This window comes from Bifidobacterium sp. B4111 (assembly GCF_026537235.1).
Lineage (GTDB): Bacteria > Actinomycetota > Actinomycetes > Actinomycetales > Bifidobacteriaceae > Bombiscardovia.
The window spans coordinates 57,672-110,495 of the sequence record NZ_JAFNMO010000006.1 but is presented as its reverse complement, the minus strand read 5'-3'; the positions used below and the strand labels follow the sequence as shown (position 1 = coordinate 110,495).

44 protein-coding genes (1 of these 44 cut by a window edge) are annotated in these 52,824 nt (G+C 54.4%); 16 read left to right on the top strand and 28 right to left on the bottom strand.

Features of this window, described 5'->3' with window-relative positions:
* Positions 1–275 precede the first annotated feature (275 nt).
* The gene (locus J3T93_RS09220; protein WP_267400809.1) at positions 276–1,613 is read right to left on the bottom strand and encodes an ABC transporter substrate-binding protein; all 1,338 of its coding nucleotides are present in this window, start codon (positions 1,611–1,613) and stop codon (positions 276–278) included.
* Between the two features lie 703 nt (positions 1,614–2,316).
* On the opposite strand from J3T93_RS09220, the gene J3T93_RS09215 reads away from it, so the two are divergent.
* From J3T93_RS09215 to J3T93_RS09195, 5 genes are all read left to right on the top strand, one after another.
* Positions 2,317–3,486, top strand: a complete 1,170-nt coding sequence (locus J3T93_RS09215) for an ImmA/IrrE family metallo-endopeptidase (protein ID WP_267431423.1) — start codon at positions 2,317–2,319, stop codon at positions 3,484–3,486.
* A complete protein-coding gene (locus J3T93_RS09210) occupies positions 3,483–4,016 on the top strand; it encodes a DUF4411 family protein (protein WP_220236504.1) in 534 nt (177 codons plus the stop codon). The genes J3T93_RS09215 and J3T93_RS09210 overlap by 4 nt, the downstream gene beginning before the upstream one ends.
* A gap of 118 nt (positions 4,017–4,134) precedes the next feature.
* Positions 4,135–4,530 (top strand): VOC family protein, encoded by a 396-nt coding sequence (locus J3T93_RS09205; protein WP_416378850.1) that lies wholly within the window; start codon positions 4,135–4,137, stop codon positions 4,528–4,530.
* Positions 4,531–4,740, top strand: a complete 210-nt coding sequence (locus J3T93_RS09200; protein WP_267431422.1) for a hypothetical protein — start codon at positions 4,531–4,533, stop codon at positions 4,738–4,740.
* 53 nt (positions 4,741–4,793) lie between these two features.
* Positions 4,794–5,735, top strand: a complete 942-nt coding sequence (locus J3T93_RS09195; protein ID WP_324123873.1) for a 3-hydroxyacyl-CoA dehydrogenase — start codon at positions 4,794–4,796, stop codon at positions 5,733–5,735.
* A gap of 267 nt (positions 5,736–6,002) precedes the next feature.
* Here J3T93_RS09195 and J3T93_RS09190 read toward each other — a convergent pair whose 3' ends face one another.
* From J3T93_RS09190 to J3T93_RS09170, 5 genes are all read right to left on the bottom strand, one after another.
* Positions 6,003–6,713 carry a hypothetical protein gene (locus J3T93_RS09190; RefSeq protein ID WP_220236507.1) on the bottom strand — a complete coding sequence of 237 codons (711 nt, stop codon included), beginning with the start codon at positions 6,711–6,713 and terminating at the stop codon, positions 6,003–6,005.
* Between the two features lie 9 nt (positions 6,714–6,722).
* Positions 6,723–7,868, bottom strand: a complete 1,146-nt coding sequence (locus J3T93_RS09185) for an SPFH domain-containing protein (protein WP_220236508.1) — start codon at positions 7,866–7,868, stop codon at positions 6,723–6,725.
* Between the two features lie 61 nt (positions 7,869–7,929).
* Positions 7,930–8,343: a hypothetical protein gene (locus tag J3T93_RS09180; protein WP_258561497.1), complete on the bottom strand. Its 414-nt coding sequence runs from the start codon at positions 8,341–8,343 to the stop codon at positions 7,930–7,932.
* Between the two features lie 44 nt (positions 8,344–8,387).
* Complete coding sequence (locus J3T93_RS09175; protein WP_267431420.1) at positions 8,388–8,969, bottom strand: zinc-ribbon domain-containing protein; 582 nt, start codon at positions 8,967–8,969, stop codon at positions 8,388–8,390.
* 6 nt (positions 8,970–8,975) lie between these two features.
* Positions 8,976–9,656: a hypothetical protein gene (locus J3T93_RS09170; protein WP_220236510.1), complete on the bottom strand. Its 681-nt coding sequence runs from the start codon at positions 9,654–9,656 to the stop codon at positions 8,976–8,978.
* A gap of 449 nt (positions 9,657–10,105) precedes the next feature.
* Here J3T93_RS09170 and J3T93_RS09165 point away from each other — a divergent pair, with 449 nt between their 5' ends.
* Positions 10,106–11,764, top strand: coding sequence for an MFS transporter (locus J3T93_RS09165; protein ID WP_267431419.1), 1,659 nt, complete (start codon positions 10,106–10,108; stop codon positions 11,762–11,764).
* A 229-nt stretch (positions 11,765–11,993) separates the two neighbouring features.
* Here J3T93_RS09165 and J3T93_RS09160 read toward each other — a convergent pair whose 3' ends face one another.
* From J3T93_RS09160 to J3T93_RS09145, 4 genes are read right to left on the bottom strand one after another with little or no spacing between them, the layout of a single operon-like run.
* Positions 11,994–14,141 (bottom strand): beta-mannosidase, encoded by a 2,148-nt coding sequence (locus J3T93_RS09160; protein WP_267431418.1) that lies wholly within the window; start codon positions 14,139–14,141, stop codon positions 11,994–11,996.
* A 29-nt stretch (positions 14,142–14,170) separates the two neighbouring features.
* Positions 14,171–15,010 (bottom strand): carbohydrate ABC transporter permease, encoded by an 840-nt coding sequence (locus J3T93_RS09155; protein ID WP_024627049.1) that lies wholly within the window; start codon positions 15,008–15,010, stop codon positions 14,171–14,173.
* Positions 15,007–15,960 (bottom strand): carbohydrate ABC transporter permease, encoded by a 954-nt coding sequence (locus J3T93_RS09150; RefSeq protein WP_267400815.1) that lies wholly within the window; start codon positions 15,958–15,960, stop codon positions 15,007–15,009. The genes J3T93_RS09155 and J3T93_RS09150 overlap by 4 nt, the downstream gene beginning before the upstream one ends.
* Before the next feature lie 8 nt (positions 15,961–15,968).
* A complete protein-coding gene (locus J3T93_RS09145) occupies positions 15,969–17,255 on the bottom strand; it encodes an ABC transporter substrate-binding protein (protein WP_267431417.1) in 1,287 nt (428 codons plus the stop codon).
* Positions 17,256–17,435: 180 nt separating this feature from the next.
* Between J3T93_RS09145 and J3T93_RS09140 the strand changes: the two genes are divergently transcribed.
* From J3T93_RS09140 to J3T93_RS09115, 6 genes are all read left to right on the top strand, one after another.
* Complete coding sequence (locus J3T93_RS09140) at positions 17,436–18,428, top strand: LacI family DNA-binding transcriptional regulator (protein WP_267431416.1); 993 nt, start codon at positions 17,436–17,438, stop codon at positions 18,426–18,428.
* Positions 18,429–18,573: 145 nt separating this feature from the next.
* Positions 18,574–19,668, top strand: a complete 1,095-nt coding sequence (locus tag J3T93_RS09135) for a LacI family DNA-binding transcriptional regulator (RefSeq protein WP_267400818.1) — start codon at positions 18,574–18,576, stop codon at positions 19,666–19,668.
* Positions 19,669–19,693: 25 nt separating this feature from the next.
* Positions 19,694–20,653, top strand: a complete 960-nt coding sequence (locus J3T93_RS09130; RefSeq protein ID WP_267431415.1) for an ABC transporter substrate-binding protein — start codon at positions 19,694–19,696, stop codon at positions 20,651–20,653.
* A 2-nt stretch (positions 20,654–20,655) separates the two neighbouring features.
* The gene (locus J3T93_RS09125) at positions 20,656–22,173 is read left to right on the top strand and encodes a sugar ABC transporter ATP-binding protein (RefSeq protein ID WP_267431429.1); all 1,518 of its coding nucleotides are present in this window, start codon (positions 20,656–20,658) and stop codon (positions 22,171–22,173) included.
* Between the two features lie 93 nt (positions 22,174–22,266).
* On the top strand, positions 22,267–23,256 hold the full coding sequence (locus tag J3T93_RS09120; protein WP_267400823.1) for an ABC transporter permease: 990 nt from the start codon (positions 22,267–22,269) through the stop codon (positions 23,254–23,256).
* A gap of 436 nt (positions 23,257–23,692) precedes the next feature.
* Complete coding sequence (locus J3T93_RS09115) at positions 23,693–24,691, top strand: hypothetical protein (RefSeq protein ID WP_267431414.1); 999 nt, start codon at positions 23,693–23,695, stop codon at positions 24,689–24,691.
* A gap of 17 nt (positions 24,692–24,708) precedes the next feature.
* Here J3T93_RS09115 and J3T93_RS09110 read toward each other — a convergent pair whose 3' ends face one another.
* On the bottom strand, positions 24,709–25,119 hold the full coding sequence (locus J3T93_RS09110) for a DUF4186 domain-containing protein (protein WP_267431413.1): 411 nt from the start codon (positions 25,117–25,119) through the stop codon (positions 24,709–24,711).
* Between the two features lie 191 nt (positions 25,120–25,310).
* Here J3T93_RS09110 and J3T93_RS09105 point away from each other — a divergent pair, with 191 nt between their 5' ends.
* Positions 25,311–26,600 (top strand): class I SAM-dependent methyltransferase, encoded by a 1,290-nt coding sequence (locus J3T93_RS09105; RefSeq protein ID WP_267431412.1) that lies wholly within the window; start codon positions 25,311–25,313, stop codon positions 26,598–26,600.
* Positions 26,601–26,673: 73 nt separating this feature from the next.
* On the opposite strand, the gene J3T93_RS09100 is transcribed toward J3T93_RS09105, so the two are convergent.
* The 14 genes from J3T93_RS09100 to J3T93_RS09035 form a co-directional block, all read right to left on the bottom strand.
* Complete coding sequence (locus J3T93_RS09100; RefSeq protein ID WP_267400832.1) at positions 26,674–27,225, bottom strand: FMN-binding protein; 552 nt, start codon at positions 27,223–27,225, stop codon at positions 26,674–26,676.
* Between the two features lies 1 nt (position 27,226).
* Entirely contained in the window at positions 27,227–28,054 is an 828-nt protein-coding gene (locus J3T93_RS09095; protein WP_267431428.1) for an ABC transporter ATP-binding protein, read from the bottom strand.
* A gap of 44 nt (positions 28,055–28,098) precedes the next feature.
* Complete coding sequence (locus tag J3T93_RS09090; RefSeq protein WP_267431427.1) at positions 28,099–29,265, bottom strand: ABC transporter permease; 1,167 nt, start codon at positions 29,263–29,265, stop codon at positions 28,099–28,101.
* Positions 29,266–29,281: 16 nt separating this feature from the next.
* The gene (locus J3T93_RS09085; RefSeq protein ID WP_267431411.1) at positions 29,282–30,568 is read right to left on the bottom strand and encodes an ABC transporter permease; all 1,287 of its coding nucleotides are present in this window, start codon (positions 30,566–30,568) and stop codon (positions 29,282–29,284) included.
* A 22-nt stretch (positions 30,569–30,590) separates the two neighbouring features.
* On the bottom strand, positions 30,591–31,865 hold the full coding sequence (locus J3T93_RS09080; RefSeq protein WP_267431410.1) for a DUF2318 domain-containing protein: 1,275 nt from the start codon (positions 31,863–31,865) through the stop codon (positions 30,591–30,593).
* Between the two features lie 13 nt (positions 31,866–31,878).
* The gene (locus J3T93_RS09075) at positions 31,879–32,502 is read right to left on the bottom strand and encodes an iron transporter (protein WP_045925021.1); all 624 of its coding nucleotides are present in this window, start codon (positions 32,500–32,502) and stop codon (positions 31,879–31,881) included.
* Positions 32,499–34,301, bottom strand: a complete 1,803-nt coding sequence (locus J3T93_RS09070) for an FTR1 family iron permease (RefSeq protein ID WP_416378851.1) — start codon at positions 34,299–34,301, stop codon at positions 32,499–32,501. The genes J3T93_RS09075 and J3T93_RS09070 overlap by 4 nt, the downstream gene beginning before the upstream one ends.
* 186 nt (positions 34,302–34,487) lie before the next feature.
* Positions 34,488–35,465, bottom strand: coding sequence for a LacI family DNA-binding transcriptional regulator (locus J3T93_RS09065; RefSeq protein ID WP_267431409.1), 978 nt, complete (start codon positions 35,463–35,465; stop codon positions 34,488–34,490).
* 100 nt (positions 35,466–35,565) lie between these two features.
* Positions 35,566–37,041 carry a glycoside hydrolase family 32 protein gene (locus J3T93_RS09060; RefSeq protein ID WP_267431408.1) on the bottom strand — a complete coding sequence of 492 codons (1,476 nt, stop codon included), beginning with the start codon at positions 37,039–37,041 and terminating at the stop codon, positions 35,566–35,568.
* A gap of 30 nt (positions 37,042–37,071) precedes the next feature.
* The gene (locus J3T93_RS09055; RefSeq protein WP_267431407.1) at positions 37,072–38,457 is read right to left on the bottom strand and encodes a glycoside hydrolase family 172 protein; all 1,386 of its coding nucleotides are present in this window, start codon (positions 38,455–38,457) and stop codon (positions 37,072–37,074) included.
* 16 nt (positions 38,458–38,473) lie between these two features.
* A complete protein-coding gene (locus tag J3T93_RS09050) occupies positions 38,474–39,304 on the bottom strand; it encodes a carbohydrate ABC transporter permease (protein WP_267431406.1) in 831 nt (276 codons plus the stop codon).
* Between the two features lie 2 nt (positions 39,305–39,306).
* Positions 39,307–40,026: a carbohydrate ABC transporter permease gene (locus tag J3T93_RS09045; RefSeq protein WP_267431405.1), complete on the bottom strand. Its 720-nt coding sequence runs from the start codon at positions 40,024–40,026 to the stop codon at positions 39,307–39,309.
* Between the two features lie 226 nt (positions 40,027–40,252).
* A complete protein-coding gene (locus J3T93_RS09040) occupies positions 40,253–41,593 on the bottom strand; it encodes an ABC transporter substrate-binding protein (protein WP_267431404.1) in 1,341 nt (446 codons plus the stop codon).
* A gap of 433 nt (positions 41,594–42,026) precedes the next feature.
* Positions 42,027–43,514: an amino acid permease gene (locus tag J3T93_RS09035; RefSeq protein ID WP_267431403.1), complete on the bottom strand. Its 1,488-nt coding sequence runs from the start codon at positions 43,512–43,514 to the stop codon at positions 42,027–42,029.
* Between the two features lie 302 nt (positions 43,515–43,816).
* Here J3T93_RS09035 and J3T93_RS09030 point away from each other — a divergent pair, with 302 nt between their 5' ends.
* On the top strand, positions 43,817–45,274 hold the full coding sequence (locus J3T93_RS09030) for an amino acid permease (RefSeq protein ID WP_267431402.1): 1,458 nt from the start codon (positions 43,817–43,819) through the stop codon (positions 45,272–45,274).
* Positions 45,275–45,356: 82 nt separating this feature from the next.
* On the opposite strand, the gene J3T93_RS09025 is transcribed toward J3T93_RS09030, so the two are convergent.
* Positions 45,357–46,367, bottom strand: coding sequence for a LacI family DNA-binding transcriptional regulator (locus J3T93_RS09025; RefSeq protein WP_267431401.1), 1,011 nt, complete (start codon positions 46,365–46,367; stop codon positions 45,357–45,359).
* 120 nt (positions 46,368–46,487) lie between these two features.
* Between J3T93_RS09025 and J3T93_RS09020 the strand changes: the two genes are divergently transcribed.
* Both J3T93_RS09020 and J3T93_RS09015 read left to right on the top strand, forming a co-directional pair.
* Positions 46,488–47,747, top strand: a complete 1,260-nt coding sequence (locus J3T93_RS09020) for an MFS transporter (protein WP_267431400.1) — start codon at positions 46,488–46,490, stop codon at positions 47,745–47,747.
* 43 nt (positions 47,748–47,790) lie between these two features.
* Positions 47,791–48,654 carry an alpha/beta fold hydrolase gene (locus tag J3T93_RS09015; RefSeq protein ID WP_267431399.1) on the top strand — a complete coding sequence of 288 codons (864 nt, stop codon included), beginning with the start codon at positions 47,791–47,793 and terminating at the stop codon, positions 48,652–48,654.
* Between the two features lie 69 nt (positions 48,655–48,723).
* Here the strand turns inward: J3T93_RS09015 and J3T93_RS09010 are convergent, their stop codons facing one another.
* On the bottom strand, positions 48,724–52,014 hold the full coding sequence (locus J3T93_RS09010) for an endo-alpha-N-acetylgalactosaminidase family protein (protein WP_267431398.1): 3,291 nt from the start codon (positions 52,012–52,014) through the stop codon (positions 48,724–48,726).
* 123 nt (positions 52,015–52,137) lie between these two features.
* A protein-coding gene (locus tag J3T93_RS09005) for a UDP-glucose--hexose-1-phosphate uridylyltransferase (RefSeq protein ID WP_267431397.1) crosses the window boundary here: on the bottom strand, positions 52,138–52,824 show its 3' portion. It continues 786 nt past the right edge of the window; the window shows 687 of its 1,473 coding nt (coding positions 787–1,473); the start codon falls outside the window, past its right edge; it ends in the stop codon at positions 52,138–52,140.

Here is a 52,824-nt window from a genome sequence, read left to right as displayed (position 1 = left end):
CACACCGCATACACCACCGGCACCACAAACACCACCACAAACACCACCGCAAACGGCCCCATAAACAACCAACCACGCCAACGAGCAGCCGTCCGCGGACGCTGTGGCACCGATGCCGTATGACCGCTTGCGCTTACAACTCCCGTACCCATATCTTGACCCTTTTCAACAAACTCAAAACACCAACGCGGTTGGCCGTCTCTCGACAGAAATGTTTACATACAGACAAGCATTTCTGTCGAGAACGGCAAAATATTGTGTACGTATGCTAATGGCTATTTAACTGTGAAGCCCTGCTGACTTGCATATTTTTTCAAGCTATTCTGCCAATCGGTAATTGCTTGCTTAAAGGTAGATTGTCCATAATAAGCCTTAGAAGCATAGTCGCCATAGATGCTGCTTGCATAAACATTAAACAGTATATTCTTGAAATTAGGATCGACATCTTTTGCTGCCTGCGACAATACTTCGTTGAACTTTTGCCCACCAAAGTACTCAACAGCCTTGCCGTCGCCTCCCTTGACGGATGTTGAATCCAAGAACTGCTTGTCCGCCAAAGTTTTGGTATCCGCAGGGAATGCCCCAGCTCCAACACGCAATTTAATAGCTTCACGGTCGTGAGAGGCATATTCTACGAATTTGTAGGCGGCATCAGCCTTGGAAGTCTTATCAATCACAGCCAGTACCGACCCACCATTTTCAGAATTATGCTTATCACCTTCATGCAGCACAGGCATGGGAGCAACTCTCCATTTACCAGCGGCCTGCGGCGCCGAGGAGAGCAAATTCGGCGGCATCCAAGCCCCGATCAAAAGCGCCGCAGTAGAGCCATCTCCTAAGCTTCTATTCCATTCATCCGACCATACGGACAGCTTTTTGTTGACCAGATTTTCATCAGACATACGCTGCCAAAACTCCAAAAACCGCTGAGTCCCTTTATCAGTGGACAAATTAATCGTTATATTTTGCCCATCTTTTGAATAATCATATGGATGACCACCAAAGGCCCATATCATGGATTTGAAGAATCCAGCATCGCCAGAATCAGCCTCAATGTATGATCCAGCAGCCTTTACTTTCTTGGCTGCCTCATAATACTCGTCCCAGGTCTTCGGTGGTTCGTTCACGCCGGCCCTGTCAAAAACTTCCTTGTTGTAAAACATAGCCATGGGGCCAGAGTCCATCGGCAGCCCGTAAATACCACCATTAATGGCCGATGAAGCCCATGTTCCTTTTGTATAGTCATTCTTGAAATTGCTGGGAACATACTTACTGATATCTTTGACGATATGCTTAATCTGGAACTCGGGAAGATCTTCATAGCTGAATTGGGCTACATCAGGCAAACCCGAGCCAGCCTCCGAGGCATTATTCAATGCCTTGTACTGATCATTGCCAACCCCAACATTGACTAATTTGACTTTAATATTGGGATACTTGGCCTCAAACGGCTTTATTACAGTTTGATATGTCTTTTCCCAAGCCCAAACGGTAATTTCCGTAGGCCCTTCGGCATTTGACTTTCCTCCGGATTGAGAGCCGCCGCACGCAGCCAAACCCAATACCGACAACACAACTGTTCCACTCGTCAGTATCTTTTTTACCGATATCATTGTTCCTCCCGCAATCCAGCGGCAATCACATGACGCTTATATGAACGACATCACTTTTGACTTCACGAGGTAACTTCAACATCAACGTTGATTTGACGTTAAACCACACTTTAGCACTTGCCTGCTAATACGCAACTACGTCATCCGATTGAAACCACACTAAACAGCACACCTCATTAATGAGAACAAAGCCGATACAAGACACTAGCTTTCTATACAGAACAAACAGAGAATAACTAACCAATACCGTATTCTTTTAGCGGCAATCCAACAAAGGTATGCGTTATTTAGGCTGTCAACCTCTGAAGCCAGTCGCTCCAAGAAAACTCCTTGTCCTTAATTACAACGTTTGACTAAGTTGACTAAAAAAGCAGACTTCCCGGCACACATAGGAATCTAGGGGGGGGGGGGGGGTAAACGACCTTGTGGACGTAGATAAGTCTGAAGACACTCAATATTTTCATATGGACCTGTGCCGGTATGATCTGATTGCGTTTTTCAACAAATCGGTCTTCTAAAAGTCTAAAAGACTGCGCTAAGCAAGATAGTGGCCAGCGCAAGGCTGATTCCCGTATCTTGCCCTTCGATCATCAGGCGTGAATAATAGATTGCAAAAGCTGCCGAGGAAATGCCATCGTACATACTCGTACGTAAGCGATAGCGCCTAGTGCCAGATAGGATTCGAGATATAGGAAGGGGAACGATGGCTCAAACAGTACGTGTCAATGTTCCTCGCACCATTCTCGATTGGGTCATGTCCATAGGCGCCGAAGACCAACTAAGCGAGGGCCAACGTCAGAATATTAATGCTTGGAGACAGGGCACCAAACGCCCTACTGTCTCACAGCTGCATACCGTCAGCAACCAGTTGCGCGTGCCATTTGGTTATTTCTTCATGGATGAGCCCATTGATGATACGCCGCCTGTCTATGCCAAACGCACTATTGGCAGTCAGCAGTCACAAGGACATCCTTCCCGAGATCTTGTGGACACCATTGGCCAGATGACTGCCATTCAGGACTGGGCGAGACAAGACCGTATCGATAATGAAGGAACCCAACTGAAACAGGTGGGTTCCCGGACCATCAACGATGACAGCAACCTTATCGCAGAGGATATTCGTCAAGCTCTGAAGATTGATGAGCATTGGTATCGCAAATCCGGCCTGCATGACTCGGCTAAGGCTTTCAAACTGCTGCGCGAACGCGCTGAGGGCACCGGGATTCTCATCATGCAGAACGGAGTAGTCGGCAACAATACCAGTAGACCACTCGACCCCAAAGAATTTCGTGCTTTTGCGCTCATCGACCCATACGCCCCATTGATATTCATCAACAGGACCGACGAACCCGAAACCGCTCGCCTCTTCTCCCTGGTGCATGAGCTGGCACATGTTTGGCTGGGAGCAGATGAGTTATACAATGACACCGCCCTACCCACCGGAGTCACCAGGCTTGAACAGGTCTGCAATGAGGTAGGGGCAGCCATATTGCTGCCAGACGAAGACTTCCTGGAAACGTGGCAGAGCATTCCGGACGACACCACATTGGACGAACGGATGAAAAAGCTGAAGGCATGCTTCCCTGTTTCCCACACCACTTTGGCCCTTCATGCCCTGAAGCATAAGCTGATCAGCCAGGAAACCTTCCAGAAATGCAACCAGGCCGCCCAAACCTGGTCAAAAGGAACTGAAAATCAGCAGCACTCCGGAGGAGACTATTATAAAAACAAACTAAGCAGATTCGATTCTCGCTTTCTGGAAAGGATGGCGAGCAGCGTAGCCGAGAACAGAACCACATATCTGGATGCTTATCGTCTCACTGGCACCAATGGTGATACTTTCTCCAAACTCATGAAGAGAGCCATCTCATGACGCAGCCACTCCTTATGAATCCGCTTTTTCTTATCGATGCAAACTGCCTGATTGAGCCCTACAACCGGTACTACAACCCTCAGTTCACTCTATCTGCACCGTTCTGGCAGCATCTACATAATTTGGTTAACTCGGGCCGAGTGGCAATCATCGACAAAGTTCGCGACGAGGTATACGGTCACAACTGCCCAGAAGTCGATACCTGGTTGGACGCCATAAACAGCTTACTGGTCATCTGCGAGGAAGAGGATGGCATTATACAAGCATATAGCGCAGTGCTCAATCAGGTCGCCAGACCTGAAAATGGATACAAATCCACAGCATTTCGTGAATGGGCTAACAAACAAATTGCCGACCCCTGGTTGATCGCTACGGCGAAATTTTACGGTGCCACTATCGTCACTTTCGAGCAAACCCAAGCTGAATCAGATCGCCCGTGGAAGCGTCCCAAGATTCCGACCGTCGCCTCCCAGCTTTCGATCAGCACCGAAAACCTATTCACCTTCATGCAGAACGATGGAGGCTTCTGAAGATTCAGACTGCAAAGCCTGTTTCATTTTCTCTCTCGCCTTCATCTCCAGACGCACCACCGCCTAGAGTAGATGTAAGGAAGCATCGCAGCATCAAGGTACCAAAGGAGCGGCCATCATGAGACCAATGTCGGACTACGTCAAGGATTTGCAGCACTCGGGCATGATCGCCCACGATCTGGACGAGACCATCGACTTCTACACCAACAAACTCGGGTTCGAGCTGGTCGGCATCTACCCCAACGGGGAGAACCGCTGCGCCTTCCTGCGCCTGGGCCACTTGACCATCGAGACCTGGGAGGGCGAACCTGCGCCCATGCGCACCGGAGCCATCAACCACTGGGCTCTGGACACGCCGGACATCGACGCCGCTTACGAGCACGCCCTGGAGATGGGGCTGAACATCAGGGAGGACTCCATCCAGTCCATCCCCACCTTCTGGCAGCGCGGAATCCGCTACTTCAACGTCATCGGCCCCAACCAGGAAACCATCGAGTTCTGCCAGATTCTCTGAATGCCCGCTGCAAGCGGGCGCAACCGCAGCCACGAAGGTCTGGGCCCTGCCCCGTACGAACAATCCCATGCCAGCAATGAGGCCCATTTGCTGATCTCCCTGCAACGGAGCCAGCTGCTCATGCCGACTATCGGGAAAGTCGCTGTAGCCGGCGGCCTGCGCACCGTTTATGGCATCTTCGAAGAAGAGGGAGGGTGCCTCAAGTCCTGATCGGCCTCTCGCCGCATCGGTGGACCTGGCTCCGTCCAAGACCTGGCTCTACTATGAAAGAGCGTATCCAACGATGGGTACCACAAATGAAAGGGGTTTCCATGACGAACATCAACATGGTCACAGTAGCCGGCGGTGGGGTGCTAGGCAGCCAGATCGCCTATCAATCGGCCTTCAAGGGCAAGAAGGTAACGGTCTACGACATCAACGACGAGGCTGTGGCGGCCGCCGAGGAGCGCGTCCGAAACCTCCGCGACCTCTATAAGAGGGACATCAATGCCACTGACGAGCAGTTCGATGCGGGTCTGAACAATCTGAGCTACAGCTCTGACCTGGCTGAAGCAGTCAAGGACGCCGACCTGGTCATCGAGGCCATCCCCGAGAAACCCTCCATCAAACATGATTTCTATCGGAGCCTGGCCAAGGCGGCCCCCGAGAAGACCATCTTCGCCAGCAACTCCTCCACCTACGTGCCCAGCACCTTCGCGGAGGACACCGGCCGATCAGACAAATTCCTGAACATGCACTTCGCCAACCAGATCTGGCGCATGAACACCGCTGAAATCATGGGCACCAAGCAGACCGACCCCAAGGTCTTCGACCTGATCGTGGACTACGCCAAGGAAATCGGCATGGTCCCCATCGTTCTGAAGAAAGAACAGCCCGGATACGTCCTGAACACCCTTCTCATCCCCTTGCTCAACGCCGCCGCATATCTCTGGGGCCACGACATCGCAGACCCGCAGACCGTGGACAAGACCTGGATGATCGGAACAGGCGCCCCCATGGGGCCCTTTGCCATCTTTGACGTCGTTGGGCTGCGGACCGCTCTCAATATCACCAAAGAGCAGCAGGGCGACAACCCCGATTACAAGCCCTTCATGGAGAAGATCCAGAAGATGATGGACGAGGGCAGGAACGGCAAGGATTCCGGGCAGGGCTTCTACACCTATCCTGATCCCGCCTTTGACAGGCCTGACTTCCTGAAGGCCTGACAGTAGGCTCTTTCTAAGGACAAAGGATCCGGCCGTCTTAGGGACCACGCCATAATCGACGGGTCTGCAGGATGGTCGGGTCCTCTTCGCTTTTAAGCCATGACGATGATTTCCGCTATGCACAATGCGTAATCTGGAGCTCCAATTCAGCCAACAGACCGTACCCGTCGACCTACTGCACGGTTCCACGACTAAAATGAGACTCTGTCAAAATGCATCTCGAGCCTCTCAAAAATTTCGTGGAACACTTCGTGAGATTCCAGTTAATCAGCGCACTCTGTTAAGAGTGTCCCGAATATGTTGAAGAGTGGGCAGATCTACACGGTCCTTGGCTGTAGCTTCTTGAATTTCATTAATGGCCTGGGAATAGAAGAGGCCAGTCGTAGCATCTGGCACCAGCGGCAGGGATTCGACCTTACGCTGGATTTGGTTGCTGATATCGCTCGCCTCCTTGTCATTCGGATCCAAACATGAATCGAGGAAGAGCACCTGAGATTTCAGTTGCGCCCGATTGGCGACCTTCTCTTCTCTGATGGCCTGCTGGCGAACCGTATGCACGTTGGCTGTAATGTTGCCGACCCATAGGGAGATGACCACTATGGTGAGCAAAACTTCGACCAGGAGGGGGATGAAAAAACCATTGGGCAATATGTGCCGCAAGGCAAGACTCCCAGACCACCAGGGGGCGTTCCAAGCTGAGAAGTAGAAAATTGCGATGATGCCTTGAATCAGATAACCGACAGCGGGAAACACCACATTCTCAGCTATCAGCCGGTAATAAAGGCTCTCGCTTCTCGAAGCGGCACCGTCATCGCTACGCGACTGAGCCACCCAGCACAGGATGGTGAACACCACCAAGAAGAACATCACAATCCACTGAGCGGGAGGTGCAAAGCCATAGGTGCCAATTTCGGCCATGAAAGCCGCACAACCTATGAGCGTCAGGACCGTTGTAAAAATCGAAACCAGATACTTCATTCAAGCCACCTACATTTCCTTGAGTATGTCGGCTTTTTTAGCCTCATACTCCTCTTGGGAAATAAGCTCCTTCGACAGCATTTCTTTCAGTCTGCTCAACCGCTCTACAGGGTCGACGGCAACCGGTTGAGGAGCTGCTTGCGCCTGTCCCATCGTCTGATTGACCATTTTGGGAATGACCTGGCCCATGCCGGCACCCATGGTCAATCCCATACCCGCCCCTAGAAGGGCTCCACCGTCAGAGCCAGGATTGGAAGCGGCACCATTCATGGCATTCAAAACCTGAGCCTGCTGATAGTTGGTACCATAAGTCTCATAAGCAGACTGCTGGCCCTGCGCATATGCCGCTTCGCCTTGCCCCTGGGCCATACGCCCATAGAACTGCTCGCGGTTCTTGGATACCAGATCCTGTGCTTCCTGTCTGGCTTCATTGTCGATGATATCAATTGCGGAAATGCTGAAGTTCAGTACTTTCATGCCATATTCAGCAGCAATGGGCGCGATTTCATTCTCGATGGTCTTGGCATAGGTTACAGCATTGGCAGGCACTGAGATAAGAGGCCCCGCCCACTTGGTCAGCTCAGTGGTCAAGATGGAAATGATGTGGCCAAGGAACTGATTGCGGAAGTAGTCGGTAATCGACTCCTGATTGCTCAGATCATAGTTGTTGCCAATCAATTGAGTGAGGAAGATGCCGCAATCGTCCACTTTGATGCGATACGCGCCTCTTGCCCTCACCTCGGTTTCGACGCCAATCCCCTGGAATTGGTCAGAGAGCGCCTTGTCGTAGACCTTGATAGGCGTCTGTGTGCCCCACTTGATTTCCCTGCTAGTCGCCGTACGAACGAAATAGACCAGCGAATGGAACGAAGAGACTCCACCGGAGAGGCTGTTCCGCAGGCGGGATATAAAGGGATAATTGGCACTGTTCAGGGTATAACTACCCGGATCGAAAATCTGCTCGATCGTACCCTGATAGACAAAGATGGCTTTTTCTCCGGGACCTACCACCAAGGTGGTTCCGTTGTTGAAGTCTTCCTCGGGGTTTTTGAATATGAGTGTGTCATTATCTGAACGGTTCTTGATGACATCGACAAAGTGCTTCTCACCATCCGCAAAAGCGGCTTCATTGGAGTTGCGCTTGAATACAGCCATCTGTACACCCCTCTTTCCTATGCACTGTTCAATCCGTATCCATTACCTGGTCAAGCAACAATCAGTCGTCATATTCATCCCACAGACTCACAAGACCATGGGCAGAATTCAGGAAGGACTCTGAGCCTTCATAAGTGTTGGACTTCAGTTCCAACTTTTTCCCTGTCCTCATACTGATGACGCAACCAAAGTCATCCACTCGAATATCGACTATGTTCTTGAACCGATACACATCAAAGAAGGTGCGGCCTGGAGGTGTCGCGTCCCCAGCCTCGTCGGGCTGGAGTTCAAACATGGCGGAGTATATTTTTTTATTCCCAAACATCCAGACGGTGATCATCATATGACCGTTCATTTGCTGGATGTAGGAAACCGGTTCCACCCTGCTCACTTCGTCCTCGTCGAAAATGCCGCAGATCTCCATAGCCGTGGCCTTACGCCTATCTATGGCAACGCTGTAATCTTCGAAACTCACTCCTATTCCCACCTTTCCCGAATCACAAACTTCAGCATCGATCTTCACTTCATCAACAATTCGTTCATCTCTTGGCTGTCAGAATCGGTCAGTCCTCCTTGCTTGGCTGCTTCCATTACCTTCTTGGATGATTGCGAATACCTGATGTAGCGCTGCTCAAAAAGTCGTTTGATCAATAATGATTTCGCACACAGATACTGGGGATGTGGATTCATCTCAATCGCAGAATCCAGAGTCGCCATTATTGACTCCGCCTCTTTGAGCTTTATCTTGAACGGTTTTTGAGACTTGAACCTGCTTAATGCAATATGAAAAAGAACATCGGAATCGTTAGAACCATTTTCCACAGCCTTTTCCAAGTTCTTAGCGGCTTCTTGGTATTGGCCCCTGTCAAAAAGGACATACCCCAATGAAGCCAGCACTTTCGGATCATTGGGCGAATCCTTCAGCACCTCCTGGTACTTATCAAGGAATCGTGCCGAGTCCTCATAAGTGGCTCGACGAACCTGTTTAAAGTTCAACGAAGTTACAACAACAGGTCTTCCACAATAAGGACATTGCTTGCTCGAAGCCGAAAGTGGTGCCCCGCAGCCGGGGCACACGATATCCGAATCAACCGAAGGCATGATGCATCAACGGCGCCGCATCGATCTGTTTATGTCGGCCATGCCCTTCTGAATAGCCTGCGTCTGCTCGGCCTGTGCGGCCAAAGCACGCCTAGATTGTTCAGCCTGAGCTTCCATGTTCTTCTGCATCTGTCGCTGCTGCTGCTCAAAGCCACGGGCATTGTCATCAAGACTCTTTAGGAACAGATCATCAATCTTCTTGAAAAGACCCGTAGCAGGCGAGTGCAGTGTCTCAGCATGTCCAATAGAGTCGACGAAGCCATCGAAGAATCCATTCCATTCAGCGAGTAGATTGGCAGACTTGTTTGCATCAATCTTCTTGAAAACGAAGTGGCAAATTATGCCGGCGATGACCATTATGAATCCAAGAACGCGAAGTTTCTCATTAACAACGCACAGGAGCCCTAGTATAATCAACGCAATTTTGACGAGTAGGAAGATAATATGTTGAGTTTTCAGTTTCTTCTCTTCTGCTTCAATTGCAGAACGCTTATCGGGAAGTTGCTGGTTGAAAGAGGTATTCAGATTAGTCAGCTGCTGCGAAAAGTCATCAGGTAAAATCCTGTCCGGCCCTTCCAAATTAGCCGTACGGATCATGCTCAACTGATTTTTGGCATTGCCATAAGCAACATTGACATCGTCGCTGTGATCAAAACCAAGAGCAACAATATTTTCTTTGTATCCCATTCTTCAGTCTCCTTGATTTGGATAAACATCAGGGAGGAGAATGCATGAATTATGGCTTAGCTTATGGCCTACCCCCCCCCCCGCAATACGGGCAGGGCATTAAACAAACCTATAGCGAAAGCAGACATCATTACCTCTTTCGTTCCCCTGCGATGTTCTTGACAAGCTGACTATACCACTACATATACGACAGCAGTCAAGAAGTCCTGAAATGCGACCTCTTGAAACACCATATACAGGCCTCTTCTTTGTATCTGTCTGTCTTTAATTGATCGGGAATGCAAAACCACTGGATTCGAGGGCGCATCTACATTCTTCCGCACTGAAGAAAGCTGCGTGGTAAGCTGTATACTTATGACATTTTTGTGAAAACCGCTAAAGGAAGAGGCAGACAGGGAAATCACAAGGCGGAAAAGACGAACAACGGCCTGGTGGCCGGAGAAGGAATAATGGCAGAGGACGATATAATTTCGGCCGCGGACAGCGGTCAGCACGAGCAGAAACGGCGCGATAAGCACACAGCCAAGAAGATCAAGAAACAGCAGGCCGCAGCAAAACGCAAGGCCCGCAAACAGAACCCCCGGCAGCATCGGGGCTGGAGCGAGCGCCTGCACCTGACCGACATCAACGTGGTGGACAGATCCACCCTCAAGCGGGCCATCGCCGGCACCGTAGTCGGTAACTTTATGGAATGGTACGACGTGGGGGTCTACGGCTACCTGGCAGTCACCATCGGCCGCGTCTTCCTATCCAACGCATCTGATGCCGTGCAACGGCTCTTCTCTTTGGGCGTCTTCGCTGTCACCTTCATCGCCCGTCCGCTGGGTGGCGTGGTCCTGGGCCAGCTGGGCGACAAGGTCGGCCGCCAGCGCATCCTGGCCTTCACCCTGCTGAGCATGTCAGCAGCCACCCTGCTGATCGGCCTCCTGCCCAGCTATGCGGCCGTCGGTCCCCTGGCACCCATCCTGCTCATCCTGCTCAAACTGATCCAAGGGTTCTCTACAGGCGGCGAGTACGCGGGCGCCTCGACCATGGTCACCGAATACTCACCTGACCGGCATCGCGGCTTTTTCGCTTCCCTGCTGGATGTAGGATCCTACTTGGGCTACGCTTTCGGGGCTGCTTTGGTCTCTCTGCTGGAATTCTCCATTTCCCCTCAGGCCATGCTGGCCTGGGGCTGGCGCATCCCCTTCATCATCGCTCTCCCACTGGCCGCCATCGCGGTCTACTTCCGGGCCAAGGTCCAGGACACGCCCGCCTTCCGCCAAGCTCAGGATGCCAGCGACGAGAAGACCAAGAGCCAGCACAAGGGCCTGTTGGATCTGATCCGGGGCTATTGGCGGGAGCTGCTCATGGCCTTCATCCTGGTGGCAGCGGCCAACACCCTGAGCTACACGCTGACCGCCTACATGCCCACCTACCTGTCGGGCACCCTGCACTACAACACGGCCCAGGCCAACCTGCTCTCCCTGCCGGTCCTGCTTATGGTGGCCTGCTGCATCCCCATTACCGGAGCCCTTTCCGATCGCTTTGGCCGCAAGAAGGTGCTGTTCATGGGGGCGATCACCGGACTCTGTCTGTCCCTGCCGGCCTTCCGACTGCTGGAGCATGAGACCACAGGTGCCGTCTTCGGCGGACTGGTCCTGCTGGCCATCCCGGTCATCTTCTTCGTGGCCAATCTGGCCTCCACCCTGCCGGCACTCTTCCCCACTGCTTCCCGTTACGGCGGCATGGGACTGTCCTACAACCTGGCCGTAGCCGTCTTCGGCGGCACCGCGCCTGTCATCATGGAAGGGCTGGTGACCGCGACTGGCAAGTCCCTGGCACCTGCCTACTGGATCATGTTCACCTCGACCTGCGGTCTTATTACCGTGCTCTTCCTGGCGGAGACCGCCCGGCGCCCCATGCCCGGCACCTTGCCTACTGTGCTCAACCGACAGGAGGCACGCGACTTGGTGGCAACCCAGGACCGCAACCCCGACCTGGACGTGAAGACCATCATCAAGGATGCCGAAGAGAGCGGAGTGCGTAAGACGCCAAAAAAGCTGGCTGCCGAAACGCGCAAACTTCTGGGCATTCCCCGTTCCGGAGACAAGAACAAGAAATAACAGGTGCAGTCAAGTCGTATGAACGTCCGAGTTCTGTTTAGGTAACTCAGTCTGAGCTATATACAAGAGACCTTCTCGCCCTTTGAGAATAAGACAACGACTCGGCTACTCCGCCCACCGTCAACGTGTCGAGAATACGACAGGCACAGAATTCGGCCGGTGGCCCGAAGTAATTTTCATTTCTGACCACCGGCCATTTTCGATTCCATCACCACTTTCTTGCTGCAGTTCAAACAGAATACAGTCGGACTCCAAACTCATGGCTGAGCCTTACAGGATGGCCCGACGGATGCTCAGGATGGCTGAAGACACTGTCATAGCTGTTTGACGCCAGAACCTTTTTTTCTTCATCACACAAGGTCATATAGGCCGATAAATCGTCGCCGTCATTTTGCTGTAAAGCAATTGAGACCTCCTGTATCTGAACACTTGAAAAAGGCGCAAGTGAAATAGACGCATTCCCTTTGAGCACCTCGCGCCCTTGCAAATTCACGAATCTCCAAGTAATGGAGACCTGACTCAGATCTTTGGGGGAATCATTGACAACAACCAATCCAGAAACCTTCTTGCTGCACCTATTCAAGAAAACACCTATGGGTTGATTGATTCTGGCAACCGCCTCGTATGCAGGCTTCGGCTGCCCCCACCAATCCAACAGCCCGTAGAAGCTTTGCGGGCACAGGTCTATGAACATGAACTGTACATATCCCCAATTGGGTGCAGCTCTTTGACACCGATAGTGCTCGATGTAATACTTGAGCAGCTCAGTCTGATAACGTTGCAATGTTCCTGTCAAAGGCTCCAAGGCCGCTATACGCTCTGTCAACGTCCCGAGATTCCTCAAATTTTCAAAGTAGCCGGGGGCGTCGAAACCAAATTCTGTATTGAACTTCTCTTTCGTGCCGTCAATCAACGTATATGACGTGGGAGGAGTATCCAACGATCCCGTATAGTTGTGGCTGTCTCCGCTGGTCAGATCATCAGCGCAATACGAGCCTTTGATAACGGGACGAGTCGGGTCTGTTCGAGTGACCTCCCGATAGATGGCAGGGCCTGGACTCACTTGCATAGCCGTGCCCTGTGTGCCCTTCGGCACATCCACTACGCCTGGTTCATTAAGGCATATCCAGCTGAAAACACTGGCATGTCTATCAAGGGTTTTGACGGTACTGACAAACAACCGTACAAACGTTTCCGCCCACTCAGAAGTTCTGGGCTGGTTCCAATTGTATTCTGAATCCTGGATCACGGCAATGCCCATGCGGTCGCATAAATCGTACAATTCCGGCTTCTCGACATGCACATGCACCCGGATCAAGTTGAATCCAGCTATTTTGATAGCCTGCAAATCACGCAGGTACCGCATTCTGTGCATTCGAGATATATAGACATCAGGGAAATAGGATGTCCCACGCACATACAGGGGCTTTCCATTAAGCACGAACCGGGTTGTCGATTCATCACGATCAAGTTTGACATTCCGGAATCCGATCTTCCGGCTTTCCACCTGTTCGCCGTCCAAGCTCAATGTCATGTCATAGAGCTTCGGCTCTCCCAGATCCCAAGTGAACCAAGGCGTCACGCCATCAACGGCAGCTTTGAACTCGAAAGGTCCCTGGACCTGCTTATCCGCGTCAAGCAGCACACGGCCATCAACTGGATCCCGCACCAGGGTTCTCAGCACAGATGGATGATCATTACCGCAACCGAGTACTTTCCCTCTAACGATTATTCTTCCACGACCCTGATCATCCATCCACACGCTCAGGCGCGGATCTTCAGCCAGACAAGCAGACTCATGAATCGATAGGGTGACCTTGCCGTAAATGCCCACGGGATTCACGTCACGGGCTATAAGGCCGTCATCATGCTCATAGGTTCCTTTGACCAATCTCCTTTCAACCATATAGGTACGGTTCTCAACGTCATCATTCCTTATCTGCCTATCCCAAGGTGACCAGACCTTGACCATCAGGATATTCGTACCGGAGTGTATGATATTGCTGACATCAAAGACGAACGACTCACTGTAGCCCTCATGGGAGCCAAGGAGTTGCCCGTTCATCCACACCTTGCAAAAGTAATCGACATTGCTGAACCGCAGCAAAATCTTGTCGTCCGTCTCAGAATTATCAAGCTTAATGAGCCGACGATACCACCAAGGCGCCTGATTGAAATACCGCAGCCGGCGTCCCCAATAAGGCTGTTCATCCAACAGACACTGGAGATGCTCCAGAGCCGGCAACGGCTCCCACTCTGATATCTGCGGTCCGACCTGCGTACAGTCGCGATCCTCATAGAGTTTCAATTTTTCACCGACATCATTGACGTCCTGTAGAACGCTCCAATCATTACTGATGTCCAATTGCTTGTTCATTATTTTCCTTAATTCTGTTCCCAGTGCCTTTACCCACGGACCGCTCCGGCCACCATGCCGGAAATAACCTGTCTGTTCAGGAAGAAGTAGAGTATAAGGGTCGGAATCATAGACACAACTATTGCTGAGTATGTGGCTCCCAAGTCGGTCTGTCCATACATACCGACAAAGTCGTTCAAACCTATCGGGAGGGTTTTCATATCGCTGCGAACCATAAAGGTGTTGGCAAATACGAATTCATTCCAGATGAAGACAAAGTTGTAGGTCGCCACAGTCACAGTGGTGTTGCGGGAAAGCGGCATGACGATCTTCGAAAAGATCTGCCAGGTTCCGGCTCCATCGATACGAGCGGCCTCCAGTAACGAATCCGGTATCTCCTTCATGAATCCTGCATACAGATAGACGCACATCGGCAGATTGAAAGCCAATTGCGGAATGATAAGGGCCAGATAGGTGTCCGTAATGCCGATTTTGTTAAACACTTCGAACAGAGGCAGCAAAGCTGCGAATGAAGGCACCAGAAGTCCTACCAGCAAATAGGAAAGCACCTTATCCGCACCCCGAAACCGCAACTTTTCAATGGCAAACGCCGCAGGGGCTCCGACCATGACGGTGACCAGAATGGTCAGCACGGCAACGATCGTGCTGTTAATCAAATATCGCAGTAGACCCGACGTGGCAAAGGCTCTCACGTAATTACCCAGATACAGACCCTTAGGCAGTTGATAAGCCAAGGTATCTGCGAGCTCATCGGGGCTTTTCAACGAAGAGAGCGTGACCCAAAGAATCGGGTATATCTGCACCAGAACGAAAACTGCGATAATCGCATATACCAATCCCCTGGTTTTCCTGCCTGGCTTCGTAGTCATGCTTTGTCCCCTCTCCCGAACAGGCGGCGCAGAATAAGAAGCGTTACCAGGCACTCCACCGCTAGGAAGATGCTGATGGCGCTACCGTAGCCAAAATTCCCGGATATGAAGATTGTCTTGTACAGGTAGGTAGACACCAGCTCGCTGGACGAACCAGGTCCGCCTCCAGTAAGCACATAGGAGACATCGAACCCCTTCAAGCATCCAGAAACCAACATCACCAACGTCACCTCCAAGACCGCTCTGATTAGAGGCACCCTTATGTAGATGAGCTGTTGCCACCAATTGCAGCCGTCGATCAGTGCCGCTTCCAGCACTTCGGCATCGACTGACTCCAGAGCTGCATAGTAGATGACCATGTATATGCCGGCGAACTTATAAGCATCGATAAGCGTCACCAACACGAGGGCCCAGTGGGGATCCGAGAGCAGAGCGTGAGGGGCCAGCCCGAACAGACTGCCTACCGCCGGCACAACCCCCGGCGGATTGACAGCCAGCATCTGGGCGAAGATCTGGCTGACAGCAACTGAGGAAATGACGCACGGAATGAAATAAACCGTTCTGATGATGGTCCGAAATCGGTCAATGCACAAGACCAACAGGGCCATCACCAAACCCATAAGCATCTGAACGCAGGTACCTAGAAGGGTGAAGAAAATGGTGTTGAGGAAAGCCGCGCGGAACACCTTGTCGGTCAGCATCAGTTTGAAATTCGCCAAGCCCGAGAATCGCATGGCTCCTATCCCATTCCAGTCAAACAGACTCGCGCCGAACGACCAGATGATAGGGACAACCACTATGAGCGTAAAGATGATGACCGCAGGCAGGTAATAGGGCCACGCCGCTACCGAACTGATGGCCCTGTTCCCCCTGGACGGATGACCCGGCCAGGACCGCCTCCGACGCACCATCCGTGGCGGGATGGAATCCACTGGATTAGATCTTTGCATATCCGCCTTCACTTGGCCTTGTTGTATTGAGCGATGGCTTTGTCGACATTGGCCGCAAACTCATCCGTTGAGGTATTGTCCACTAGCAGGCTTTGGCACTGTCGTCCAAGTACACTGACCGTATTTGCATCAAGTTGCACATCCCAAACTTGTGCATAATCGTTGACCTTGGCTATGTCAGACAGGACGTCCTGATATATACGGGGGGTCTTGACGCTGCCTTTGGGCTTGACCGAAGGAATGACCCGATAATCGTTCAAAGCCACATCACCGTATTTGTCAAATAGGTATTTGAGAAAATCCTTCAGCTGGGGAGTTAGCTTGCCCTTGCTGACGGCAGTACCGATGCCCGAATTGGCAAAGAAGTCCGTGGGCGCAGTCTTGTCTCCTTTACCAAGCATGGGAAGGCGGAAATAACCGATGTCCGATTTCAGATTGCCGGAATCGTCAACGTATGACGGAAGATTCCAAGTACCGTCATACGTTATCGCAGCACGCTTGCTCTTGAACAGATTCAAGGTGGCGGTGGCATCCGAATTCGTGAAGCCAGGCTGGAAATATGCTGACATCTTTTGGAGGAAGGCAATTCCAGCTTGACCAGTTGGACTGGCCATAGATTCCTTTCCGACCTTGAGCTTGGCCAAGAACTCATTGCCGGTTTCCCTGTATGGAATCATCCCCAGGAACCTATAAAAAGGCCACTGGTCCTTGCCATCAAGAGCGATCGGAATAACGCCCGTGTCCTTAAGCTTCTGAAGGTCAGTCAGCAACTCGTCAAAGGTCTTAGGTTCCTCTGCAATTCCTGCTTTGCGGAAGGCGTCTTTGTTGTACCAAAAGTATTCCGCATTAGCGTTGAAAGTCATTAAGTGCAGGCTGCCGTCAGCCATTGTCGGGTATTTGGTGGATATGTGATAAAAGCGATTGGTTACGCCAATGTCCTTGTAGAGTTTTCCAATATCTTCAGCACGACCGTCCTTGACAAGCTTGGCGAAGTACGGATCGGGATCGGCATCCCATAACTCCGGCAAACGGTTACTGGATGCCAGCACTTTCAACTTTTGGTTATATGAAGGTCGATCAGAGATGTTCTGGAACTCCAGCTTAAAACCCTGATGCGACTTCGCGTACTCATCAGCGATCTGCTTGATTGCTTTTATGCTTCCTTCACTGGCGGACCTCGCACTGAGCCAAGTGATGGTACCCGACCGTTGCGAAGAACCGCACCCCCCAAAACCAAATAAGGATAGGACAGCCACTGCACAGGTGCATGCCCTCTTGGCGAATGATAGTTTCATGGTCTCTCCTTCATTGGACGTAACCAACGCCACCTCATAGTGACTATATGTCAACGTTGTCTGACAACGTTGACATATGTAAAACTATACTAATTACAGACCGTTGTCAATTCACGGGGGACAATGCTAGATATGACACAGAACAGTGGCAATGCGAACAGCCACCCCACGATCAAGGACGTGGCGGCCCTTGCACAAGTCGCGCCAAAGACGGTATCCCGCGTGATCAATGAAGAGCCTTATGTATCTTCGACAACCAAGGAGCGAGTCCTTTCGGCCATTAAGGAACTGCACTATCGGCCCGACGTGCATGCAGCCGATCTGAAACGTGGCAAAAGCCACAGCAAAACCCTCGGGGTTCTGCTGGGAGCCAGACCCAATCCCTTCTCCTCATCGGTGCACTGGTCCATTGACAGCGTCGCCGTGCAGCACTCCAGCCTGGTTCTGGCCTCGGCGTTGACCGGTAATCAAGACAGGGACTCCAATACCGTGGACGAAATGCTGAGCCGGCGGATAGACGGACTGATCCTGGTCACAGCCGCTAGCTCGCAGGACTACCTGATTCCCGAAATGCGTCGTGGACTGGCCGTCGTCTTTGCCGACAGCACCTCTATGGGATTACCTTCAGACACCGTCATGTCTGACAACTATGCCGGTGCAATCAGTGGAACCCGGGCGCTTTTATCCATTGGGCACAGGAGCATGGCCTACCTAGGGGCCAAGAAAAACGTGTATACCGTAAGCCAGCGGAGAAAAGGCTTCCTCGCTGCCATCAAGGAGAGCTATCTGCCGATGGACAATATTGACCTCGTTGACGACATGGATGAACGCAAAGCATACACCGTCACATGCAGACTGTTAGACCGGGCACGAGCCAAACGGCCTACCGCGATCTTTGCAGGACAGAACCTTATCGCTCGAGGTGTGATTCGCGCCCTAAGAACAAGAGGATTGGAAAAGAGCATAGCAATCATCAGCTTCGATGACGCCGATATGTTTGACATGCTTGATCCCGGAATCACGGTCATCAAGCAGAATCCTGAGAACATCGGCCGAATAGCCGCAAACATGGCGTTCGAACGCATCGATGGCTTAACTGCCGAACCCCGCCACATCCTGCTTCCTACTGAATTGATCGCCAGAGGTTCAGGCGAGATACCTCCGAGCCAGTAAATCACTTCGTTAACAGCAAAAGGCTGCAGGGCCCGGCACCATTAGAAAGATGCCATCATCGCCCACCGCCTCCAGATATAACTTGACCCAACAAAATTAACCTGATAATATTCTTGTATTGTCAATAATAAACGTTTAGGATTCGATGATGAAACACACTGGCGTTACCTTGAAGGACATTGCGGACGAGCTGAACCTTTCCGTGTATGCCGTGTCAAGGGCCATCAACGACCTAAGCGGGGTCTCCAAAACCACACGTGCCGCCGTACTGAAAGTCGCTAAAGAAAAGGGCTACATTCCCAACGTCAATGCCAGGGATCTGCGCAAGGGACTTCACCACTCGGTCAGTCTCCTTACAGCAGGAATGTCAAATCCCTACTACCTGGATCTGATTAGCGGAATCGAGAGCATATTCCAAATACGGGGCGAAAACCTGCTCATATCAGACATCGCCATTGACGGCCACTACTCAGAGTCCGCCGAGAGCCTGCTGCTCCAGCATGTCTTGGAAACGCGACCCGGAGGGATAATATCAACCCTGGGACTGAGCGATTCGTCCCGGCAGCGGCTGCGGGAGTGGAAGATGCCTGTAGTCTTCGTCGATTCGACTCCTGGATCAACTCACGAGGACTTCTCCTATGTCACAACAGATAACAAGGATGCCTCGAACAAACTGGGGAGCCATCTGGCGGGGCATCACTTCAAACGATGGCTGTTGGTCATCTACCCATCGGTCTGGAACAGCCGATATATCAGAGAATCAGGGCTCCGCCAAGCAGCTGCGCGATGCGGAGCCGCCATCCGTGTTCTAGAATGCGGCAACGATCAGTTCTCCACACGGAAAGCACTCGACGGGTTTTTGGATCATGACAAATTCCAGCCCGATGTCATTATCGCCGGCAACAACCCAATACTGCTGGGGATCATGACTTCCCTGCAGGCAAGGGCAATTGAAGTTCCCGATGATTTGGCACTAGTGGCGTTCGACGACTTCATATGGTCCGATCTGCTAAAACCGCGCATCACCCTGGTTGCGGAAGACAGCTATGGAATCGGCGCCAAGGCCGCTGAACACATTCTTGCACTGATTGATCAGAAACAAGACAGAAAAGGAGGTGACGACGATTCGAAACCGGATGGGAAACCGCAAATGACGATGGGGCCCATCCATCAAACGATTGAAGCATCACTGAAGATCAGAGAATCGTGCGGTTGCAGGTATCCAACGGGGGCCGCCTGACCGTTTTGCGAAAGGTAAATTAATTATGAGATCCAAGAAAATCGTCACTGCGATGGTGGCAATTCTGGCCGCATCGCTCGCTCTAACCGGCTGCAGCAATGGCGACGAAGACAGACAGTCTGCACCAAAACGCACAGAAATCAAAAGCATTGGCCTGATGGTCCAAGATATGTCGAATCCCTTCTTCTCCTCCATGGACAAGGAAGCAAAAAAGGAGGCAAAACGAATCGGGGCACGTCTGAACGTTCAGGATGCCCAACTCGATTTGGCTACCCAAGATAACCAAATCTCTGCTTTCATCGAGCAGAACGTGGATCTGATTATCGTATCCGCCGTCGATGAAAGCGGCCTGCAACCGGCAATCAAGAGAGCTAGAGACGCGGGCATAATCGTTGTGGCTGTTGACACCCCAGCCAAAGGAGCTGATGCGATCGTGACAACCGATGGCGTACAGGCTGGGCAACTTTCCTGCTCTTACCTCTCAGAGAAGCTGGGAGGCAAAGGTAACATCCTAATCGTTGATGGAACACCCATTCAAACCATCACTGATAGGATCAAAGGCTGCAAGCAAGCGCTCAAGAAATACCCTGGAATCAAAGTGGCAGCCCAGCAGGCCTCAAAGAACGATAGAGCCACAGGGTTGACAGTGACCACTGATATGCTCACCGCCAACAAGGACGTGCAGGGCATCTTCGGCATGAACGACCCCTCTGCCCTCGGGGCAGCCCTGGCTGTGGAACAAGCCGGGCGGCAGGACCAGATCATCGTCACAGGCATCGATGCCAGCCCACAAGGAGTGGACGAGCTCAAGCGGGCAGGTTCGCCTTTCATTGGTGCAGCAACCCAGAATCCAAGGGCCATGGTTGATCAGGCCGTGAAGTTCGCCCAAGACAAGGTCAAAGGAAAGACACCCAAGAAAACGACCATCCTGATTCCCAGCGAAATGATCACTCGCGATAACGTCAACAAGTACAAAGGGTGGTGAGCATGTCTGAGAATAAAGCCGCCTTATTAGAGCTGCGGAACATCTGCAAGAGCTTTTCGGGTGTAACAGTCCTTGACAATGTCAGCCTAAACCTTTATGACCATGAGGTTCTGGCTCTAATGGGTGAAAACGGAGCAGGAAAATCGACACTGATGAACATCCTGTCAGGCAACCTCAGCCTCGATTCCGGTTCCATTGCCATCGAAGGCGAGCCTGTTGAAATCCGAACCCCCAAGCAGGCAACGGATCAAGGCATTGCCATCATCCATCAGGAGCTCAATGTCGTGCCAACCATGACTGTCGCCGAAAACCTGGCCTTGGGTCAAGAGCCAAAGACGCGGTACGGTCTGATAGACAAAAAGCGCCTCAAGGATGAAGCCAGAAGCAAGCTTGAGGTCATCAAGGCGGACATCGATCCAAATACGGAGTTGGGCAAACTAGGCATCGGCGAACAGCAAATGGTCGAAATAGCCAAGGCCCTCGCCCAGAAGGCCCGAATACTCATTCTGGACGAGCCCACTGCTTCCCTATCGAAAGCCGAATCTGAGCAGCTGTTCACCCTGATCAGTACTCTTCGCGACGAGGGCACTGGACTGATCTACATCTCGCACCGCATGGAGGAAGTCTGGCGTCTGGCTGATCGAATTACCGTGCTCCGTGATGGCCAGACTGTGTTGGCCGACAAGCTCTCCCAGGTCGACCAATCTCAGGTCGTATCCAAAATGGTCGGCAGAAAGGTTGAAAAACTCTATGAGCACGATGCCCGACAGAAAGGCGCCGAGGTTCTGAGGGTCGAAAATCTCAGAATCAAGGAAGACGACCAGCCTGTATCATTCAACGTCCACGCCGGCGAAGTTGTGGGCATGTCCGGGCTGGTCGGCGCCGGAAGGACAGAAATGGCGCGTGCCATAATTGGCGCCGACCGCTGCGCCTCCATCAGCGTCCGGCTTCAGGGGAACAAGGTTCTTTTCCACTCTCCAAAATCGGCAATTAATCATGGAGTAGCCTACCTGCCGGAGAGCCGAAAGACCCAGAGCATCTTCCCCGTCATGAGCGTCGAAGAAAATATCGCCATCTCATCACTGGATCAGTTCCAATATCTGCATCTTCTACGCAAGGGCAAGATGCGGGCATCCGTTCGGAACATCATGCAGGAGGTCAACATCGACCAGACCATGGAGCATACCGAGATCAACAATTTGTCCGGTGGCAATCAGCAGAAGGCCGTTCTAGCCCGATGGCTACTCAAGAAATCGGACTTGCTCATCCTTGACGAGCCAACCCGAGGGGTAGATGTGGGCGCCAAACAGGAGATATATGGCTTGATCAATTCCCTCGCAAAAGCAGGGAAGGCAATCTTGATGATTTCCTCTGATCTACCTGAGGTATTGGGAGTCAGTGATCGGATTCTAGTGGTCCGGCAGAACGAGGTGGTGGCCAATATTCCAACATCAGAAGCGTCTGAGGAAAACGTAATGTCGTATGCCACCGGGGTGAGCAAGCCGCAGTTGCTCGACTGACTTATAAGACAGCAAACACATGGTTCCGATCCACCGTCCGTATGCATCGTTCGGGAAACCGGCAACCGTAACTTGAAACATGAAAGAAGCATTATGAAAGGCAAAAACGTCAATATTGCGGCAATCTGGGAGAAGGTTGGCATGCCCTTCGTCCTCTTGCTGCTCATACTCTTCATGCTGGTAAAGGCGCCAAATTTTGGCACGCTGAGCAATTTGTTCAACGTAGCCAGGGCCATATCCATCAACGCCATTCTGGCGGCAGGCATGACGCTGGTGATCATCACGGCCGGCATCGACCTCTCTGTGGGCTCGACAATCGCTGTCAGCGGATGTGTGGCTGTACTGGCAGCCCGCTCAGGCATGAATCCTTTGATTGCCGTATCCCTTGGCATCATCGTTGGGGCAATAGCGGGACTCGTCAATGGATTGCTGATTGCCTATTGCAACCTGGCCGCTTTCATCGTCACTCTCGGGACTATGACATTCCTGAGAGGACTGGCATACACGATCACCGGCGGACTGCCTATTGTTGACAACAATCTGTCTTTTAGAGCTATCGGCAACGGATATATCTGGCACATCCCGATCCCCTTCATCATCATGATCGTCGTATACCTGGTCATGTGGGTGGTCCTGGACAAAACACGGTATGGAGCTCATGTCTACGCAGTAGGAGGCAATCCAGAAGCCGCCCGGCTGGCAGGCATCAATGTCAAGTCAGTCCTTATGTCCGTCTACCTGATCGCCGGGCTATGCGCCGGTCTGGCAGGCTGCATTTTCGCCGCCAGGGTCGTATCGGCACAGCCGACGGCTGGCAATGGCTATGAAATGGATGCCATCGCTGCAACGGTACTCGGCGGCACCTCACTCGCTGGAGGCAAAGGACGCATATCAGGCACTGTCATCGGTTCGGTCATCTTCGGAGTCTTAACAACCGGTCTCGTGCTGATGAATGTGCCATTCTTCACTCAGCAGCTGATCAAAGGCGTAGTCATCATCATTGCAGTCCTGATTGATGGAATGAAACAGAATTCCTTCTCATTCTCCTTCCTAAGGAGAAGAGCGGCCAGCATAGACGCATAAGGAGGCAACAGCCATGAGTATATCCGCACGCTATCAGATTCACTATTCCGGACCAGCACACTCGGGCCCCAGACCGATTCGGATACGTCTGCCCAGCTCAACCAACCAGCCGATTCTGACTGCTCAAGTCGAGCAAGAAGGTGCTGTCCCCTTTCAACGCCTGGCTGGGGAGGGCACGCCCGAAAACTCGGTCTATCTGGGCATAGTAGAACCGCATGACGACCAAATTATAGTCTTTGACGATTCATCATATGAGCCGGAAAGCGCAACTAGGCCCACATCCGGATCGTCTGAAGCCACCGGAGGTATCAGGTCAATACATTCAGTTCACGAGCGTGATGCCGTATGCAGGCTGGATACCGGATACTTCGATCTCGAACTATGCAGAGGCACAGGATCAGGAGAAGGCGCATCCAAGTGGGGAATTCGGCACTTCATGAGCAAGGAGGAGCAAGTCGACCTGCTTAAGAGCGGCAACAACGCCCTAGGCGGTTTCTATGGGCCATTCTTCACCCCTGAGAATGGGCTCGTCAACCCGACTGAACATGTGGTGGCACACGTAACGGTTGAAGAATGCGGACCGGTCATGCACCGCTATTTGCTCAGCGGACGCATCCCGGATGGTCTCCGTCCAGAGCTACACGGCAAATCCTTCTCGGTTGAATTTACTTTCTACCGTGATGTCGACTTTTTCGACCGCCGATACCAAGTGGATCACTTTGAAACTGAAGTCAACGGGCGCTGTGCTCTGGATCGCATCACAGTCGGGGATGAATTTGAAAGCGGCGAAGGAGGACTGGTCTTTGACCGCTTTGATTCCTATAACCGCACCCCTTACAGAGAAGGCGATCCCTATGCAGCCCTGTTGAAGCAAGAGGTGGCTTCCATCATCAACGAGTCCAAGAACCAGGAAAACCACCAGGAAGAACCAGCAAGATTCGCATACTTCCGCAATCTTCTGGACAGGGATTTGACCAATGCACACTGGGATTTGTACTGGCGGCTGTTCTCATACTGGGAGCACGCTCTCACCGATGCACAGATACGAGAGCATCTGGCTCAGGTGACCGACCAGGCACACGTGGCCGCCGATGCAAATGAACGTCCATGGCACATGCCAAGTCAGGCAATTGATGTCTCATCCCTGCAAGACCAAACCATCTTCCCCGGGGCCGCTGATTGCACTGCAGAATTCAACAGCAGCAACGGGCGATGCATGATCTGGCTGACATCACAACCATCAGGCGGCTTTCAGATCGTCCAACGGCCACAGTCTGGCTGGGTTAACTGGGGAACCAATACAGAGAATGAATCTCCAGCCCTGCCCGTAGGTACTCGGATCCGCACCATCTATGGTAACTATGCTCAATCTTGGCGGGAAAGAGCTGATTTGGAGACTCAGACAAACATACAAGTCCAGAAGCAAGCCTCCTGACTAAATCATCCGGTCCGTCAGGCCGGACGGACCGGATGATTGACCAAATCCCGCTCGATCCAGGCCATGACCAGACTGGCCAGGGCATCAACCTCTGCATCGGTCAGAGCCCGGCCGCGCGGAATGCGATGCCAGCGCTCGATGCACCCGCGGCAGCAGGTGGCCGTGGCATGCTGGGCCGTGAAGACCGGATGCCCGCGGTAGGGGGTCTGCTTGCCATCCTTCAAAGGGTGGGCAGGCCCCACGCGCTTGGCCAGCATCTCATGGGCGTGGCGGTCGATGGTATTCCTGCCCTTGGCGCGGGCGTAAGCGCGATCCCTGGCCGATAGAGAGAATCCAGCGCGGAAACGCGAATGCTCCAATCTGGCAAGCGTGTCCTGAATCCAGGCCTCATCTGCTCCAACTGACGCTGATCCGCTGCTGGTCATTCCCTGCTCGCCTCCATGTTCAGCCTTACCAAAGAGTCTGTACCCAGGCAAGGTTTCCCATGCGGAATAATTCACCGAACATGGCACCAGCGGGGACCAGTGTCGGGGGTAGGGTGAAGACAGTACCTATATTCATCAACTATCCGACCCGCCATGATCCGTCATGTCCGGGTCACGAACAAGGGGGCTTCATGGCCAAAAGCAAGATGACTGTAGCCGAAATGATCGGGCTCTTCCTCACCCCTGACGCACCTGTGCAGGTGACCGCCTTCGACGGGTCGGTCTTCGGGCAAGAGCAAGCGCCGCTGCATCTGGAAGTCAAGAATTCCCGTGCCATGTACTACATCACGGAAAATCCCAACGACCTTGGTCTGGCCCGCGCCTACCTGCAGGGTGATCTGGATTCTCCCGAGCTGCTTCCAGGCAACCCCTACCAGGTTCTCAAGGAACTGATGGGCCTTAAGCACTTCGTCAAGCACCCCAGCAAGATGGAACTGGCCCGGGCAGCTGCGGCCGTCTTCTCACACGGGGTGCGCGTGCCCGAGCCACCGGCCATCGAAGGGCCATCCCTGGCCAAGCGACTGACCGAGGGCATCCGCCCCCACACCCGTCGGGGCGACGCAGCCACAGTCAGCTACCACTACGACCAGTCCAACGACTTCTACCGGCTCTTCCTGGGTTCCTCCATGACCTACACCTGCGCCGTCTTCGAGAAGGCGGACGGCAGCCTGGAGGACGCTCAGTGGCACAAGCTCAACATGGTTCTGGACAAGATGCACCTGAACAAGGGCGACCGTCTGCTGGACGTGGGCTGCGGCTGGGGCTCCATGGAGATCGCGGCCGCCCGCCGCGGCATCCACGTCATCGGCGTGACCCTGGCTGAGGAGCAGGTCGAGTGGGCCCAGAACTGGATTCGCCAGGAGGGCCTGCAGGATCTGGCCGAGGTCAGGCTGATGGACTACCGCGACGTGCCCGAGTCCGGATTCGACGGGATCTGCTCCATCGGCATGATGGAGCATGTGGGTTACAAGCAGTACCCCTCCTACTTCAAGGAGATGATGGACAAGCTTCGTCCAGGCGGCATCCTGCTCAACCACCAGATCACCCGTACCAACTCCCACGACCACAAGCGGGCGGGCGGATTCATCGACCGCTACATCTTCCCCGACGGCGAGCTGGCCAGCCCAGCCGAGATTGAACTGGCCATCCAGGACACCGGCTTCGAGGTCATCACCCAGGAGAACCTGCGTCAGCACTATGCGCTGACCCTCAAGCACTGGACTGAGAACCTCCAGGAGCATTGGGACCAGGCCAAGCCTATGGTGGGCGCGCCCAAGGCGAGGCTCTGGGGCCTGTACATGGCCGGCGCGCGGCTCAACTTCGAGCTCGACAACATTCAGATACACCAGTTCCAGTGCATCAAGCCCGATCCCGAGACCGGGACGGACACCTACCCCCTGCGGCCTTGGTGGGATCGGTAGCATAAAGGTCTGGAAAAGGGCGAGGACTCGACTCCTCGCCCTTTTTGTTTCCGCCACCCTTACAGCCTGGCTCTCAGGACGACCTTTCCGCCGAAGCCTCCAACCGAGCCAGATCCAGAGCCTTGTTGAAGGCGTCCGAGGTCCAGCTGGCCCCAGCCACCTTGTCCACTTTCAGGTCCTTGAGCGGGCGTCCCTGGACCACACCAGGCACTGCCCGAGCAAAGCGTTCCATGTGGCCACGCGAGATGGGCGAGTCCGAATGGCCCTGGACCCGGACCCGGCTCACCTGGCCTCCCGACAGGTCCAGATCCACATCAATACTGTCAGCCCCGTCATGCCCGTACTTGCCCGTCAGGGCGTAGGTGCCGTCGTGATAGTTGCCCGTGTCTGCCGGAGCAGTCGGCAGTCCATCACGGGAGACGGCCGTGGGATTGCCCTCACCAGCTGCGCCAGAACCTTCAGCCGACCCTGGAGCAGAGCTGGACTCGGCGCCCGATCCGGCGAACTCGTCATCCATGGGCTTGGCCTGTTGGCTTCCGCAACCGCCTAGGAGAGAACCGACCGCCACCAGGGTCGCCAACGTTGCCGAGGCCGTGACCAGCCCCCGAGACTTGCTTGTAGCCATCTCAGCGTCCTCTTTCTGACTCAGCGGCCGATCCCGGCAGAGACCCACCCGTCTTGGCCATTTTAGTGGGGTCATGGAAACCCACAGGAATATCCTGGTCACCGATGTCGCCAGGAGCCCCGCTGGAGGCCGGCCGGCCTCCGGCTGCCAGGTAGGCCTGCTTGGCCTCCTCATCATTCCACTGCTCACCGGCCAGCACCCCGTGGTTGAGCATGATCTCCCGCTGGGCGCATGAGGCCACCAGAGCATCGTGCGTGACCACGATCAGGGAGGTTCCTTGGTCATGCAATTGCCTAAAGAGGTCCAGCACGATCCGCTCATTGGCCTCGTCCAGGTTGCCAGTGGGCTCGTCAGCCAGAATCAGCTTGGGCTCATTGATCAGCGCCCGGGCCACGCAGACCCGTTGCTGCTCGCCGCCCGAAAGCTGGCTGGGCAGGTGGCGGGCTCGATCCGCCAGACCCACCCGGTCCAAGGCCTTCAGGGCCTGGTCCTCATCCACCACCGAGTGGTAATACTGGGCCACCATGACATTCTCCAGGGCAGTCAGATGCGGGACCAGGTAGAACTTCTGGAAGACCAGGCCGATCACGTTCTTGCGCACATCGGCCAGCTGGGACTGGCTCAGATCCTCCAGCGGCCGCCCCTGCAGACGGACCGAGCCGCGGCTGGGCGTATCCATGCAGCCCAGAATGTTCATCAGCGTGGTCTTGCCTGAGCCGGAAGACCCCACTACGGCCAACCACTGACCTTGCGGGACGCTCAGGTTCAGATCATCCAAGGCATGCAGATCGCCGTAGATCTTGGATACATGGTCCAGGTCCAGCAGCATGCCGCCGCCTGACTGGGACTCGCTCGCCTTTGCCTGCGTCATTGTCATTCCTCCCTCAGAACTAGGGCCGGGTCGATACGCGAAGCCCGGAGGACCGGCCGGATAGATGCAATCATGGATATGGCCACGCTCAGCAGGACCGTGCCCAAGGCCAGCCACCAGTTGAAGCCCAGCGGCCGCTGGAAGACGGACAGGCAGAGCAGTCGGGCGAAGCCATAACCCAAAGCAGTGCCGATCAGGCCTCCAGCCAACCCGTAGCAGGCCGACTCAGCCAGAAACTCCATGGCTATCCCCCGCGAGGAGGCACCCAGGGCCTTGCGCAGACCGATCTCGCTGCGCCGCTGAGAAACAATGGAAGCCATGGTGGTCCCCACGCCCACAAAGGTGAGAACCAGCACCACCACCGAAACCAGCCAGAAGAGCGACTGGAGCATGGCGATGGTATGGCTGTCGCCTGCTGTGATCCTGGCGACCGGCCGGGCCTTGACCCCCATGGAAGTCATGTCGTTGATGCTGGCAGCGATGGCTTTCAGACCTGAGGTCATGGTGTTGACCGAGTATTCGATCACATCGGTACCCCGCCTGGTCCCGGTCAGGAGCTCCAGATCGGACAGGTCGGCGTAGATAATGCGATCCTCGGGGCCGCCAGTATCGACAATGCCACCCACGCGAAAATCACGACCCTGCCCCCCGGCTTTGCCTGTGAAGGTGGACTGCCCGGCCGGATAACCAATAGTTATTGGCCTGCCAGTGGTCAGCCCCAGCGAATCTGCCAGATCCCGCCCCACCATGACCGAACCAGGCTTCGGCCAAGCTCCTTCCACGCTCCAGTGACGGTTGAGCTGGCGCACCTGGTCTGGGTGGATGCCGGCCATCACGCGGGCGCCGGCATTGACCTGCACCGTCTCATATCGATAAGTAGCGTACTTTGCCGGAGCCTTGGCGGTCACCATATGGGTGGTGTGGTCCACCATGCCCTGTTCAATGCCAACCCCGGACCTATTGCCCCCCTGGATGGGCGAGACGACCAGGTTGGCCCCGTAGGAGCGCATCTCCTGGTTGATCTGTCTAGGCGCCTCGATGCAGACCGCCGCCAGGCAGAAGAGGGTGGCGGCACCCACCAGAGAAGCCACCACGGCCATCAGGGCCCGGCCCCGACGGCGGAAAACGGCCCCGAAAAGCATGGTCAGGAACATGCGGGTGTTGGTCATATGGCTCTTATGGCGATCAGCGGCCATGAAGCACCTCCGCCGGCCGAAGCCGCAGAATCGATCTGATGGACGAGATGGACGCCAGCAGCACGGTCAGGGCCAGCAGCACGAAGACCAGCACGAAGACCATGGGCCTCATGGTGATACCTGAGCCGAATACCACCCTGCCTACGATCTGAGCCACCCCTGAGCCCAGCAGAGCGCCGACCAGAGCTCCGGCCAAGGCGATCAGGGCCGTCTCGGCCAGCACCAGTCTGGACACGGCCCCATCGGTAGCGCCCAAGGCCTTGAGCAGGGCGAACTCCGATGACCGCTCGGATATGGAGGACGCCATCAGATTGGCCACGGCGATGGCCGCCGCCAGCAGGCTGAGCACGGTCATCAGGATCATGACTGCCTGAGTCTTCTGCAGAACGTCGCCCTGCAGAGCTGCCACCTGTCTGACCTGCTTGGCCATGGACCCAGGGATGGCCTCCTCGATCTGGTAGGCGATGGATGAGGGGTAGGCCGTGCAGTACCAGGTCTCCCACTCGTCCTGGGAGAGGGCAGCAGGGTTTCGTGCGGCCTTGCGGGCCAGGTCGTTCTCGGGCGTGGTCAGGGCCTTGACCTCCACTTGGTCGATCTGATCGGTCAGACCGGACATCTCCTGCAACGCCCTGGTGGGCAGGTAGAGGGAGGAGGCATCAGAATCACCGGAGTCGAAGATGCCCACAATGGCGACAGTCTGTTGTTTACCATCCAGACCCACCTTGACCTGGTCGCCAACCTGACGGCCACCCAGTCGTGCGGCCAGCTCTTTGCCCATCATGGCCTCGGTCCTGCCGGCGGACCCAGCCTCGTCCTTGGGCCAGCGACCTTGAACCTTCCACCAGGGCCGAAGACCTTTCAAACCTGCGGTGCTGCTCTCGCCGCTGTCGACCTTGACGGTCCGGCCGAACCAGGTGCCCACTAGGGGAGCGCCGACCTGGTCCACGGTGCCGCGAAGATCCAGACGGGGGGCAAAGTCGGTGATGTTGTAGGCCCAGAAGATGGTCTTGATCCTGGGCACCTGGGACTCCTTGAGGAAGGCGGTTGGCGTTGACTGGTCGCCATAGAGGTCGGAGACCACGGCATCAGCCTTGGCCTGGACCGTGATGTTGGATCCGTAGGTGGACAGTTCTGCGTTGAGCTTGTCGCCCACGTCAAAGACCACCCCCAGCATGGCCGTAGCCACGCAGGCCGACAGGCAGACCGTGACGGCGATGAGCATTCTTCGCCCGAACTGGCGGCTGAATGACCGCAGCATCATTCGCATGAAGAACATGCCAACCGCTCCTTCCCTTTTATCAGCTCTTGAAGTGCGAAGACAGTGCATCCAGGTCTGCGGTGCTGATCAGTATGGCGCCCCGGCCGGTCTTATAGGGTAGAGGGACGGGATTGCAGCCGCCCTTGAACCCGATGGTGGCCAGGTTGATGGCTACGTCGCACTTCTTGCAGATGATCTTGCCGTCTTTTTCGTAATAGCCCGCATCCCCGCAGTTCTCGCAGGCATCCAGCCCGACCCCGTAGGCCGCGCCATTCTTGCGGATGATGATGAAGCGCATCTCGGTGCCGTCCTTGGCCTGGTAGCTGAATCGATGCAGGTGACCATCCTCCACTTGGGAGAAACGAATGGTGGCCGTATCGGAGGTCAAAGAATACTTCTCCGGAGGCGAGAGCACAGGCACCTGGTGGGCCTTGGCTGTGCCCACCGTCAGGGCCAGGGTGACGCCGATCATGGCCACCAGGCTCCAGACCGCCGATGCCAAGGCCCGTCGGCGGAAGGCCCGGTGACTGCGGTCGTCAGCTGTGGAGGCTCCGGTCACCGGCATGCGCCAGCCTGCAACCAAGCAGGCGAAGACTGGAATGATGAAGACCAGAACCTGGGCAAGAACCAGGATCAGGTCGGCGTTGTATCCCAGGGCCATGACCCGGAAGGCCCACCCGTGCAGAAGAACCAGGCCGGTGGTCTGCATCAGGGCCACCAGGGCTACGCCGTGCCGAACCAGCAGCAGGACCACCATGAGCAGGGCGGCCAGACGGAAGGCTATCCGGGGGCAGGAGGTATGCATGGTCCTCAGAATGGCAGCCACTATCACAGCGGCAGCCAGACCAAGCAGGAAGCCCAAGGCCCTCAGAAGCATGGCCGAGGTCATCACCGGCTCCCCCGGCTCCACAAAAGCCGTAAGCTGCAGGATGACGTCGGGCAGGGCACGGAAGGTGGTCAGGGCTATGGCCAGGGCTGCCAGGGCGTTGGCCAGATCCATGGCCCAAGGGCGGCGATGCCAGTCTGAAACCAGCCGATCGGCGAACAGCACCACCGCAATAGCCGCCAGATCAGTCAGAACGCAGGCTACCAGGGTCGGGTAGTTGACCATGGTTCGCCGGTTGATGATCACGGTGGCACGCAGGAGGGCAAAAACCAGCGCTCCCAGCACGCCAACCCCCAGGCCAATCAGCCGCCAGGAGGAGGAACGGGGCCGATCGCGGCCCTCGCCCACTCCTAGAAGCACGCTGAAAATCATGACCAGGAGAGCCGGGGCCAGTGTCCCCGGCAAGACCGTGACAAATTGCTCAAGCATGGTGCATAGCAGCTTACCACTGGTGGGGCGTGTAGTCCCAGTCCCAGCTGACCACGATAGGCTCGGTCCAGAAGTGCCCCTTCACGCCGGTCTCCGGGTCGACGTGCAGCATCCAGCCCTTCTTCTCAGGAGAGTCGATGGAATAGGTCAGCTTGTAGGACCCGGCCTTCTCCATTTTGATGTTGGCTCCGTAGTGCGGGCCGTCCGAGGCGTTCATCTGCATGAAGGTGCCGGACTGCTTGTCATTGGGATCGTCCTTGTTCTGGATGGTGTAGTTGACGGTCAGATCCGGGACGAACTCACCCTTGGCATAGCCCAGGTTGTTGTTGGGCAGGGCGTGGATATCAGCCTCCAAATGCAGGCTGGCATCGGCCGCCTTCAGCCCCATGGACGCAGGCTCCATGTCGATGGGCTGGAAGAAGACCGTGCCGATGTTCAGTGGACCCTTCTGCTGATCGTCGGGCGGAATGGGAATCTCCTCGAAACCAGCCCCCTTGCCCGCCGAGGACTGGGAGGCGCCGGAAGCCTCAGGCGCGGGGGCCTCACGGGTGCCCGACCCGCCGGAGCCGCACCCCGCCAGGGCCAGGGTGCCCGAGAGCACCAGCGCGACCAGGGCGGTCAATTGTCTCTTCTTCATGATTGTCCTTCGCTCTTTGGTGTTTGCATGGTTGCCGTGACCTGGGAGGGCACAGCCCCTTCGGCGGTCTGCTCGACTTCCGTCTGATGGACGGTTGCCGACGACGACCCGCCGGAGTCCTGATTCGACTGCACCTGTCCCTGCTTGTGCAGGCGGTGGGTCGACACAATTGCCAGCACGACCACGACCAGGGCCGCCAGGATCTGGGCGCCGATGGTCTGCATGTATGGATACAGCCCGATCCAGTCGCTGGTGGGCACGCCGGGCAGGTAGGTGGCCGGCACCAGATCGCCCTCGATCAGGGCATGGACGCCGCCTCCGGCGAAGATGACCACCATAACCGCCATGAGCAGGCTGGTGATGATGAAGAAGGGCCGGATGGGAATTTTGACCGAGGTGAAGCGGATGAGTACGAAAACGATGACCAGGACCACAGCGGCAGCCGCAAAACCGGTCCAAATCTCACGTGTGCCGCCAGGAGCCATGGCGAAGATGGCTTGGTAGAACATGACCGTCTCGGCCCCCTCCCTGAAGACCGCCAGGAAGGAGAGCAGGGCCAGGGAGATAACGCTGCCCTTCGAGATAGCAGCCACCGTCCGGCTTTGAATGTAGTGGTTCCAGGATTCCACAGAGGACTTGGACAGCATCCAGTTACTGGTGTAGAGCAGCATGAGCATGGCCACCAAGGCCACCACGCCCTCCAGGATCTCCTGCTGGGGGCCGTTCCCGTTGAAGAGCAGGGTGAAGAGCAGAGCCACCAGCCCGCTGGCCACAAGACCGGCCGCAATGCCCCAGTAGATGTGCCCGACCTTGTCCCGATAGCCGGACTTGACCAGGTAGGCGATGATGGCCGCCACCACCAGGATGGCCTCCAGACCCTCTCGCAGCAGGACCACAAAGGCCTGGCCGAAGGCGGAGGTCAGGAAGGATGTCCACCCATTGACCTGGTCTGCGGCGCCTCCGTCCAGAATGGCTGCATCCTCGACCAGCATGCTCTTCAGGTCGTTCACCAGGGTCTTGGCCGGTTTGCCCGCCACCATGGCCATCCGGGTCTCCTTGAACTGGTATTCAACCTGGGAGACCCTGTTGCCGCTAATGGCGTTCATGACGTTCTTCTCGAAACCCAGCTTTTCGTAATACTGGTAATAGGCCTTGTTGACCAGGTCGGATCCCGCCTGGCCCTGTCCCTTGGATGCCTGGGCGAGCGCCTGATCCAGAATGGGCGTCATCTCGTGGGCCACCTGGGTCCAGGTCCGGTCGCCCTTGCCGTTGTTCCGATGCTTCTTGGCTGCGTCCAGCCGTCGACGATCCGCCTTGATCTGCTCCTGCTGAGCCTTGGCGTAGGCACGGGGATTGGCCAGCCCTTGGGTTGCATCCAGTTGAGTGGCCACAGCGGCCAGATCGGCTTGCAAAGCTTGGCAATCTTGGTCTATACCGGCTTGATTGTCATCCGCATAGGCTTTCGACTGGAGAGACTGAAAACGTTCATCCAAGTCGTTGCGGCGGTCCTGCCCCAATGTTGAAGCGGTAACTGTAACGAAGTTCGAACCGATATAGTCTGAATTGTAAGCAGCCATGAAATTGGCAGCAGCCCCTGCATGATCACCATCAGCATAGGCTCGCCGCCCAGAATTCAGATCCTGATCAATGGCCTTAACCACATCGGTCCAAGAAGCATAATTCGTCGACACGGTTGCCCCTAGGACCGCTTGCATTGGCAGGCAACACAGGATGAAGCACACAGCCAGCAGTGCTAGGACCGACGGCATGCGCGCCGATATGCGTCCAGTCTTAGCCATCCTGACCTCCAGTATCAGCTTCTTCACCTGCGTTACTAGGATCAATAAAGCTGTATATTTCCGTACAACACGATCCATGGGTTAATCTACTGCAAAGCAAACAGAAAAAATAGGTTTGACTTTTTACCCATTTCGCACTATGTGGAACTATGAGGAAAATGCGCGTGGATGTTGCGCCTTGCTGTCCTATATGCCCTCCTCTTGCATGGATGGCTTCACATCAATCGTGTAAGAGAGCTCATCAACTTGCTCTTTGTTGATGAGTTTCATGAGAACGGAAACCGCAACCTTAGCCAGTTGTCGGTAAGGCTGAACGATCGTAGGCAATGGCGGGTACGCAGTCTTGTATATGAAGGACCCGTCATATCCGAACACCAGCAAATCTGCAGGAATAGACAATCCTCTTGTCAAAGCCCTCTTTTGGACTGCGAGCGCCACCATATCAGCGGCGAACACGCCGTCAAGATCGGGATACCGATCCAGAATCATATCCGCCACATCCAGATATGAGTCAAAATCGAACTGATTCAGTCCGAGTTCATAGGTGTGGCAGGCGATGCCATGTTTCATCATTTCTTCGCCGAATGCCGCATGACGCTTTCCTGAGGGTGTTCTCACCTTCGTATATCCGACAAGCTGGATGACCTTCTTGCACCCATGTCTGATAAAAGCTTGCGCAGCTATACGTCCACCTTGCTCATGGTTGGCACTTACCACAGGAATGTCATCGGCAAGGTTCCTGTCCAAGGCAACAATTGGAGCACTGATGTCCGAATACCGTATATCAATTGAATGACTGCCGATGATGATGCCATCGACTTTGTTTTCCTGGAGCATCTCCAGGTACTTCTTCTCTTTGCTCGAAGAGTCTTTGGTATCGCACAGGATCATTTTGTAGCCCCTGCGATCCAACTGATCCTCTATGCAGGCGGTCATCGTCGAAAAGAAAGGCTGGGTCACGTCTGGTATGACCAAACCAACGAGGTTGGTTCTGCTGCTGTACAGACTTCGAGCAATCTGGTTGGGATGGTATTGAAGAACATTAATGGCGTTGCGTATCTTTTCGCGAGTCATCTGCGATATGTATCCGCGATTATTGAGGTAACGGGACACGGTATTTTTAGAAACTCCAGCATACTGTGCCACATCATTAATCGTCGTCATACTGGCTCCATCACACGTGTTCGGTACCTCTGCCAACCACAGCACCCGACGGGATAACCCGCATCATTAGTAGATTACGCCTGCCACCGCGGCAAAGACGTCAAATCCGCACTCCGTACGATCGCAGACCCAACAGGTTGGCCTCACCACCTTGAGTCGAAATAGTAAATTCATTGCATCCATTTTTGGGGAAGATATTGAGCGAATGACATACTCTGCCATCATCCGCAAAAATCTCTAGTGATGTACGATCACTGACGATGCGAACTGATAAAGCAGCATTCCTCACACCAGTCAAACTACTCCGGGTGGCCCCCTTGCTCCATTCATCAGCACGATTGCGATCCACCACCATGAGTGCACGTTTCAGATCAAGATAGCAGACAGTTTCGTGCTGCTTGTCTGCGCGCATGTGCAGTTCGACGACGTCGGCTGTGGTAGTCACCAGATCAATCGAAAAAGACAGGTCATAATGCACGCCATCAGATACAGGGATATCGGTTGGCTCTACTCCCACTACCATGTGCTCCGACTCATAAGGATCAACATGGAGCAGCGAGAGTTCTCGAACTGGCTCGAATGCCAATTCATCCTGACCTTCAAGGCGCACCTCTCGCGGAAGACAGAATGATCCGCACCAACCTTCGCGATATGTCGGCCCCCAGTCCTTCCAAAACGGCATCCAGTCCCAGCAATTCGCCCAAGCGAGCATGATCCTACGCCCAGAACCATCCAGGAAGGTCTGAGGGGCATAGAAATCGAATCCCCAATCAATCTCTCCATTCGTGGTATAGCAGAATCGCCCAGTCCGATAATCGAAATCACCAATGAAATAGACGACTGTGCGCTCTCCTGCTCCCATCGGCGAGCAAAATAGGACATAACGATCACCAAGTTTAAAGAAATCAGGGCACTCCCACATATAACCCCATTCACCCCTGCTTTCTGCCATGTTGTTGAGAAGCTGCCAGTGGACCAGATCGTCGGAACGATAGAGCAGGACACAGGCCTGACCATGCCGTTGCGCCCCACATATCAGGTAATAAGCACCTTCGTGCTCCCAGACCTTGGGGTCGCGAAAGAAATCATGAGATACCCCCTCGGGGGCACTGATGACCGGATTACCTTCATATTTGTTGAAATGAATGCCGTCATCGCTCCATGCCAGGCACTGGTTCTGCTCAAACCCTCTGCCATTATTGGAAGTGCCGGTGTACAGCAAATACAACCTTTCATCCTTGACGATGGCACTACCGGAGAAGCAGCCACCTTGTGGATGGTCGTCATACCATTCACTTGGAGCCAATGCAATCGGCAGATATCGCCAATGGAAGAGATCATCACTGACCGCATGACCCCAAAACATGCGACCCCAAAACCCGCTGTAGGGATTGAACTGATAAAAGATGTGATATTGTCCGCGGAACCAGATCAAGCCATTGGGATCATTGATCCAACCGGTCTGTCCCATGAAGTGGTATTCCTGCCTCATAACTCCTGCAGACACCTGAGCCTTGTGATCATCAATATGCTGTTGCGCATGTGCAATGGCCAAGGCCATACTCTTCTGGGACATTTCCGATTTTCCTTTCACTTGGTTAAATGGTCAGCGGTCGAACGCCTGACGTTGCTCTGCAGCAAGTTGCGTATTCAATTCAGACTCGCGAGCAGTCTTTTCCTCCTTGAGACGGAACTGCTCCTGCCGTAGCGGTCTATAGGCCTTCCAACGACGTTCGTAGGATTCTCTGGCCTCACGCATATCGTCAGTCAATGAAGGCATGCCGCCGTCTCGGGCGGCATAGGTAGGCACATCGGGTATCCGCTGATCGACCGGCAGGATATGCAGAGGCGTTTCATCAGGCATGGTCTGATACCAGTAAGCGGTGGAGCTCCAGTCATCAGAAAGTTGATTGGCGTGTCCGTGTTCGATGCTGACTCTCAGACTCTTAGAGAACCTGACTGGATCGGTGATATGGAATCGATATGAGACCTGCACACCATTGGAATCCGCCTCATGGACAATAGTTCCAAAGAAGGGGAAAGAGTTCCTCTGCATACCCCATGCATTATTGAAGTAATCCTCTGTGCCGGTGCCATTGAGACTGGGATACTCTTCTCCATCTATGAAGAACATATCATTGCCTTCACCCCACCAGCTGCCTTGATAGTGGTGGACGGTCAGATTGCACCCTACGTAGTGTCCCCTTCCCTTGACGTCCAAAAGGGTGTAATTGTTCTCACCTTTGAGGTTTCGTACTCCGTTGACTTCTGGCGCGTTGACCTGCAAATCGTCGCCCCACCCTGCACAACGGGCGGTTCTGTTCCAGCAAGCATGGAAATATGCCGTATCGTTAGAAAGATGATCCCGATACATTTCGTAATCAATGTTGAAATACAGAATGAAGGGTAGATCACCCTCGTTAATGATATCGATGCGAGCCTTTCGATCAAACGGCATCGGGAAGTAGCACGATACCGAACAGGGTGCGCCGAATCTTCCAGCCTCTTCGGGTTTAAGCGAAACGTTGAAGGGCAGAGATGAGAAATTCCCCGGATAGCTGTTCCCTATACAGAAAAAGTCTCCCAAGGGGGCAAGAACACTTGGACTGTCCTGATCATCCCATGTAATGCTGATCAGCACTTTCCGATAATAGAAGGGGTCATAATCATCCCAGACCACACCCAAGGCGGGACCGATCTCCATGACAGGAGCTGCCTGTGCCATTTGATGGGGATCCATGATTGAAGGAGCCAGCACCCTCCTGCAGGAGGAAGTCATCCACATGTGCGTGATGCAGCCAGGGCCTTCTATTTCCCCCAAGCAGGTGGTCTTGCCCGCCGGAACCTCCCAGTAGTCCTGATTTCTTCCGCTATGATCCCAGCTCGACAATCGCCCATTGCGCGAATCCGTAATTGTCGTCAAATCTCGAAACAGCCCGTTTAGGTTATTCATTCTTTGCCCTTTCATTGTCTGTTGAATAGAGAAGGTCAAACACCAATTTCCTCATTCACCCCTTGACAGCCCCAGCAACCATGCCGCCTACGATCTTCTTTTGGAAGAGCCCGTAGAAAATCAGCTCAGGGATGATGATCATGACGCTGGATGCCACAATGCCGCCATAGTCGACCGTGTAAGTGCCCTTGAAGAAAGAGGCACCCATCGCCAGCGTGTAGTCAGCTTGCCTGCGCAGCATGACCGATGCAAAGGGATACTCATTCCACATGTACAGCACATTGAATATGACCACGGTAGCGATGACTGGTTTGGTCATGGGCAGAATAATACGAATCATAAGATCCCATATGGAGCACCCATCAATAATGGCCGCCTCGTCAATTTCAGGCGGCAGGGCCTGCAGATAACCGACGAAGAGCAGGGTGTTGAAAGAAATTGACGAGGCCACATAGGGAAACACCAGTGCCCACTGTTCCCGTAATCCGAAGAAGATATTGATCTTATACACCGGAAACAGCAGGATGAAAGGTGAGACGCACAGCCCTGCTATGAGAAACCCATAGACCAGCCGCCGCAAATTGGGATGGTCGAACACCATCCTTGCCAGAGCGAATGAGCTCAGGAAGGTTATGACCAGCTCGATGGCCAAAGCGAGCAGGCAGACCATGAAGGTATTGGCATATAGTCTTGGATAGTCAAGTGTTTTCAGTGCATTGACATAGTTGCCCCAACTTAAGGAATGCGGCAAGGCCAGTGGATTGGACAGGATTTCTGCGTTGCTTTTAAACGACAGAACAAGCATCCAGATGAAGGGGAACACCACTAGAACCGTAATGATGGCGATTAGGACATACATTATGCGTTTCGTACGTTTCGCAAGCATGCTTACTCACCCTTCCTGCTGAAGATGAAGTACAGCCCTGTAAGCGCCAGTGAAATAAGGAAGGTGACACTGGCGATGGACATGCCATATCCGTAGTCGCTGCTGGTGAAAGTCATGGAATAGCTGTAGGTCACTAGAGTCTCGGAGAGATGGTTGGGGCCACCGCCAGTAGTCTGCTGTACGATTTCAAATATCTTGAATATACCTGTAATGATAAGGACCGCAACGGTTGATATTGTGGAGCGCATCATCGGTATGACGACATAACGGACCCGCTGCCAGCCCGTAGCACCATCGATTTGAGCAGCCTCAAGAACTTCTTCAGGGATCATCTTCAAACCGGCGATGAAGATGGTGACCAGATAACCTAATTGCTGCCAGAAGTAGATAATGGCGATGCTATACGGAGAAAGGACAGTCCCGCCTATCCACTGCTTGGCCCATCCTCGCAATCCGATTGCTTTCAGCAGACCATTGATGATGCCCACCTTCGGATCCAGTATGTAGACCCAAATAATGCCCACAATGATTGGGGCGATAATCGCAGGAGAGAAGATCAGTGATTTGGAAAGATCAATGAAGCGCAGTTTGTTGTTGAGCAGCAATGCAATGAAAAACGAGAGAATCATGAGCAGTACTGAGGCAACGACAAAGATGATTATTGTGTTCGCGCCCGATTTCCAAAAGAATGGATCATGGATGAGTCGAACATAGTTGGACAATCCAATGAATCTTGCCCTCCCGATTCCGGAATATCTGGTAAAGCTGTATCCGATAGCTATAGCTATAGGGGCGATGATAAAGATCACGTAAACCAAGCACGTGGGTATTAGAAATCCCACCTTGTACCGCGTTTTGCTGAGCCAGCGCATATGATGCCATTTCTTCCAAGTACGATGCCCTCATTCCCTCAAATCCCCCGTTTGGGAAATGGGCAGGCATATTCAATTACTTATGACTGGTTTTCCAGGCTTGATCGATCTTGCTCAAACCTGCAGAAGGTGTATAAGTACCTTGGATAACTCCGAAAATAGCGTCATAGAGAGCCTGCTGACTCGCTGCATCCAAGGTGAGATCCGGCGCAGAAGCTGGCGAAGGCCAATTCTTGCCCAGCGCCTTGAGCATCTCATTCATGGCGTATTGGCTTGACGTCGCTTTCAGCCCTGGATAATTGGTTGCGGGGAAGGTCGATTTGGCATAGGACATCTTTGCGGCCTCTTCCCCGTAATAGAACTTGAGAAATTCATAGACACCTGCTTTCATTGCCGCATCATCGCCTACAGCCTTGTTGACCACGATGGGATTCGCCGGCACCCTCATGGATACATTTTGGTCATATGAAGAATCGCTAAACTTTGGACCCCACCAAAATCCGACCTTATCCCCTAAAGAAGAGTCAAATTCGGCACAGTCCCACTGCCCAGAGCCAAATAAAGCAGCTTTCCCGTCATTAAACTGCTGCTTGGCATCGAAGTATTCAATGGTTGAAACATTTTCCGGGAAAGCACCGGCCTTTGCCAGCCCTTCAATTTTATCAAATGCCTTGATAAAATCAGGATTGTTGAATTGTTCCTTTCCTGCCTTGATCTTCTTCAGATTGTCCTGCCACCCGTATCGAACCAAAAGCTCGTTGAACTCCCACATCGTATAGGAGCTGTTTTTGCTTCCTATAGCAATCGGCGTATATCCTCCTGCCTTGATCTTGGGAAGCGTCTCCATCAGCTGCTCATATGTGGTGTCATCGTTGGGATAAGGAATCCCCAACTTGTCAAAAATTCCCTTGTTGTAGAAAAAGCCTTGCACATTGCTCTGATAGGGAAGCCCATATTGACCGGTCTGCTTATCTTCGAACGAGTCCTTTCCCCCAGCGATTGCCTTGGCCACTGAAGGGTTTTTCTTCAGAAAATCACGTAGGTCCAGCAAGGCGCCGGACTTGCTGTACTCGGGAGCTTCGCTGGCATCGATCCAGAACAGCTGGGGCAATGTACCATCAGAAGCCTCAAGCTTCATATTCTTAGAATGAGATTCCTTGTCAGAGGCTTCGAAGACCACCTTGTATTTGCCTTTATGCTTTTTGTTGAATGCCTGCACTATGTCATATGTCACCGCCTCTTGCTTTTTCGGATTGGCCACATGAATGCCGAATTTGATGATCGTAGACCCGCTGGCATCCTTGCCCTGATTGCCGCATGCTCCCAGCATGCCCAAGGACAAAATCCCGGCCAAGCAGGCCGCAACAGTCTTCACCACGTTGTGTCTGTTCATTTTCTTATCCTTTTTGTAACCCACCAGTGGCCGTTTCCTTTCAGAAACATGAGCTCTTTCGTCCTGGAACCGGCCATGGCAACTCACCACCTTCGTCAGCAGACCAAGCATTAGACAAATCGCAATCCAGCGTATGTTAATCGAATAACATATCCAGGACGCTATTGAGTACAGTCCCAAAACTGGAGTACTGGTTTACATCAGCAATCTGTCATAGATAACTGTATTTACAAGCCTTTCTTGAACCTGCTGATTACAGCGTACATCAATAACAGAATATGTCAACCGGATAACATACGACTCCCGTTATTGTGTCTGCAATCAAACAGGCAGCCTCGATGAATAACAGCAGCTTCTCTGAAGATGACGGAAAATAAACAGCGGGCCATCAAGAACCCGATCGATGACCCGCTGACGTGCCGCGTATGGCTTGATATACCTAGCTATCGCCCTGAACTCAGACCGACTTCGGCTCACCCTTATGCTCCAACAGGCAGATGCCACCGAAGACCAGCAGCCAGACCAATCCCAGTATGGCCGGATACCGGGTGTCGGGAGCCAGGAAGAGCGAGAGGTAGATCAGGACGAAGAAGGCGATGGCAACGGCTCCAGTCACCCGGTAGGCAGGCATGATAAACCCATCAGGCATGAAGTCCGGGCTGGTCCGGTAACGGCGGTGAGCCAGCACGGTCAGGATGTAAATAAAGATGATGACCGCGCTGGAACAGGAGGTGAACAGAACGAAGGTGTTCTCAAAGCCGGGCAACAGATGCAGCACCGGAGATAAGAGGATCAACACTCCGGACAGAATGATGGCCCGAGCGGGCACCTTGCCGCGGCGTGAAATCGTATGCAGGCTGCGCATCACCGGAGAGTGGCCGGCGGCGGCCAGCTGGAAGAGGTTACGGCCGGCGGAATAGAGCAGGGAATTCAGCGAGGAGCTGGCTGCCGTGATGACCACGAAGAAGACCAGGGCGGCCGCCCAGTCGACCCCGGCGTAGCGAAAGACCATGACGAATGGCGAGGTGAAGCTGCCGTCGGCGTTGGGGCGGAAGGAGCGCCAGGGCACGATCAGCATGATGGCAACCAGGGCACCCACGTAGAAGATCAGCACCCTCAGGATGATCTGGTTGATGGCCTTGGGCAGGACCTTGCGGGGATTCTGGGTCTCAGAGACGGTGACTCCCACGAATTCGATCATCTCGTAGGCGAAGAAAACCATCTGGAAGCTCATGAAGAAGGCCATCCACCCGTTGGGCGCCAGGCTCAAGCCGGTAGTGATGTTGTCCAGGCCCGCATGGCCGGCCGGGCTGATTCGATCCTGTCCCGGCATGTGGACAGCCGGGTAGTGGAAGCCTGTGATGACCATGACCACGGCCGTGACGATCATGGCAAGAATCAGGGTGATCTTGATCATGGAGAACCAGAACTCGGTCTCCCCGAAAACCCGCACGGCAATCAGGTTGATGCACACCATGGCCGCCAGGAAACAGAGTTCGATCAGACCCCGCCAGGCGCTCAGATCAATGCCGAAGGTGCCGAAGAAGGTGACGAAGTAGGTGCCCACGGCAGTCAACTCGGACATGCCAATCAGGATGAGCACGATCCAGTAGGACCAGCCGGCGAAGGATCCCCACCCCTGGCCCAGGTAGCGGCTGATGAAGGCGATGAAGGTGTGCTGGACGGGGCTGCGATACATGAGCTCGCCAATGGCCCGCATGAGCAGGTACATGATCACGCCGACGCCGATGTAGACCAGGATGATGGAGGGACCGGTCAGGGCTATGGACTTACCCGACCCTAGGAAGAGCCCGGTGCCAATAGTGCCGCCGATGGCGATGAACTGTACATGTCGGTTGCTCAGACCGCGTTCCATGCCGTCGCCTGCCGAGGCGCTGTCACCTTGATTCTGCTGTGCCAAAGGGCCATTGCCCGTACGGTTCATGCGACTGCACCTCCTTGTCTTCACAACCCATTAATCATCGCCGTCCAGGAAGGGGTATCTCATCAAGGCCGGTAGGACAGCAATACCACAGAGGTGTCGATAACCGGGAGCAGACGGCAGGCACCGACGCCCATGGTAGGGCCTGACAGTCACCATTCGGTGAATTGACCGTCTCATATGGCGGACGCCTCTATTCCATAATGCAAAGGCATGGTCATTCCGCTCGGACCGGCTCCTATAGGGTTGGCTCTGTCAGCCGGTCACATTCAGCTGACAACTACCATCTAAGGAATGACATCCCCATGGATCAACCCAAGGAGTCGCAAGGCAAGGACCTGCACAAGACCCTGAAGAACAGGCACATCCAGCTCATCTCGCTGGGCGGCGCCATCGGGACGGGACTCTTCTACGGGTCCGGGGAATCCATTTCATTGGCAGGACCGGCCATCATCATCGCCTATTTGATAGGCGGTCTGGCCATCTTCATGATCGTCAGGGCTCTGAGCGAAATGAGCGTGGAAGACCCTAAGTCCGGCGCTTTCAGCTACTATGCCACCCGCTACTGGTCCAAGCGTGCGGGCTTTGTGTCGGGGTGGAACTACTGGATGAACTACGTGTTGGTGTCCATGGTCGAACTCTCCGTAGTAGGCACCTTCGTCAACTTCTGGTTCCCGGCGATACCGGCTTGGGTCTCTGCAGCCTTCTTCCTGGTGGTCATCACGGCCGCCAACCTGATGGGGGTCAGCAAGTTCGGCGAGTTCGAGTTCTGGTTCGCCATCATCAAGATTGCAGCCATCGTCGCCATGATCATCGGCGGGCTGGCCGTCGTGATCATGGCCCTGCCCACAGCCAACGGCCTGCGGGCCTCCTTCGCCAACTGGTTCACCGTAGGCGGCGGATTCCTGCCCAACGGGCTCATGCGTGACGGGGCCAATGGCCAGTGGACCGGTCTGCTCATGTCGCTGGCGGTGGTCATGTTCAGCTTCGGCGGCACCGAGCTCATCGGCATTACCGCCGGGGAGGCCTCCGATCCCCGCCGGACCATTCCCAAGGCCACCAACGCCATCATCTGGAGGATCCTGGTCTTCTACATCCTGACACTTGGGGTGATCATGGCCGTAGTCCCCTGGAATGCCATCGGCAAGCCCAACGCGCAAGGCATGGTCGTCAGCCCCTTCGTTCAGATCTTCGACTCGGTTGGTGTCCACGCGGCCGCAGACATCCTCAACTTCGTTTGCCTGACCGCAGTCATGAGCGTCTACAACTCGGCCCTCTACTCCAACTCCCGCATGCTCTTCTCCCTGGCCCGGCAGGGCAATGCCCCCAAGTACCTGGGAAGGCTTTCCAAGGGAGGGGTGCCCTACGCAGGAGTGCTGACCTCGGCCTGCATCATCGCCCTGGCGGTGGTAGTGGTCTTCCTCTGGCCCCAGTTCGCCTTCAACTACTTGATGAGCATCGCCACGATCTCGGCCATCATCAACTGGTCCATGATCATGGTGACCGAGATGCTCTTCCGGCGTGCTGTTGCTCGTGGCAAAGGCCCCGGCGACCTGGCGGGCAAAACCGGCGAAAGCGCTTTGAATGCCCTGCACTTCAAGCTGCCCTTTGCCCGGGTGACCCCTTGGGTGGTCCTGGCCTTCCTGGCCATGATCGTCGTGCTCATGTGCTTCTCGCCCAGCTACCGGGTGGCCGTCGTCGCTGGACCAGTCTGGCTGATCGTCCTCCTGGCGGCCTACCAGCTGACCCAGCGGAAAGCTTGAATGACGGATTCATAGGAAGAGGCAGCTTTCACTCTAGCGTGGACAGTTGTCTCTGCTCAGCATTGAGCACTATTCCCTGATATCATGCAGATTTTCTTTCGACCACCCACAGGGTGGTATCGTTGCGCTCCACTGGAGCCGGTTTTGCAGACGAGCTACATGCCGCAACAATGCTATCGAGATATGCAGGGATGATGCTATCATAATCAATACTGGTCAATGCAGGCTGCAGATAAGCACTGATTGGCTCATTGTCCACTCCAATTACGCGCATATCTTGAGGAACCCGTATACCTTGTTTTTGTGCTTGAGCCATAATCGGAGCAGCATGCTCATCATTGAAAGCACAGACCCCGTCACATTCTGCCTCTCTAAGCCTCTTGACCATCAATTTTGCCGACTGGCCACTATCGTGAAGAGAAATACTCCCATCGGAGACCAGTTCAAGACCTACCGCCTCCAGGGCTCTACGAACACCATTTCTGCGATCGTTCATCATGGCGCTACTACTTGGAGTCGCAGTCCCTACATAGGCAATCTTGCCACACCCTTTATTCAATAAATAATTCGCTTGAACTGTACCGAGCTGGACCTGGAAATCGGCAAACAACTGAATGGGTTGGCCCTTTATTTCCTCTTTATTCTGCCTACCAAAAAATTCAACTACAGGTATACCCATCTGCTGAAGCATGGCTTTGTCGTCGACACTCAGATCAAAAAAAGGCACGACTACGCTCGGAGTTATCTCCCACAAGAGCTGACGGAGCGGAGTGGTTGAACCCGCAGTTCTCGAGAAGATGCAAACCAGGCCTCGATCATGAAGTTTCTCGCTCAAGGAGCTCCATGCTTCATCTGCGCGGGAGGAAGGCTCAGCGTTAACTGTCAGGCAGAGCACAATTGATCCTTTGCCCTTTCTCAAGGTCCTTGCTGCTGCAGATGGAATGAATTCAAGCTCCTTGGCTGCCTGAAGAACCTTCTTGCGGGTCTGCTCAGGAATGTTGGCATCGTGGTGATTAAGCACCAAACTGACCGTTGTCCTGGAAACGCCAGCTCGAATTGCCACATCCTGACTTTTCGCCTTCCGTCTGCTCATATGGATGCCCTTCTACACCTCTATTTGACAAAATCCTCAATCAGTTTATTATAACTTAGTAACACGTGTTACTAATACGTATTACTTGTGAGGATGCAAGATGAGCGAAGGAGATCAACTATGAAAAACGAGGAAACGGTCCATACCAGACGCCCAGTAAGCGTCACACGAATTCTGGTACTCCTGTTCCCGGCTATAGTAGGGCTATACGGGGTGTACCAAGCAATCAATCAAGTTCTATTGCCCGCTCAGATCGTCAGCATCAACGCGACCAACAAGGTTCATGACATGGCCGTCGCTTCACTAGTCGAGTCAATCGTCGGCACTGTGATTCTTCCCATTGGCGCTGCCATTTCAGATAGAACACGTTCAAGGTTTGGGAAGCGAACGCCCTGGCTGATATTCTCCGGAATAGGCACAGCGCTCATGTGTGTCGGAATGGGCATGATGACCAGCATCGCCATGGTTATTGTTTTTGCGGGTTTGGTCTGGTTCTTCGCCAACTGGTTTCAGGGCGTCATCTACGCAGTAATTCCTGACCGAATCCCTGAGGAGCACCGTGGAGTGGCTTCTTCGGTCAGTGGCTTGGGGCTTCCGTTTGGCATCCTGATTTTCGTCAACGTTGCATCACGCACCGGCCAGCACTGGGGATACGTAATCATCGGAGCTTTTATTCTTTTGGCTTCCCTTCTGTTCTGCCTTTTGGCTCCGGAAGACCCATCATTGGATATGCCTACACCAGCAAAAAAACAACATTCCAATTGGAGTCTCAGTACCGTAGGACATTTCTTCTCCGCATTCCTCCACTGGGACTTCTCTATGGCTTTTCTGTCAAGGTTCGCTTTCTACTTTGCATCTTTTGCCATATCCAATTTCACATTCTTTATTCTGACTGACTACATTGGCTCTAAAAACCTCCCCGGGAATAATGCCACGGCAGGGGTTGCCACGGTTTCGACCATCTCCACCATCGCCCAGATAATCGCTATTGTGCTCTTCGGCAAGGTGGCAGATCTCCTCGACCGCAGAAAACTAATTGTCGCACTGTCCTCATTGGTCTTTATGGCTTCATTCATCGTCCCGCTGGTTATGCATAGCTGGACAGGAATGCTGATTTACGCGGCCATCAATGGGGCGGCAGGTGGCGTCTACTTCGCCGTAGATATTGCGGTCATGTCCCTGGTTCTGCCCAATAAGGCCAATGAAGGCAGAGATCTTGGCATCCTGGCCATCGCCACTTCGGTGCCGGCAGCAGTAGCCCCCCTGATCGGCTCCACGCTGATTAATGCCACCGGCTCCTATGTGTCCGTCTTCGTATTTGGCATCGTAACTTCGTTGCTCGGCGGAATTTTTGCCATGCTGATTCGTTCAGTCAGGTGACCGTAGTACTTAAAAAATTACTGTATGAAAGGAAGCAAGCATCATGCCCTATGCTCATAATGGTGACATATCCATTTATTACGAAAAGTATGGTCCTGTCGATGGGCCTGCCCTGATCATGATTGAAGGATACACAGCTCAATTAGTTGGCTGGGACAAAGGATTCGTGCAAAAACTGAACGATCTGGACATTCAGACCATTTTGCTCGACAATAGGGATGTCGGTCTATCCAGCCAGACAGGAACTCCCGACCAGACAGACAAGACCTATGACATTACCGACATGGCCAATGATGTCTTGGCGGTTGCGGATGCAGAAAAGCTCAAGACATTCAACATCATGGGTGAGTCGATGGGCGGGATGATCACTCAAGAAGTTCTGGTCGATTATCCCAATCGCATTAATTCTGCCGTTATCATGTTCACTGCCCCGTCCTGGGGAAAGGAATGGATGTCGAATGCCGACTCTGCCGAGTCGGGCAACAACGCCGGTCTTGATGTCGCATCGAACCGCGACCAGGCCATCGATCTTTTCGTATCACGAGAAAAAGCCTGCCATGTCAATTCTGCCTATCCCTTCAATGAAGAGAAAGCCCGTCAACTGGGAGCGATGACATATGACCGTTGCTATCGGCCCGACGGATGGAGGAGACAGCAGGCTGCAACAAACTCCTTCAGCTTGGACCAAAACAAACTTGGCGAATTGACCCTGCCAGCAGCAATCATTCATGGACGCCGCGATCCCTTCTTTAGCCCCAAGGCAGGCATTCGGATTTCCCGGCTACTCAGGAATTCGGAACTGCATATTTACCCTGGCATGGCTCATGAGATACCGGAACCACTCTGGGATGAATTCGCACAAATTACTCTGCGGACCATTCAGCAAGGCGAATCTGGTCGAGGCTAATTTCTTAGCCCTGATTGAAGAATTTCGATGCCCTTGTAGTCACTTCCTTCTTGACCCAGGAATCTCTGACTAGAGGCTGGTAATCCGCAGATTATCGAGAACCAGATCCTGGTAGCCAGCCATGTTGGCCTCCGAGCCGCTGCTGCCTTCCAGATCTGGTCCTCTGTCAGTGGAGTAAATGCCGAACCAGGTATCGCCATTCGGATCGCCAGTCAGCTCGAACTCGCATCTGGCGGTGACCCCCAGAGCCTTGTGCAAGGGATACAGGTTCAGATCCTCACCGGTGTACTCGCCTCTACCTGTTGCCAGGGCGTATATGCCGTCTGATCCGCACTGGTAGTCGAACGAGACCCTGTAGCGTCGACCCGGCGCAAAGGGGACGTTCTGGGGAATGGTCCGGAAGAGGAGAGCGCGTCTCCCAGTCAGACCGTTGACTTTCAGAGACCAGTCACCCTGGAGGACATCGTCCATCCTCTTGACATCCCACCCAGCCTGCGTGAAGGGCTCATGCAGCTGGGCCAGGTGGATTCGGTTGTCTTCCACCCCTTCAGCTCCAGCCACCACAAAGGGCCAGATGCCCTGGACGTTATCTTCAAAATCACAGGTAAGCTCAACCAGATGACCGTCCTGGTCCAGGCTGATGCCATCGTATTCGTTCTCAACCAGGCGAATGTCGTCAAGGTAGGCGGCGCCATCCCCTTCATGGGCCAAGGCCAGACGGGTCTGTCCACCCTTGGGAGCCGTGAAGAAGAGATAGGCATTCTGAAAGTAGCTGCTACCGTCAGTCGTTGGAGCATCGGTGTTGTGGGCGTAGGCCTTGACATAGTTTTTGGCAATGCTCGGGCCGCTCATATTGCGAGCCAGCACCCCACCCTGGTCCGCATCCACACTCAGCTCGACCTGGCCGCCACGGTTGTCAAGCCCTAAATAGAGGGCATACCTCTTGCCTGGCACCAGGTTGGTCAGGGGTTGCACAGCACAGACCGAACCCTCAAGCCTAAGCATGGGATTGGCGCACTGACCCTTGGTGATCGAGGCACGTCCGGGCCCCTTCACGGACCAGACCGACTGGAACAGCCTTTCGCCGCCGTTGAACCCTGCATCCACTAGATGCTCTCCCGACCAGTCCACCTGGACTCCCTGGCCCGCATGCCGGCAGACCAGGTAGGGTGTTCTGGGCTTGGCATCCAGGGTGAGGCTCCCCTGCACCACCGGAATCTCCCTTGGCTCCGATCTGCCCTGGTCGGTCAGCCGGTAGACGATGACGACAGAGGCATCGCGCCACAATTCCGGGAGCTCCCAGGTGGTCGAGCCGCCTGCAGTATTCCAGTGGTAGAGCTTCTGCTCATCTGGATCCAGCCGATCCCCCGTATTGGCATCCCAGACCCAGGGCAGCAGATACGCTCCTGCGCCGGTTCCGGTTTCAATCCCAGGCTTGTCGGCCTTGGGGTCATTGGCCTCCAGCTCGCCGACAAGCACCACTCGGTCATTCAGCCTCATCGTGCGCTCGCGGTAGGCGGGCGATGCCTGCTCATTGGAACCCCTGGAAATGACCAGCCTGTCACCTTGATCATTGACCAGCTCAATCTGTTCGTTCCCCTGATTCTTGGTCAAGTCACGCACTGAATCGACATTGATGGGGTCGTTGTACCAGGCCATGATTCTAAAGTGCTGGATGAACTTGGTCGAGAGGTCGCAGGTGTAGAGGTTATCCATATAGGCATCGAAGTCGTTGCGTCCCTGCCATCCCTCGAAGTCCTTCATGCTGTAGCCGTCCAGGAGCGGGGCGTTGGCTGCGCCTCCGAAGGCTCGGTGATCACCTATCCAGCTGTCCTTCTGGTGGTTGCGCAGAAAGCGCATGACCTGGGAGTTCTCACCTTTGTCGTGAGGGGATCCATAGGTCAAATCCAGGGACCAATGCTGGAAGGCGGCATCATACTCATTGGCCGAAGCGTACTCCGTGCCAATTCCCCACCCGTTATCGGTCAAAATCTTCGAGAGCTGCCGGGTTTGCCAGGAATCCTCCTCCCCCGAGGTCCCATCGCCCCAGACATCCACATACACGAAGTCCATCCTGTCACCGACCTCACGGGCGAGGGCGGCAAAGCGTTCCCTCCTGGCGCCCGAGGCCAGGTCGTAGATACCATCGATACCCACGGTCTGATCCAGCCAGTTCCAGCCGTAGCAGAGGCCGCCCTTGTCGTCCCTGCGAATCATGTCTTCGGAAAAGGCCTTGGCCTCGGGATACATCTCGTCCACATTGACGTGGACTCCGAACCGGGCCCCATAGGCCTTGCCCCTGTCCATCAGAGCATTCATATCCTTGACTCCGCCCATTCGTGGACCGATGTCGTCGTAGTCCGGATGGCCAGAGTCGTGCCCCTCGTTGCCATATCCCTTGAGAAGGACGGACTGACCTAGGCCATCGGTGGCCAGGGCCACCCGCTTGACGTTATCCAAGGTTGTCATGAAGGGGTTCTGGGCCTGAGAGCCGAAGTTCATGGCTATGCGTCGTGCCACCTGGTCCGGAATGTCATCAGAACCATACGGATTGTTCATGATGTGTCTGAAGGCGATGGCGCCGTCCTGCCAGTTGACCACCCCGTCATCGTTCAGGTCTCCGGCCAGAGCCACTGCCATGGCGGGCTTGTTTGTCTCCCCGACCGTATAAGAGCGTCCGCGGGAATCCTGGACCACCCGGTTGTATATCCAAGGTGCGCTGGTCAGGCCGAGGACGGTGACTCCGTCCACTTGGTCGCGAACAGTCATAACCCTGGTGTTCTGCGCGCCGCCGGTTCCCGTTTTGCTGGCCGTGGTCCCATCGTGTTCGGAGTTGCTCCAGAGGCCGGCACTGAGGCCATCCGCAGAGAGGAAGCCATACATGTAGTCCTGCCCGATAGGATCCTCCTCCATCTGCCCAGTGACCGCCCGGTGCACATCGCCACTGATGGAGACGTCCGCAGACATGCGAGCGCCGGTAAACTCCGCATCCGCCTGAGTGTTGGTCACGGAAATCAGGCATTGTCCAGGGAAGGCCACCGTCTGGACTGGATGGTCGGGGCCAGCCTGGTTCCCAATCGAGATCACCTTAAAGCTCAGAGAGGCGTCCTCGACTGAAATGCGGACCGCCAAAACCGCATCAATCCCCTGCTCTGCGGCGATCGCATGGAGTCGATAGACCAGACTTGTCTCATTCTCCCGTTCCAGCTCCACCTTGTCAGGACCCAGCTCAATCTCGATGCCGTTGATGGCCACCAGACGCAGATCCCGGACCTGCCCAAGCATGGTTCCTTCAGCCTGAGGCGTCTTCAACCGATAGTCAATCACCGAAGGAAAGTCAGGCCTGAGGCGCACTTCCATTATTTGAGTATGCAGGGTCTCCCAAGAGTCCGTGGCGCCCGGCCTCGCGATCGGTTGGTTTCCGCCCATGATTGTTCCGCCCATCGGTCATCCCCTGTCATTGGTGTTATTCATCTACGCCGCCTACCGGCAACCCAGCCCCCGCAGGAATTCCTCGGTCTGTTCGGGCCGCTTAAAGACTGCGGTGTTGCCCAAGATCCGGGCGCAGACACTGCCGATCTCACTCTTAAGGGCCTCATGGATCTTCTCCGGATCATGCGAACCCCGCAGAGCCTTGGTAATTTCGCCATACTCCAAGCTGAAGTCGGCCACTTGTTCGGAAAGCCCGGTACCTGCCACCAAGGCCTCTTCCAGGCAGGCAAGCTGGCCGACCAGCCTTCCGGGCAGGACGAAGAGCCCCTGGGCCTCGATCAGCCCGATGGGTTCCTGCTTGACCGGATAGAACTCCGGGTGCACGTGGAAGATGCCATCAGGAAACTGCGGACTGACACCGTTATTGCGCAGGATCAGGCTCATCTCGTAGCCTCGGTCGGTCTTGACCAGGCTGGGTGAAAGGGCTGATTGCCGCCCTTCTGGCCCCTGGCTGGCGATGTTTAGGTCCGGGTTGTCGTAATCCACCCAGGCCTGCCTGATGGTCTCGCTGACCTCGATAATCTCCTGCCGTGACGGCGAAACCACTCTGACCACGGTCCCCGGCCAGTCCAGAATCTCGATAGGAGTATCAGGGTGGCCGTCCAAGTGCAGGGTCCGCCAAGCTCCGGCCTGATGCACAGGCAGACGCTCTCCTCCGCCCTGATAGTGATCATGAGC

Bases quoted from the DNA above. Each gene is read 5' to 3' on its own strand.
- J3T93_RS09105 (WP_267431412.1), top strand. From the start codon at position 25,311: ATGGCCAAAAGCAAGATGACTGTAGCCGAAATGATCGGGCTCTTCCTC.
- J3T93_RS09205 (WP_416378850.1), top strand. From the start codon at position 4,135: ATGAGACCAATGTCGGACTACGTCAAGGATTTGCAGCACTCGGGCATG.
- J3T93_RS09160 (WP_267431418.1), bottom strand. From the start codon at position 14,141: ATGAACAAGCAATTGGACATCAGTAATGATTGGAGCGTTCTACAGGAC.
- J3T93_RS09070 (WP_416378851.1), bottom strand. From the start codon at position 34,301: ATGGCTAAGACTGGACGCATATCGGCGCGCATGCCGTCGGTCCTAGCA.
- J3T93_RS09210 (WP_220236504.1), top strand. From the start codon at position 3,483: ATGACGCAGCCACTCCTTATGAATCCGCTTTTTCTTATCGATGCAAAC.
- J3T93_RS09090 (WP_267431427.1), bottom strand. From the start codon at position 29,265: ATGACCAACACCCGCATGTTCCTGACCATGCTTTTCGGGGCCGTTTTC.
- J3T93_RS09200 (WP_267431422.1), top strand. From the start codon at position 4,531: ATGCCCGCTGCAAGCGGGCGCAACCGCAGCCACGAAGGTCTGGGCCCT.
- J3T93_RS09145 (WP_267431417.1), bottom strand. From the start codon at position 17,255: ATGAAACTATCATTCGCCAAGAGGGCATGCACCTGTGCAGTGGCTGTC.
- J3T93_RS09165 (WP_267431419.1), top strand. From the start codon at position 10,106: ATGGCAGAGGACGATATAATTTCGGCCGCGGACAGCGGTCAGCACGAG.
- J3T93_RS09080 (WP_267431410.1), bottom strand. From the start codon at position 31,865: ATGCTTGAGCAATTTGTCACGGTCTTGCCGGGGACACTGGCCCCGGCT.
- J3T93_RS09035 (WP_267431403.1), bottom strand. From the start codon at position 43,514: ATGAACCGTACGGGCAATGGCCCTTTGGCACAGCAGAATCAAGGTGAC.
- J3T93_RS09095 (WP_267431428.1), bottom strand. From the start codon at position 28,054: ATGCTGCTGGACCTGGACCATGTATCCAAGATCTACGGCGATCTGCAT.
- J3T93_RS09100 (WP_267400832.1), bottom strand. From the start codon at position 27,225: ATGGCTACAAGCAAGTCTCGGGGGCTGGTCACGGCCTCGGCAACGTTG.
- J3T93_RS09010 (WP_267431398.1), bottom strand. From the start codon at position 52,014: ATGGAAGTGCGCCTCAGGCCTGACTTTCCTTCGGTGATTGACTATCGG.
- J3T93_RS09085 (WP_267431411.1), bottom strand. From the start codon at position 30,568: ATGTTCTTCATGCGAATGATGCTGCGGTCATTCAGCCGCCAGTTCGGG.
- J3T93_RS09060 (WP_267431408.1), bottom strand. From the start codon at position 37,041: ATGTCCCAGAAGAGTATGGCCTTGGCCATTGCACATGCGCAACAGCAT.
- J3T93_RS09020 (WP_267431400.1), top strand. From the start codon at position 46,488: ATGAAAAACGAGGAAACGGTCCATACCAGACGCCCAGTAAGCGTCACA.
- J3T93_RS09150 (WP_267400815.1), bottom strand. From the start codon at position 15,960: ATGCAAAGATCTAATCCAGTGGATTCCATCCCGCCACGGATGGTGCGT.
- J3T93_RS09065 (WP_267431409.1), bottom strand. From the start codon at position 35,465: ATGACGACGATTAATGATGTGGCACAGTATGCTGGAGTTTCTAAAAAT.
- J3T93_RS09125 (WP_267431429.1), top strand. From the start codon at position 20,656: ATGTCTGAGAATAAAGCCGCCTTATTAGAGCTGCGGAACATCTGCAAG.
- J3T93_RS09185 (WP_220236508.1), bottom strand. From the start codon at position 7,868: ATGGCTGTATTCAAGCGCAACTCCAATGAAGCCGCTTTTGCGGATGGT.
- J3T93_RS09130 (WP_267431415.1), top strand. From the start codon at position 19,694: ATGAGATCCAAGAAAATCGTCACTGCGATGGTGGCAATTCTGGCCGCA.
- J3T93_RS09175 (WP_267431420.1), bottom strand. From the start codon at position 8,969: ATGCCTTCGGTTGATTCGGATATCGTGTGCCCCGGCTGCGGGGCACCA.
- J3T93_RS09115 (WP_267431414.1), top strand. From the start codon at position 23,693: ATGAGCAAGGAGGAGCAAGTCGACCTGCTTAAGAGCGGCAACAACGCC.
- J3T93_RS09135 (WP_267400818.1), top strand. From the start codon at position 18,574: ATGATGAAACACACTGGCGTTACCTTGAAGGACATTGCGGACGAGCTG.
- J3T93_RS09170 (WP_220236510.1), bottom strand. From the start codon at position 9,656: ATGGGATACAAAGAAAATATTGTTGCTCTTGGTTTTGATCACAGCGAC.
- J3T93_RS09075 (WP_045925021.1), bottom strand. From the start codon at position 32,502: ATGAAGAAGAGACAATTGACCGCCCTGGTCGCGCTGGTGCTCTCGGGC.
- J3T93_RS09195 (WP_324123873.1), top strand. From the start codon at position 4,794: ATGAAAGAGCGTATCCAACGATGGGTACCACAAATGAAAGGGGTTTCC.
- J3T93_RS09155 (WP_024627049.1), bottom strand. From the start codon at position 15,010: ATGACTACGAAGCCAGGCAGGAAAACCAGGGGATTGGTATATGCGATT.
- J3T93_RS09030 (WP_267431402.1), top strand. From the start codon at position 43,817: ATGGATCAACCCAAGGAGTCGCAAGGCAAGGACCTGCACAAGACCCTG.
- J3T93_RS09015 (WP_267431399.1), top strand. From the start codon at position 47,791: ATGCCCTATGCTCATAATGGTGACATATCCATTTATTACGAAAAGTAT.
- J3T93_RS09120 (WP_267400823.1), top strand. From the start codon at position 22,267: ATGAAAGGCAAAAACGTCAATATTGCGGCAATCTGGGAGAAGGTTGGC.
- J3T93_RS09050 (WP_267431406.1), bottom strand. From the start codon at position 39,304: ATGCTTGCGAAACGTACGAAACGCATAATGTATGTCCTAATCGCCATC.
- J3T93_RS09110 (WP_267431413.1), bottom strand. From the start codon at position 25,119: ATGACCAGCAGCGGATCAGCGTCAGTTGGAGCAGATGAGGCCTGGATT.
- J3T93_RS09215 (WP_267431423.1), top strand. From the start codon at position 2,317: ATGGCTCAAACAGTACGTGTCAATGTTCCTCGCACCATTCTCGATTGG.
- J3T93_RS09025 (WP_267431401.1), bottom strand. From the start codon at position 46,367: ATGAGCAGACGGAAGGCGAAAAGTCAGGATGTGGCAATTCGAGCTGGC.
- J3T93_RS09190 (WP_220236507.1), bottom strand. From the start codon at position 6,713: ATGAAGTATCTGGTTTCGATTTTTACAACGGTCCTGACGCTCATAGGT.
- J3T93_RS09220 (WP_267400809.1), bottom strand. From the start codon at position 1,613: ATGATATCGGTAAAAAAGATACTGACGAGTGGAACAGTTGTGTTGTCG.